The sequence below is a fragment of the Streptomyces sp. NRRL S-31 genome (assembly GCF_000718775.1).
In the GTDB taxonomy this organism is placed as follows: Bacteria; Actinomycetota; Actinomycetes; order Streptomycetales; family Streptomycetaceae; genus Streptomyces.
The window spans coordinates 1-56,765 of the sequence record NZ_JOCB01000008.1 but is presented as its reverse complement, the minus strand read 5'-3'; the positions used below and the strand labels follow the sequence as shown (position 1 = coordinate 56,765).

Genomic DNA, 56,765 nt, shown 5'->3' with positions numbered 1-56,765 from the left:
CAGGCGTCCTGGACCGCCCGCACCCGTTCCCGCGCCGCCTCGGCGGCGCCGTCGGCCCTGCCGAGCTCCCGGGCTCGGCACAGCTCGGCCTCGGCCGTGGCGCGGGCCGAGCGCAAGGTCTCCTCCGCGTCGGTGCGCGCACCCGCCCGGACCGCGTCGGCCGAGGCCCGTGCCGCGCGCAGCAGTTCGGTACGGACGGGGCGCAGCGCGTCCCCCGACGTGGTCATCCGGGCATCACCACCGTCAGCGGCCGGGCCGGAGCCGGCGCCGTGTCCGCGCCGCCCAGCGCCTCGGCGGCCTCGACCGTGAGGATCACCAGACCGACCGTCCCGGGCAGTGTCCGCCAGGCGTCGCGGACGGCGTCCGGATCCTCCGCGACGAGGACGTCGACCCCGGCGAGAGCCAGACCGGACACCTCGGTCCAGGTGCCGATGGCGGCCACGGTGCCCACCGTCATGCCTTTCCGATCAGCAGCACCGCGACCACCAGTCCGTACACCGCGATGCCCTCCGCCAGACCGACGATCACCATCGCCCGGCCGAACATCTCCGGTCGTTCGCTCAGCGCGGCCAGCGCCGCGGCGCCCGTGTAGGCGACGGCGATCGCGGCTCCTATGGACGCGCCGGCCACCGCGACGGCCGCCCCGATCAGGGCGGACCCGTTGACCCCACCGGACGCGGCGGCCCGCGCCGATGCATGGGCCGGCCCCGTCAGCGCCGTGGCGAGGACGACGAGGGCACCGCCCAGCAGGGCGAGGTCCACTGCCAGGAGCCAGCGGAAGGCGTGTCCGGCCCGGCGCCGGCGCAGCAACCGGGCGGCGCCGACGACCACGGCCAGGACCGGCAGGACGATCAGCCAGGTGAGCATGGGATCACCTTCACAGCGGGATCGGCGGGCTCCTCCGCCGGGGGAACGTGCCAGGGACAGAACGGGCGGCCCTCCGTCCCGAACAGCCGGGAGAAGAGTTCGTAGAACTCCAGCCGCAGTGCCTGCACACCGGCCACCAGCGCTTCCAGACCGAAGGAGACGGCGGTGCCCACGGTGAACAGCAGGGCGGCGCCCACGACCCCGGCGGCGCCGCGCCCGGCCAGGCCGGTGGTCCCGCGCCACACGAGATCCGCGAGGGCGGCATGGGTCAGGCCGAAGGCGGCCAGCCGGGCGAACGACAGGGTGTTGGTGCCGGTCCGTACGACGACGTCGAACAGTCTCACCGCCGTCTCGGCGAGTCCCGGACCGCCGCCGTCGGTTGCCCGGAACAGGCCGAACGCCACCAGTGCCAGCCCGGTCACGGCAAGTGCCGCTCCGGCGGAGGCCGGAGCCCGCCGATGCAGGACAAGGCCCGCCGCGGCCAGAGCGAGACCCAGGTAGAACAGCAGCCCGGCACAGCCGGACGCCGCGTACAGCCCCGCGCCCCAGCCGCCCTCACGCACCCGGTTCACCGCCCCGGCGGCGTGTGCGAGGGCGAGCAGAACGGCACCGGACACCACGGCGGCCGCCAGCAGACGGGTGGGACTTGCCAGCGGGCTCAGCCACAGCACCGGCAGCAGCCCCGTCGGCCCGAAGAACTCGCCGTACGCGGCGCCCGCCAGCATGGAGGCGACGCCCGCGGCCGCCAGGAACGGCCACCACCGGCCCGGCCCGGCCCACCGGCGCGGCCACCCGGAGCGCACCGCGACCGCGCCGAGCACCAGCAACGCCCCGTGCCCCACGTCGCCGAACATGACCCCGAACATCGCGAGGTAGGCGAGGCCCGCGGGCCACGTGGGATCGATGTCCCTGTAGGCGGGCGTCCCGTATGTCGTCACCAACGGGGTGAAGGAGGCGGCCCGGCCCGGCCGCAGCAGCGTCGGCGGATCGGTCCCGGGCGGGTACGGCAGCGGCAGCAGCGCGCCTCCCGCGGCGGCCAGGCGGCCTGCGACGCGGGGTACCTCGGCGGCCGGACACCACCCGGCCAGCGCGGCCACCTCTCCCCGTCGTACCGCCCCTCCCGCACGCTCCTCCAACTGGGCCTCACCCGCCAGCTGCGCGGCGTCCGCGCGGCGTTCGAGCAGGTCGAGGTCGGGCGCGGCAACGGCCAGGACCGCTGTCGCGGGGCTGTCGGGCCCGCCCGCAGCACCGGCTCCCCGCAACCGCCGCAGCCGTACGGCCGCCGCCCCGGGAGCCGCCTCTTCGGCGCGGTCCAGCTCCACGCAACCCTCCTCGGCGATCCGTACCAGGGCATCCCGCAGGGCGGCCTGCGGGACGACCACCGCCACACGGCGCATCCGGACCGGAGCCACCACCTCAGACCAGGGCATCGAACACGTCCCCGGGCCGTCCGCCGCGCGCCGCCGATCCCAGCGCCGCCCGAACCCGCCAGGCGTCCACGGACAGCAGCGCCACCGCCCCGACGACCACCCGGGGACCGTACCGTCCCTCACGCAGCAGTGCCGCGCCGTCCGACCCGACCGTCCGCCACCAGCGGGCCTCCGCCCGCCACAGCTCGCCCGGCTCGTCGGCGCCCTCCAGGGCCCAGCTCGCCGACGAGGGCAGCCGCTCGCGGAACTCCCGGTACGTGACGGCGGCCGTCGCCCGGCTCCCGAGCAGCCGCGTCGCGTCGCGCAGGACGGGCTCCGGGAGGGAGCGGTGGTGCACGAACACCTCCCGGGCCGCCAGGAGGACGGCGCGTCCGCGGGCCCAGCGACCCGCGGGCCGTACGGCGACGGCGGTGCGGCGCGCGGCGCTCATCCGCATGCCGGTGACCAGGGCCCACGGCGTGTCGGCGCCCGGGTCGCCCCAGGGCGAGGCCGCGAGCGTTGCCCGGATCCCGGCGGGTGTACGGGCGCGCTCGAGACTTCGCCAGGCGGTCTCCAGTGCGCCGAGCCGGTAGGGGTCCGGGGCCTCCGCGCGGCCACCGCCGGGAGTGGTGAGCCGGGCGGCCACGTTGGCGATCTCGAACCCGGCGGCGAGCGGAACCAGCAGGCGGGCACCGCCGCCGGGCAGCCAGCCGGCCAGCACCCTCAGGTGCCAGAGCAGGGTGGCCGACACCGCCCGCTGGGCATGGCGCAGATCCGCCGCCGGCCGCGTGTATCCGGCGTAGGGCGTGGTCGCCAGACGTCGCAGGGCGTCGTCGAGTGTCGGGCCACGCGCGATCTCCCGTGCCCCGTCGATCCCCGGACACCGGCTGACGAGGGCCTTGGCGCGCACCGCCCCGGCGACCCACCCGGCACTCATGGCCCCTTCCCCTTCCCGCCCACCGGGCGCAGGGCGTCGGCCACGACGAGATCCACCAGGCGCGGCATGTTGTCGAGGGCCCGCCCAAGGATCGCCGTGGCGGTGCGGTCCCCGGCCGCGCGGAGGGCGTCCGCCTCCTGCCGCGCCGCCCGCAGGAGGGGCTCCGCGGCCCATCGGCGAACCTCGGGGACGCGCTCCCGGGCGGCATCGACGATCCGTGCCGCCTCTCGCGCGGTGTCGCGTCGCAGGGCCCCGGCCTCCTGCTCGGCGACGGCCCGGATCCGTGCCGCCTCCCGCTGCACGTCAGCCAGGCCGGCGAGGGCGGGCTCCAGTTCCGCGGCCCGTTCCGCCGCACGGTCGGCCGGTACGCCGGACGCGGACGCTCCCGGCGTACCGGCCGGGCGGAACCGCTCCAGAAAGTCCCGCAAACTCATCCGCGGCCTCCTGCCGGTCGGCTCTTCCTCCAGTTTCACGGTTGCTGTCCAGGTCCGCACCGGATAGGGCCCTCACGCCTTTCCGGCAGGGCCGTTCGGCTCTTGGCACGGGCGGCAGGGGCGGAAGACTGGGACGCAGGCAACGTGGACGCAGGAGACGCGACGCAGTCAAGGAGGCCGCCGTGAACGGGCACGACAACTTCTCCGCGGAGGCTGAGGCGCGGCGGGACGCCCCTTCCCGCCCCCCGAGCCCCGGTGAGACAGCACGGCAGGACACGCTGCTCCGCTACCTGGGTGCCGCCGCCACCGCCGCCGCCAGGCACGCGGGCGCGGAGCCGCGGGTCGCGACGGCCCCACCCAGTACCGCGGGCCGCTCCGCGCCTTCTTCCGCTCCGCGCACGGCGCCATCCGCCTCCCCCGCCGCTTCCCCGACCGAGCCGGGACCGCGTCTGGTGAGGGACGTGATGGACGTACCCGCCGCGTCCCTGCGCGAGGACCTGCCGTACCGCGACATCGCCCGTTCGCTGGCCCGCGAGCACACGAGCGTGCTCCCCGTGGTGGATGCCGAGGGCCATGTGATCGGTGTGGTCTCGGAGTCCGACCTGCTGGCCAAGGCCGCCTTCGAGGCGTCCGGTCACCGGCCCGGCCGGATCGGCAGGCTGCGTGAGCGTCGCATCCAAGGCAAGGCCCGTGGCGACCTGGCCGCAGACCTGATGACGAGTCCCGCGATCACCGTGCTGCCGGGTGCGACGGTTGCCGAGGCGGCCTGGCTCGCCGCCCTGTCCCGGCTGAAGCGGATGCCTGTCACCGACCGCGATGGCCGCCTGGTGGGCATGGTGCGCCGCGACGCGCTGCTGGACTCGCTCATCAGGGACGACGCCGGCATCCGGACGGAGGTCGAGGAGAGGATCGCGGCGTGCTGCCCCCCGGGGGACAGGGAGGACGTCGTGGTGACCGTGCACGACGGCATCGTCGAGCTGACCGGGCGGATGCCTCCGGCGTCACTGGACCGGCTGGTGGCGGAGGTGGCGGGGATCACGGATGTCGTCGAGGTGAAGAACCTGCTCACCCCGGCCTGATCCCGTCTGCTTCCGGTGGGAGAGGTGTCTCGGCGGGAGAAGTGGTCCACGGGCCCGGTCGGAGCGGTGCGGACCGGGACGGCGGCGGTCCGGCGCACGGGGAGAGCGTGAGCCGGACGGTCGTCGCCGGGCCCGGGTCCGACTGCCCGCAGGTGACGGTGCGTACCGCCGACAAGGGTCGGAGCCCTCGATCCGCCCGTCGCCGAGCACCGTCACCGTCGGGCAGGCGGACGCCGAGCACGGCCATGTGCGGCCGCGGGGCGTGGCCCCGTGCGAGTCCGACGCACGCGTCGCCGACCACGGCCGATGTCCCGTTCGGAACCGAGGAGTCCGGTCAGGCCGCGCCGTACGGCCCGTCGGCCGTCGAGCGGGAGCACCCGGACGAGGTCACGCCCGGTGCAGCTGTGCGTCCGGGGCACGGCGACCTCGATCCGGCGACGCCGGCACACCGCCGCATGCCCTGGTCACCGGTGGTCACCCAGTGGTGCGGCCGCGCCGGGGCCGACCGGCCCCGGCCACCCGGCGGCCGTGTCCCCCGCGGCCACCGGGTCCCCTTGCCGTGCGCGAGGGCGGAGCCCAGGCCCGGGCAGGCGCCCGCCCGGCCTCCGGGGCCCGTCGGGTCACGGCGCCGCAGGGGGTCGGTCGGTCCCCGGACGGGCCGGGTGGCCCCTGACACGGTCGGCGTCGCGGCGCCACGCTGATGGCGGAACCCTCACACCGGGAGGTGAACACCATGTCCCGCACCGTCACCGTCGGCCTCGACGACTCGCCCGACAGCCGGGCCGCGGCCGAGTGGGCGGCTCGCGAAGCGCTGCTGCGCGGCCTGCCCCTGAAGATCGTGCACGTCCAGGAGCCGACGCCCCGGTACGTGGCCCGCACCCCGTTGCTGGACCTGGAGAGTTACCGGCGATGGGCGCGGCGGTTGACGCACGAGTCCGCCGACGGCCTCCGACTTCGTCATCCGGGCCTCGAAGTGACCACCGAGCAGCTCACGGGGACCGTGGCCGACGTCCTGTGCGAGGCGGCGGGCTTCGCCGAACTGCTGGTCCTGGGCTCGCGGAACCTCGGCGGGCTCGGCGGTTTCCTGGTCGGGTCCGTGAGTCTGGGGGTCGTGGCCCGTGCCGAGCGTCCCGTAGTGCTCGTCCGGGCGCGGGAACGGGCCGCCGACGAGCACAGGGCCGACCCGGCGGGCGCGCCCTCCGCCGTGACGCCGTACCGCCCCGTCGTGCTGGGCCTCGACATCGAGGACCCGGACGACACGCTGCTGGAATTCGCCTTCGACGCCGCCGCCCGCCGGAAGGCCGCTCTGCGGGCGGTCCACGCCTGGCCCGAGCCCCCCAGGCCCTTCTACCGCTTCCCCGGGGACGCCGAACTCCACGACACCCTCGAGCGCGGACAGGTCTCCCTCCTGGGCAAGGTGCTGCGTCCCTGGCGGCAGAAGTTCCCGGACGTCGAGGTGATCGAGGCGAGCCGGTGCGGCAGCGCGGCCCAGGTCCTCGTCAACGAGTCCCGGGACGCCTCCCTCGTGGTCGTCGGCCGGCGTATCCGCACGGGCTTCCTCGGTGCCCACATCGGCCATGTCACGCACTCGGCCCTGCACCACATCACCGCCCCCGTCGCGGTCGTCGCGCACGGCTGAGCCGCCGCCCCCAGCAGAGGCACCCCGTGAAGGCATCAGCCGCACGGGTCTTCGGCGGACCCGCGGACCTCGGAGCCGTCGTCACCGCCGACGGGGAGCGCCCCGGTCGCACCGTTGCGGGACCGCTTCCGCTGATCACCGGGGTACCGGTCCGTCCGTGAGACGGGAGCGGCGAGCCGCGGAAGCCACGGAGGGGGCGGTGCGGGACACCCCGGCCGGCTCGCGGGTGCAACGCCGTACGATCGAGCGCTTCACCCGCGACGCCCTGCCGGTGGTGTACCGCGCAGCCGACCTGCCGGTCGTCGTCGGGGCCCGGCGCCGCCAGGGCCGCCTCGGGCCCGGGCTCGGCCGGTCGCCCACGGGGCACCGCGCCACACGGCCCGCCGTGGCCGTCGTACCGGAGTCCGCCGGACCCGCCCGCACGTCAGGGCGGCGGGCCGGTGCTCCCCGGCCGGGTCCGCGAGGGCCCGGCCGGCCATGCGAGAGCCCGGGTGACGTCGGCGACGGTGAGGATGCCGACGAGGCGTCCCTCGTCCAGGACCACCGCGCGACGCACGGGACTCGCCTCCAGCCGGGGCAGGAGGTCGAGCACCGGCTCCCCGGGCGCGGCGACGACGACCTCGTCGAGAGGACGCATCACCTCGCCGACCGTCGTACTCGCCCGCGCCTGGGCCGGCGTCGCCTCGACACGCCGCACGGTGAGCAGCCCGACCACCGAGCCGTCCGCGGCCAGCACGGGGAAGGCCGAGTGGCGGTAATGCCCGAAGGGACCCTCGGCCAGGAAGCCGCCGAGGGTCGCCGTCTCCGCAACCGTGACCGGGTGCGGAGTCATGACACGACTGACCGGGACACCGCCCAGCACGCTCCGCGTCTCGGCCTGGCGGGCTTCCGCGGTGGCCGCGCCGATGAGGAACCAGCCGATCAGAGCGGGCCACAGACCGGACAGGTGGTGACCGAACAGCACGGCCGCGAAGCCGGTCAGCACCATGAACCAGCCCAGCGCCCGGCCCGCCGCGGAGGCGCCTCGGGTGGCCCGCAGCCGGTCGCCGGTGCGATGCCACAGGTACGCGCGCAGCAGCCGTCCGCCGTCGAGCGGGGCGGCGGGCAGCGCGTTGAACACCGCCAGCAGGATGTTGATCGCGGAGAGCCAGGCGACCGCCTCGACCACCAGCCCGGAGGTGTGCAGCGCGCCCAGCGCGGCGGCGACACCCGCGAGGACACCACCGGCCAGCAGACTGGTGAGCGGACCCACGACGGCGATGCGCAGCTCCGCGGCCGGGGTCGCGGCCTCGCTGTGCAGGCGCGCGGCGCCGCCCAGCATCCACAGGGTGATGCCGTCGACCTGCACGCCGTTGCGGCGGGCGACCACGGCGTGCGCCAGCTCGTGCGCCAGCAGCGAGACGAGGAAGACGACAGCGGTCAGCAGAGCGAGAGCCCAGTACCGCACGGCGGAGTGGCCCGGATGGGCGGCGGGGAACTCACCCCGCGCGAGGACGACCGTCACCAGGGCGACGATGACCAGGACGCTCCAGTGCAGGCCGACCCGTACGCCGGCGATCCGGCCGAGGGACAGCGTCTCGTTCAATGCACCTCGCCTCCATCCTCCGGCCCGCCTGCCAAGGCCCGCCGGCTCGCCCGCCGGGGACGGCCGTGCCGGTGCGGGGGACGGTTCATCCCGTCTTCGGGCCCCACAGCGGGCCCACCGCGTCCCATTCCTGTTCCCAGCGGGCCATGCGACGCCGGTCGAGCCGTGCTCGCGCGACAGCGCCCGCGCCGAGGACCGGAGCCGCGACGGCGAGGGCCGCAGCGGCACCGAAGAGAGCGGCCTCGACGTGGCCCTCGGTGCGGCCCGTCGGCCGTGAGAGCGTGAGCCGGCCCCGGTCGTCCTGCCAGACCGTCACCGGGGCTCCGGCCTTCAGGCCACCGTCCACCGGCGTCCGTCCGCTACGGGAGGTCCCGTCGGGAGCCGTCCAGCGCACCGGGACCTCGACACGGTCGTCGGCCGACCAGCGCGCGGTGACACCGTGTGGCGCGTCGGCGAGGAGGACCGCTCGGACGGCGTGCCCGTGGGCGCGCTCCTGAGCGAACGCGTGCTCGGCGCCGCGGGCCGTCAGCAGGGCGACCACGGCACCGGCGAAGGCGACGATCACGCAGACGGCCAGGACGACCCATGCCTCGACGACGTCCTCGTGCCGCCGCAGCGGATTGCTCCGCCACCGCCACAGCCACTTCGTGGTGCCCATCGCGGAACACCTCCTCGTCGTGCCTTCTTCGAGGGTCGCTCCGGCGGGGCCCCGGCCACAGGGGCCGACGAGACCCGGGGAGAGGCCGCCCGGACCCCGATCGGGCGCCGGCGGGGTCCCTTGGTCCCTGCCGGGCTCCCGCGACCGCTCCCGAGGACCGGTGCGCAAGTGCGCGGCTCGGCCGCGTCCCGTCGCGGCACGGGTGCCGCCCCGCCGCGGCGAACCGCGCTCGCGACCACGCCCGAGCCGTCAGCCGGTTGTGGTCTCCGTGCTCCCCGTCTCGGCGAGGAGGACACCGGTGACCAGCTCGGGGCGGATGCGCACCACCTGGTCCGCGGATTCCGTCGGCGCCCCGGGCAGCAGTTCGTGGACACGCTCCAGTTCGTCCGGGTCGGTCACCACTCGGGCATATCCCGTGACGACCACGCTCCAGCCGAGGTGGGTGTCCGGATCGATGGCGTCGGCCTCGTACGCGACGATGACGCCCGCGTTGTCGGTCGGCTGTGCGTGCGACGTCAGCGCGGCCCCCTCGTGGGTGCGGATGACGACATCCCCGCCGTCCAGGACGTGGTGGACCGGGCGGACCGTGGGCAGTGCCTGCCGGGTGAAGACGACTCTGCCCAGCGACACGCTGCCCAGCAGCCGCAGGGCCTCGGCGCGGCCGAGACCGGTGCGCCGCTGTGGTCGCGTCTCCTTGGCTGCCATGACGTGCCTCCTTCCGCCGCCGGCCCGGCCCGTGCGCTGAGGGGACCGTGCGCCGCCCTCACCTGCTGTCACTCGTGCACGTGTCCGCCAGCGCCGCCCTGCCCGCCTCAAGACGGGCCACCGGCACCCGGAACGGGGAGCACGAGACGTAGTCCACGCCGACCTCGTGGAAGAAGCGGATCGACTCCGGGTCGCCCCCGTGCTCCCCGCAGACGCCGGTCTCCAGCTCCGGGCGCGCCGCACGACCTTCCTCGACGGCGATCCGGACCAGCCGGCCCACGCCCTCCCGGTCGAGCGTCTCGAAGGGCGAGGCGGTGAAGACGCCCTTGTCCAGGTAGGCCGGGAAGAACGCGGCCTCCACGTCGTCCCTGGAGAAACCCCACGTGGTCTGGGTGAGGTCGTTGGTACCGAAGGAGAAGAACTCGGCCTGCTCGGCGATCCGGCCGGCCGTGAGCGCCGCCCGGGGCAGTTCGATCATGGTGCCGACAGGGCAGTGGACGGGGGTACCGGTCTCCTCGGCGACCTCGCCGAGGACACCCACCACCTCTTCGCGGGCGAGCCGCAGCTCCTCGACGGCGCCGACGAGCGGCACCATGATCTCCGCATACGGGGAGCCACCCGCCCGCGTCCGCTCGACGACCGCTTCGGCGATCGCCCGGACCTGCATCGCGACCAGACCCGGAACCACCAGGCCGAGCCGCACGCCCCGCAGGCCGAGCATCGGGTTCTCCTCGTGCATCCGGTTCACCGCCGCCAGCAGCTCCACCTGGTGCGCGTCGGGGGGTCGCCCCGTGGCCTCGGCGGCGGCGATGCGGACGGCCAGATCGGTGCGGTCGGGCAGGAACTCGTGCAACGGCGGGTCGAGCAGCCGGATGGTGACCGGGAGACCGTCCATCGCCTCCAGGATGCCCGTGAAGTCCCGCCGCTGGAGCGGCAGCAGGGCCCCCAGCGCGCGGTCGCGATCGGTGTCCGTACGGGCCAGGATCATCTCCTCGACCAGTTTGCGCCGCTCGCCGAGGAACATGTGCTCGGTGCGGCACAGCCCGACGCCCCGGGCTCCGAATCTCCGTGCCCGGGCGGCGTCTTCGGGAGTGTCGGCGTTGGCGCGCACCTCCAGCCGCCGTACCGAGTCGGCGTGGTCCAGCACTTGGGCCACCGCCGCGACCACGCTGCCGGTCCGCTCACCGCTCTCCAGGTAGCGCATGGTCGCGGACGCGGCCAGGGGAACCGGCCCGAGGTACACGTCACCCGTGGAGCCGTCGACCGAGATGACGGTGCCCTCCTCGACGACGGTGCCGTCACGGGTGGTGAAACGCCGGGCCTCCGCGTCGACGGTGATGTCCCGTGCCCCGCACACGCACACCCTGCCCATGCCCCGGGCGACGACGGCCGCGTGGCTGGTCTTGCCGCCGCGGCCGGTCAGCACCGCCTGCGCGGCCACCATCCCGGGCAGGTCTTCGGGCGTCGTCTCCTCGCGGACGAGCACCACGCCCTCGTCGGCCGCGGCACGCCGTACGGCCTCCGCGGAGTCGAACACGGCCGCGCCCACCGCGGCGCCGGGCGAGGCCGGCACACCACGGGTGAGCGTCCCACCGGTGGCGGTGGTGTCGAAGCGCGGGAACATCAGCCGGGCCAGCCCGTCACCGCTGACCCGCGCCAGGGCCTCGTCGGAACTGATGAGACCTTCCCGCTCCAGCGCGGTGGCGAGGGTGAAGGCGGCCTCCGCGGTGCGCTTGCCCACCCGGGTCTGCAACAGCCACAGCGTTCCGCGTTCGATGGTGAACTCGATGTCGCACAGGTCTCGGTAGTGCCGCTCCAACGTCCGCGCGTGATCGCGCAGCCGCCGGTACGAGCGGGGGTCGAGCCGTTCCAGCACGGCCAGCGGCAAGGCGTCCCGTCCACCCGATACGACGTCCTCGCCCTGGGCGTTCGGCAGGTAGTCGCCGTACAGGCCGGGGCGGCCGGTGGCCGGATCACGGGTGAAGGCGACGCCGCTGCCGGAGTCCGGGCCCAGGTTGCCGAACACCATGCGCTGCACGGTGACGGCCGTTCCCAGGTCGTCCGGGATGCGCTCGCGGCGCCGGTACAGCACGGCGCGTTCGGCGTTCCAGGACCGGAACACGGCGAGGATCGCCTGCCGGAGCTGCTGGGAGGGGGACTGGCGGAAGTCGCGGCCGGTCTCGTTCCGGATCAGGGTCTTGTACGTCTCCACCAGCCACGCGAGATCGCTCGCGTCGAGACGCAGGTCGTCGGGAGCCCCGCGGGCGTCCTTCAGCAGGGCCATGGCCTCGTCGAAGAGGGCCGGATCGACCCCCGACACCGTGCTGCCGTACATCCGGACGAGCCGGCGGTAGGAGTCCCAGGCGAAGCGCTCGTTGCCGGATGCCTTGGCCAGACCGAGCACGGAGTCGTCGTTGAGGCCGATGTCGAGCACCGTCTCCATCATGCCGGGCATCGAGTAGCGCGCCCCGGAACGGACGGAGACCAGCAGCGGGTCGTCCCCCTGCCCGAGCAGCCGCCCGGCACCCGTCTCCAGCGCCGAGAGGTGCCGGGAGACCTCCGCGGACAGGCCGTCCGGTTCCCCGCCGGTGGCCAGGAAGACGCGGCAGGCCTCGGTGGAGACGATGAATCCCGGCGGTACCGGCAGCCCCAGCCGGGTCATCTCGCCCAGGTTCGCGCCCTTGCCGCCCAGCAGGCCGGCCAGTTCGCGGCCACCGTCCTGGAAGTCGTACACGTAGCGGACCATGACGCCACCCCTCGGCTCCGAGTTCCCGGTACCTCCCAGCCTGGAAGGGGGCGGCGCACCGGGGCAGGTGCCCTCCGTCCCAGGAGGTGGGCCGACCGGCCCTGACTGCCGGGCGGGAGTGTCGCCGCGATGCCGGGGGACCGTCCCGGGCCGCCGGACCCGCCGCGCTGCGTTCACCGGCAGAGGCTGGTTGACTGGTGTGGAGGAGCGTCATGGCCAGTGCGGACGATCATCCGGTACACCTGCCCCGGCTGAAGCTCGACGAACTGCTGGAGGAGCTCCAAGCGCGGATCGACGCGGCCCGCGGTACCCAGGACCGGGTGCGCAGCCTGCTGGAGGCGGTGCTCTCCGTCGGCCGCGAACTGGACCTCGAACAGGCCCTGGACTCCATCACGTAGGCGGCCGCCGTGCTGGTCGACGCCGAGTACGCCGCCCTCGGTGTCATCGGGCCCGGCGGCGATTTCCTCCCGGCCTTCCACACTGTCGGGGTGACCGAGGAGCAGATCGCCGCGATCGGCCCCTTCCCCAAGGGCCACGGCATCCTCGGAGAGGTCATCCGGAACCCGGAGCCGCTCCGGCTGGAGAAGATCTCCCAGCACCCCGCCTCGTACGGCTTCCCGCCTCACCACCCGCCGATGAACAGCTTCCTGGGCGTTCCCATCCGGGTCCGCGGCGAGGTGTACGGCAATCTGTACCTGACCGAGAAGCGCGGTGGCCGGCAGTTCGACGAGGAGGACGAGTCGGTGCTGTCCACGCTGGCCGTGGCGGCCGGCATGACGATCGACAACGCCCGGCTGTACGAGGAGTCCCGGCTGCGCGAACGCTGGCTGCTGGCGAACGCCGACATCACCTACAGCCTGATGTCCGGCAGCGAGGACGCCGAGCCCCTGGAACTGATCGCCGAACGGGCACGCGAGATCCTGCGGTCGGCCCTGGCGGCGGTGGCGATCCCCATGGAGGCCGCCGAGTCCCTCACCGTCGAGATCGCCGTGGGCGTGGACGCGGAGGCGCACCGGGGGCTGGTGCTGCCCCTGGCGAGCACGCTCATGGGCCTCGCCTTCTCCGCTGCCGCGCCGGTCACCAGCGACGACGTGCGGTGGGACGAGAGGATCTCCCCTGAGCCGCCGCGCTTTCGGGGTCTCGGCCCCGCCGTGGCCGTCCCCATCGGCACCGGGGAAGGCGGCGTGCGCGGCGTGGTGCTGGTGGCCCGCGAGGCCGGTGCACCGGTGTTCTCGGGCGAGGAGACCGAGAAGCTCCAGGGCTTCGCCGCGCAGGCCGCCATCGCGATGGAGCTGGCCGGGCGGCGCAAGGAGGCCGAACGGATCGCGGTGCTCCACGACCGTGACCGGATCGCCCGGGACCTGCACGACCTGGCCGTCCAGCGACTCTTCGCGACCGGCATGACGCTACAGAGTGCGAGCCGTCTCATCGACCACCCCGAGGCCGCCGAGCGTGTGCTGCGGGCCGTGGACGACCTGGACGAGACCATCAAGATCCTCCGCTCGGCCATCTTCGGGCTGCGCGCCCGTGTGAGTGCCGTCGACACCGGGCTGCGGGCCCGGGTGGTGGACGTCGTCGGTGAGAAGACCCCGCTGCTGGGCCTCACGCCCGGCGTGCGTATCGAGGGCCTGGTCGACACCGAGGTCCCCACGGAGATCGCCGACCACGTCGTGGCAGTCCTCTCCGAGGTCCTCACCGAGGTCGCCCACAACGCCCATCTGGACCGGGTGCTGGTCGCCCTGACGACCGACGGCCGGGAAGTCTCCCTCACGGTCGCGGACAACGGTGTAGGAACCTCCCCCGACGGCCGGCGCGGCGGACTGCGCGACATCGCCGAGCGCGCGGAGCGGCTGGGCGGGCACCTCGACGTGTCCGCCCCCGAGGGGGGCGGTGCCGTACTGCGCTGGCGGGTGCCCCTGCCCGGCAGGTGGGAGAGCGGACACCCCCCTGCGCGGGGGCGGAGGGGTCCGGCGGACCGGCGTTGAGGGAGCGAAGGCCGAGGAGGCCCAGGCACGGGCCGCTCGGCCCATGTCCCGTGTCCGGTCGCCGGCGCAGCCTGAAGGTGTGCGGGTCGAGCCAGAGCGCGTCGACCAGCACCTCGCGCCGCATGGCGCGCCGGATCTCGTCGTCGGTACGCAGGAAGACCTGGAGCAGATCGCGGCGGGTGACGATGCCGACGAGACGGTCCTCCTCGTCGACCACCGGCAGACGCTCGACGCCGTGCCGCGTCATCAGCCGGGCGGCCTCCGGCAAGCAGGAACCGGCCCGGACCGTCACCGCGGGTGCCGACATGATTCCGCCGGCCGTGCGAGCCCGGCTCCGGGCGGAACTCAGGCGGGTACGGCGGCGGAGCTTGCCCCAGACGGTGAGACGGCCACCGGTTCCGCTCGACCGCGCCTGCCGCTGCACCAGGTCGGTCTCCGAGACGACCCCGATGACCTTGTCGTCCTCGTCGACCACGGTCAGCCCGCTGACGCCGCGGTCGCGCAAGAGGCGTACGACGTCCTTGAACGGGGTGCCGTACCGGGCGGTGACGACGTCGCCACTCATGACCTCGCCGATCCTCGTGCGTTCCATGGCTGTCCTCCTTCTCGGCGGCCGTGGCCCGGTCGGCGGGCACGGGTCGCGGGGGCGGCGCGGAACCAGCCGTCGGCGCGCGTCGGCGGCGGTGACGCCGCATGTCCCGGCCGGCCCGGGGCCGAGTCCGCCGCCGGGGAAGGCCCGCGGTCATCCAGGAGAGGCCGTCGGCCCCGAGGGCGTTCATCGTGGCTGCCTGGAGGCCGGTCATCACGAGGTCTCCCTCCGGGCGACCCCGCCTCCAGCGTCCGGCGGTGCCGGTGGGCCGTACAGGGGCTGACCGGGCACCGGGCGGGCCGAACGGCCCTCAGGGGGACGAAGGCGCCCCGGCGAACACCTCTGCCCGGGCTCACCGGGCCAGCGAGAAATAGTTCTCCTCTTCCTGCGTGAAGTGCAGGCGCAGGACGCCGTACAGCCCGTACAGGCAGGAACGCAGGTCGTCGAGCTGGCCGGGGGACAGCCCGCCGCCGGCGCGGGCCAGCTTCAGGTGGGTGGCGACGCGGCGGGAGAGGCGTTCGATCTCGGTATGGGCCCGGCTCATGGTGGCCGTGGCCTCCGGGCCGCCGAGCGCGGGGGCGAGGGCGGGATAGAGCTCGTGCTCCTCGGCGTACTCGTGCGGCAGCAGCCGATCGGTGAGCAGCCGGTGCGCCTCCTCGACGGCCGCCAGAGCCCGCGGGCAGGGACGGTCGGAGAGGCGGTCGGCCGCACCGCGCACCGCTTCGAGCACGTCCTGGAGGTCGTCGTGTTCCGCGGCGAAGCGCTGGACCAGCGCCTCGGCGGCCGGTGCCAGCGCCGGCCGTGTGGCCTGGTCCGTGCGCAGCGCGCGCAGGGCGTTCAGGATGACCGCCACGTCGATGGCCTCCTGGAGGAGGGCGCCGCCGGCGGGTGGCAGGAAGCCGAAGGCGGCGGCGGCCATCGCGGCCAAGGACATCGCCATTCCGCCCAGAGCACTCTGCACGGCGATCCGCCGGGCCCGTACGGCGATGAGGACGGCGTCGGCGAGCCGGTCCACGCGATCGGTGGTCAGCACGATGTCGGCGGCCTCCGAGGAGGCGGTGGAACCACGGGCCCCCATCGCCACACCGATGTCCGCGGCGGCCAGCGCCGGCGCGTCGTTCACGCCGTCGCCCACCATGACGGTGACCGCGCGTTCCCGTTCGGCCCGTACGACGGCGACCTTGCCGGCGGGGTCGAGCCCGGAGCGGACGTCGTCCAGGCCGAGGACGGCGCCCACCTCCGCCGCCGGCTCCGCGCGGTCGCCCGTCAGCATCAGCAGCCGCCCGACGCCCGCGGCCCGCAGGTGACGCAGGGCGCGCGGGGCATCGGGGCGGAGGGGGTCGCGAAGCAGCACCGCGCCCGCCGGACATCCATCGACGGTCAGCCAGGCGACTGCCGCGCCGTCGAGAAGTGCCCGGTTGTCCACCGCTCTCGCCCAGGCCGGGCGGGCGCCGGACGCGTCGACGCGGCCCACCGACACCCGGTGCCCGTCCACAGCGCCTGAAGCACCCCGGCCGGGCTCCTCCGTGACGTCGGACGGCACCGACAGGACCAGCTTCCGCTCCCGCGCGGCGCCGACGATCGCCTCGGCCAGGACATGCGGGGAGTACTGGTCCAGCGACGCGGCGAACCTCAGCACCTCCGCGGACCGCCACTTCGGCGCGGCGACCACGTCGAGGACGCGGGGACGGCCGCGGGTGAGGGTGCCGGTCCTGTCGAGCAGCAGGGTCCGGGCCCGGCCCAGGTTCTCCAGGGCGCCGCCGTCGCGCATGACGACTCCCAGGCGTGAGGCGCGGGAGATCCCGGAAACGATGGCCACCGGTGCGGCCAGCAGCAGCGGACAGGGTGTGGCGACCACCAGCACCGCGACCGCTCGGACCGCCGAGCCGCTGAACAGCCAGGCCAGTCCCGCCACCGCGAGGGCGAGGGGAAGGAACCACGCCGCGTACCGGTCGGCCAGCCGGACCACGGGCGCGGACTCGGCCCCGGCCTGCCTGGCCAGCCGCACGATCCCGGCGTAGGTACTGTCCTGCTCGGCTGCCGTGGCCCGCAGCTCGAAGGCGCCGCCCGCGTTGACCACCCCGCTGCGGACCGTGTCACCCGCCGCCCGTTCCACGTTCGAGGACTCGCCGGTGAGCACGGACTCGTCGAGGCTCGCCACGGCGCCCTCCACCCGCCCGTCGACCGGGACTACCTCCCCCGGGCCCACGACCAGCAGGTCACCTGCGGCGACCTCGGCCAGCGGAACCGTGGCGACGCCGTGCGCCGTGCGGCGGCGCGCCGAGCGGGGCGCGTGCTCCAGGAGCGTACGCAGATCGTGCGAGGCCCGCCGCCGGGCTGCGGCCTCCAGGGTCCGGCCGGTGGCCAGCATCAGCGCGATCAGCGCACCGGCCAGGTACTCATGGACGGCGAGGGTGCCACCGAGAGCGAGAACCGCGATCAGGTCGACGCCCGCACGGCCGTGACGAAGCGCGGCGAGCACCCAGCCCACCGCCGGCAGGACCGCGGCGAGGGTGCCCAGGCCCCACAGCAGATCGGCGAGCCCCTCGTCACCGGCGAGCCAGGCGGCACCCCCCGCCGCCAAGGCCGCCGCCGTGACTGCCAGGAGGGCGGACTCCGACCGCGCCGACGCGACCGCCCCGGCCGGAGAAAGGCGTCGTGTGATCAGGGCTGAGCGGTTCATGTCCACCTCTGTCGGTCAGGCATCGCTGCCGAAGGCGTACCCCCCGTCCATCACATCCCGCCGCGCCGGGCCCGCGGCAGGGGACGAACGGCCCCGCGGCCAGGGCCGTACGAACTCCGCTCGCGCCCTCGGGCGGTCTGCCGGACACGCCCCGAGCACCTTCGCCCGCCGAGAGGGCCCATCCGTCCCTCGCGTCGGCCTCACCGGCCCATGACAGGCTCGGCGGTCCGGGCGGGCGTGGGAAGGTGACAGCCGATGGCTGTGATCGCGAACGGCCCCTCGCCCCCCACGGCGAGGTGACGGTCCGTCGGGTCAGCCGGCCGGGTGCTCCGCCGGTTGCCGGTTCCGTCCGCCCGTGCCGGACCGAACTCGGTTCCGCCCGGCCGGTTCCCTCCCGCCCGTGCCGGACCGCACCCGGAGACTGTTTGTTAGGCTCCCCTTGCCTCTCGTGGGGGAAGTCCGGTGAGAATCCGGCGCTGTCCCGCAACGGTGTGCACGGTGGCCGGTCCCGATGGCCCTCGTGCGAGCCCGATCGCCCACAAGGGAGCACCGACCCGTTGACTGCTCGCCGAGGACTGCGAGAGGGGTCCGGGCGGCCGGGCACGGCCGTACGGGCTGTCTCCCGTTGGAGGTCCAGCAGGCGGCCCGTGTGAAGGACGGCCCCTCGTTGCGTCGAAGTACGACTCCCGGCCGCATACCCGTGCTGCCGCTCGGCATCGCCCTTGCGCTGCTGCTTCTGGCGTCACTCACCTGCGGAGTCGGGCTCGGAGCCGCCGGGGTCGGCTGGGCGGACGTGCTGCGCTCCCTGTGGGCCGGGCTCACCGGCGCCACCCTGCCCGCGCGCGACGCCGCCGCCTACACCATCGTCTGGGAGATCCGGCTGCCCAGGGTGCTGCTCGGCGCCGTGGTCGGAGCGGGTCTCGCGGCCGTGGGCGTGGCCGTGCAGGCGATGGTGCGCAACGCCCTGGCCGACCCGTTCGTCCTGGGCGTCTCCTCCGGTGCGGCGGTCGGCGCCAACGCCGTGATCCTCCTCGGCGCGTTCGCCGGGCTCGGCGTGTGGGCGCTGTCCGTCTCGGCGTTCGCCTCGGCACTGGCCGCCATGGCGCTCGTCTACGCCGTGGCCCGCACGCCCCACGGGCTGACCCCGCTGCGGCTGATCCTCACCGGTACGGCGCTGGCGTACGGCTTCGAGGCCGTCACGACGGTGATGGTGTTCGGCGCGGTCCGCGGCGAGGCGGCCCGGTCGGCGATGATGTGGCTGCTGGGCAGCCTGGGCGGCGCGACCTGGGCCCAGGTGCCGCTCGCCGCGGTCACCGTGCTGGCGGGATGGGTCTGGCTGCGGTGGCGGGCCGAATCCCTGAACGCGCTCGCCATGGGCGACGAGACCTCGGCCGCGCTCGGTGTGCGACCGGACCGGCTGCGCCGGGAGCTGTTCCTGGTCACCGCGGCCGTCACCGGGACGGTGGTGGCGGTCAGCGGGGCCATCGGCTTCGTCGGCCTGATGGTGCCGCACGTCGTACGGATGCTGGTCGGCGCCGACCACCGGCGGGTGCTCGCCGTCGCCCCGCTCGCCGGAGCCGTGCTGCTGGTCTGGGCGGACGTACTCTCCCGGCTGCTGTTCGCGCCGGCCGAACTGCCGGTCGGAGTGATCACCGCGGTGGTCGGGGTGCCCGCGTTCCTGCTGCTGATGCGGCGGGGCGGCTACGCGTTCGGAGGGCGTTGAGCATGCGCCTCGACATCGACGACGTCACGATCGAGACCGCCGGGGCCCGCCTGGTCGAGCACATCGACCTCACCGTGGACAGCGGAGCCTTCGTCGGACTCGTCGGCCCCAACGGCAGCGGCAAGTCGACCCTGCTGCGCTCCGTGTACCGGGCCCTGCGGCCGTCCGGCGGGGTGGTCCGGCTGGACGGCGACGACCTGCACGCCATGGACCCGCGCGCCACCGCCCGGTCGCTGGCCGCGCTGCCGCAGGAGTCCTCGGCCGAGTTCGACTTCACCGTCGCCGAGGTGGTCGCCATGGGGCGGCTGCCGCACCGCGACCGCACGGCCGCGGCGGACCGCGAGATCTGCGCCCGGGCGATGGAGCGCACGGGCGTCGCCCACCTCGCCGGCCGTGGGTTCCCCGGCCTGTCCGGCGGCGAGAAGCAGCGCGTCCTCATCGCCCGCGCCCTCGCCCAGCAGCCGCGGGTGCTCGTCCTCGACGAGCCCACCAACCACCTCGACATCGCCCACCAGCTGGACGTCCTCGCCCTGGTCCGCGACAGCGGCCCGACCGTGCTGGCGGCACTGCACGACCTCAACCTCGCCGCGGCCCACTGCGACGTGCTGTACGTCATCGACGGCGGCCGGATCGTCGCCTCCGGACCCCCGCACGACGTCCTCGGACCGGCGCTGCTGGCCGAGGTGTTCGGGGTCCGCGCCCATGTCGTCCGGCACCCCGGGACGAACGCCGTCCAGCTCCTGTTCGACCTGCTCCCGCCCACCACCTGAAGGACGCCCATGCGCAAGCAGCTATTCGCCGCAGCCCTCTGCCTCGCCGTGACCACCACCGGATGCGGCGCCACGGTGGAGGCGCCCCGGGAGGCGAAGTCCCGGGCGGTCACCCTCACCAACTGCGGCCGGAAGGTGACGTACGACAAGGTCCCCGAGCGGGTGGTGACCAACGACGTCGGCATCACGGAGCTGATGTTCGCCCTGGGCCTGGAGGACCGCATGGCGGGCTTCGCCATGCCGGACGACAAGGGCGACCTGCACGGCGTGCCGTGGAAGGACGGCTACGACAAGGTCAAGTGGCTGTCCAAGGACCAGCTCACCAAGGAGAACGTCCTCGACGCCCACGCCGATCTCGTCTTCGCCGGCTGGAACTACGGCTTCCGCGAGGACGGCGGGTTCACCCCCGACGCGCTGGAGAAGCTCGGCATCCCCTCGTACATCCTCACCGAGTCCTGCCACAACGGCCGTACGAAGTCCTCGCGCGGCATCATGCCGCCCCTGGACGCCCTGTACGCCGACCTCACCAACCTCGGCAGGCTCTTCGGCGTCGAGGACCGCGCCGCCACGCTGATCGCCGGATTCCGGAAGCGGATCGCGGACGTGCGGGCGAAGGCGCCCAAGGGCTCCGACCGCCCTTCGGTCTTCCTCTACGACAGCGGCAGGGACGCGCCGTTCACCGCAGGCCGCTACGCCGCCCCGGAGCAGATCATCACCGAGGCCGGCGGCGTCAACGTCATGCACGACCTGGCGGACTCCTGGACCACGGTCGGCTGGGAGAGCGTCGTCGAGCGGAACCCGGACACCATCGTCATCTGCGACTACGGAGACGTCAGCGCCGAGCAGAAGCGGAAGTTCCTGCTCTCCTACGCCCCGCTGCGCGACGTCTCCGCCGTCAGGCACCGCCGGATCCTCGTCCTCGACTACGCCGACCTGGTCGAGAGCCCCCGCAACCCGTCGGCGATCGCCCGGCTCGGCGCCTACCTGCGGACCGTGCCGGCCGGCCGGTGACCCGGCGGCCCACCGGAGCGGGCCGCGTCCCGCCCGGCCGCCGCCCACCGCTCCCGTGCTCCCGCACCGCGCCTCGTGAACGGACCCGGACCCATGCGCGTACTGATCCTCGGCGGCACCACGGAGGCCCGCCGCCTCGCCGAACTCCTCCACGGCACCCCCGGACTGGAGCTGACCAGCTCCCTCGCCGGACGTGTCGCCGACCCCCGGCTGCCCCCGGGCGGCACCCGGATCGGCGGCTTCGGCGGGGCGGCGGGACTGGCCGCGTGGCTGCGTGAGCACGGAACCGGCGCGGTCGTCGACGCCACCCACCCCTTCGCCGGCACGATCGGTCACCACGCGCTCCGGGCCGCTGCCGCCGTCCGCGTCCCCCTGCTCGTGCTGCGCCGTCCCGGCTGGCTCCCCGTCGAGGGCGACCGCTGGCACGAGGTGGGCTCGCTGGAGGAGGCGGCCGCGGCGCTGCCCGCGCTCGGCCGGCGCGTCTTCCTCACCACCGGACGCATGGGACTGGCCGCTTTCGCCGCGCTGGACGACCTCTGGTTCCTCGTGCGCTCCGTCGACGCCCCCGGGCCCCCGCACCCGGCGCGCATGGAGGTGCTGCTCGACCGCGGCCCCTTCACCCTCGACGGGGAACGGGAGCTGCTGCGGCGCCACCGCGTCGACGTCGTCGTCACCAAGGACAGCGGCGGGGCGGCCACCGCGCCGAAGCTGGCCGCCGCCCGGGAGGCCGGGCTGCCCGTCGTCCTGGTCCGCAGACCACCGGCTCCCGAGGGCGTACCCGTCGTGCCGGACGCCGGGAGCGCCGCCCGCTGGGTCCGCGAACGCCTCGCCCGGGGGCCTTCCCCGGACCGCTGACCGAAACCCGCGGCACGGCCTGGACGGGATGACCGGCATTACGTAGGGCCCGGGAAACCCGGCACGGCCCGGGCCGCACGGCCTCACACCCGGTGGCCCCACGCCCGGTGGACCCACGCATCACCCGCCCGCCCCCCGCGCGGACCGGCGCGCAGGCCGGCGCGGCGCCCGGGCGGTCCCCTCGCGAGCCGGAGCACCGGTGCCCCGGCGCCGGCTCACCGGGCCGAGCCGCAGCGGCTACGGCTCGCCGGTCACTCCTCCTCGCTGGCCAGGGCGTTGAGCGCGGCGGCGGCGATGGCGCTGCCGCCCCGTCGGCCGCGTACCACCAGGTACTCCAGGCCGGACGGGTGTGCGGCCAGGGCGTCCTTGGACTCGGCGGCGCCGACGAAGCCGACCGGGACGCCGATGACGGCGGCGGGCCGGGCGGCACCCTCCTCGATCATCTCCAGGAGGCGGAACAGGGCGGTGGGCGCGTTGCCGACGGCGACGACCGCGCCGTCCAGGCGGTCGCGCCAGAGTTCCAGCGCGGCGGCGCTGCGTGTGGTGCCCAGCTTCGCGGCCAGTTCCGGGACGGCCGGGTCGGACAGGGTGCAGAGCACGTCGTTGCCGGCGGGCAGCCGCTTGCGGGTGACGCCGCTGGCCACCATGTGGACGTCGCAGAGGATCGGGGCGCCGGCACGCAGGGCCTCGCGGGCCCGGGCCACCACCGCGGGCGAGTAGGCCAGGTCGCGTACGAGGTCGACCATCCCGCAGGCGTGGATCATGCGCACCGCGACCTGGCCGACGTCGGAGGGCAGTCCCGCGAGGTCGGCTTCCGCGCGGATGGTGGCGAAGGACTGGCGGTAGATCGCCGCGCCGTCCTTCTCGTAGACGTGGGGGGTCACGCTGCTCTCTTCGTCGCTGCGGGCGGGGGCACGGCGGTCGAGCATACCGAGCCGCCCCCCGCCGGGCCGTCCGCCCCCCACCGGGCGTCTTCCTCCCGTCCCCGCCGGGCCGTTCGCCCCTTCCCGCCGGGCCGTTCGCCCTCCCTCGCCCCGCCTCCGGGGGAGGGGTCCTAGGTCCGAAGCCTGATCGCGGGATAGAGTTCTTGCTGCTAGCGTGCAGCTGCACATTGCTTGCAACAAGGATCGATCCGCAAGGACGTCGGAGGACGTTGGACATGGCGCTTTACACGCTCCCGGAGCTCCCGTACGACTACGCGGCGCTCGCCCCGGTCATCAGCCCGGAGATCATCGAGCTGCACCACGACAAGCACCACGCGGCGTACGTGAAGGGCGCGAACGACACCCTGGAGCAGCTCGCCGAGGCGCGGGACAAGGAGTCGTGGGGCTCGGTCAACGGCCTGGAGAAGAACCTCGCCTTCCACCTCTCCGGCCACATCCTGCACAGCATCTACTGGCAGAACATGACCGGCCCGAAGGACGGCGGCGGCGAGCCGCTGGCCCAGGACGGCGTCGGTGACCTGGCGGACGCGATCACCGAGTCCTTCGGCTCCTTCGCCGGTTTCAAGGCCCAGCTCTCCAAGGCGGCGGCCACCACCCAGGGCTCCGGCTGGGGCGTGCTGGCCTACGAGCCGCTCAGCGGCCGCCTGATCGTCGAGCAGGTCTACGACCACCAGGGCAACGTCGGCCAGGGCTCGACCCCGGTCCTTGTCTTCGATGCCTGGGAGCACGCCTTCTACCTCCAGTACAAGAACCAGAAGGTCGACTTCATCGAGGCCATGTGGCAGGTCGTCAACTGGCAGGACGTGGCCCGGCGCTACGCCGCCGCCAAGGAGCGCGGCGACAGCCTGCTCCTCAAGCCGTGACGCCGTAGTCACACCGATGTCCTGCTCGTGATCGTCTTCTCACCCTTCACGGCAGGCACCCGAAGGGCTCCCGCGGGCCACCGCCGGCGGGAGCCCTTCGCGGGCTCCCCACCGGCGCGCCACCGGAGGCATGCTGTTTCGGGACGGAGGCGGCGCGGAACCCGACCGCGCCGCCGCGCCCACCGGCGGCGACGAGAGGTGGCATCCGATGGCCGAGGTCACACCCGCGGGCACGGGCGACCCGGGGCTGTTCACCCCCGCGTCCGTGACCTGGCAGATGCACGGCGACCCCATGATGTGGGTCGCCGGTGTCCGCGCGCTCTACCTCCAGGCCCTGCACCCGCGCGCGGTCCGCGGCGTCACCCAGAACTCCGACTTCCGGCGCGACGCCTGGGGACGGCTGATGCGGACCGCGAGCTTCGTCGGAACGACCACGTACGGCACCACCGAGGCGGCCGAACGGGCCGGGGCCCGGGTGCGGAGGATACACAGGACGCTCACCGCCACCGACCCGGTGAGCGGGGAGCGGTACGCCCTGGACGACCCCGCGCTGCTGCTCTGGGTGCACTGCGCGGAGATCGACTCTTATCTGCACGTCCTGCGCCGCTCCGGCTTCCCGCTCACCGACGCCCAGGCCGACCGGTACCTGGGCGAACACCGGGTCAGTGCCCGCCTGGTGGGCCTCGACCCGGACGCCGTACCCGGCAGCCGCGCCGAGATGGCTACGTACTTCGCGCGGGTGCGGCCGGACCTCGCCGCTGGCCCCGAGGCGCGCGAGGTGGACGACTTCCTGCGCCGCCCGCCCGTGCACCCGCTCCTCGCACCGGCGCGCGAACTGCTGTGGCGGCACGTGGCCCGGCTGGCGTACGCCTCCCTTCCCCCGTACGCCCACGAGCTGTACGGCAGACCGGCCCCCGCGCCCGCCACCGTCACCCGCGGACTGCGCGCCACGGGTGCCGTACTGCGCGCGATCCCGGCGTCGCTGCGCTGGCGGCTGCCGCCGCGGCACATCCTGCGCGCGATGGCGCGGCTCGGCCCCGGCGCGCGCCCGGCCCGGCACGGACCCCGGTGACCGGCACGGACCCCGGTGACCGGCCACCCGCGCCGGTCTCCCGCCCGTCCGCGCCGGTCTCCCGCCCGTCCGCGCCGGTCTCCCGCCCGCCCGTGCCCCGGTTTCCCAGGCTGCTCGTGCGCCGGATTTCCAGGCTGCTCGTGCCCCTGTCTCCCAGACCGCTCGTGCGCCTGCCACCCCAGCCGCCCGTGCCACGGCTTCCCCGGGCGAACGGCGCGTGCTACCAAGAACCATGTCCGTGAACGAGGGAACCCGGGCGTACGACGCCGTGATCGTGGGCGGCGGCCACAACGGCCTGGTCGCCGCCGCCTACCTGGCCCGGGCCGGCCGCTCCGTGCTGGTGCTGGAGCGGCTGGAGCACACCGGCGGCGCGGCCGTCTCCTCCCGCCCGTTCGCCGGCCTCGACGCCCGGCTGTCCCGCTACTCCTACCTGGTCAGCCTGCTGCCGCCGAAGATCGTGCGCGACCTCGGGCTGGACATCCGGCTCCGCCCCCGCGGCATCTCCTCGTACACCCCGGTCGAGCGGGCCGGACGGCCCACCGGTCTGCTGATCGGCGGCGGCGAGCAGCGCACCCGGGAGGCGTTCGCCCGGCTGACCGGCGACGACCGCGAGTACACCGCCTGGCGGCGCTTCTACGGCATGACCGGCCATGTCGCCCGGCGCGTCTTCCCGACGCTCACCGAACCGCTGCCCGGCCGCGACGAACTGCGCCGCCGGATCGGCGACGAGGCCGCCTGGCGGGCCCTGTTCGAGGAGCCGCTCGGCGTCACCGTCGAGGAGACGTTCGCCGACGACCTGGTCCGGGGCGTCGTCCTCACCGACGCGCTCATCGGCACCTTCGCCGACGCCCACGACCCCACCCTCGTCCAGAACCGCTGCTTCCTCTACCACGTCATCGGCGGCGGCACCGGAGCCTGGGACGTGCCCGTGGGCGGCATGGGCGCGCTGACCGACGCGCTCGCCGCGGCGGCCCGGTCGGCGGGCGCGGTCATCGCCACCGGGCACGAGGCGGTCCGGATCGCCACCGACGGGCGGACGGCCGAGGTCGCCTACCGCACCGCCGACGGCGAGGGCACCGCCGCCGCCCGGCACGTCCTGGTGAACGCCTCCCCGCACGAACTGGCCGCGCTCACCGGCGACCCGGCGCCCGAACCCGCCGAGGGCGCCCAGCTCAAGGTCAACATGCTGCTCACCCGCCTGCCACGGCTGCGCGACCCCGGCACCGACCCCCGCGAGGCGTTCGCCGGCACCTTCCACATCGCCGAGGGCTACCGGCAACTGGCCACCGCCCACGCCCAGGCCGCCGCCGGCTCCCTGCCCGCCGCCCCGCCCGCCGAGATCTACTGCCACTCCCTGACCGACCCCACCATCCTCGGCCCCGACCTGGCCGGGCGCGGCTACCAGACCCTCACCCTCTTCGGTCTGCACACCCCCGCCCGGCTCTTCGGCCGGGACAACGACGCGGCGCGCGGGGAACTGCTGGAGTCCACCCTCGCCCAGCTCGACGCCCACCTCGCCGAACCCCTCGCCGACTGCCTGGCCACCGACGCCGACGGCCGCCCCTGCGTCGAGGCGAAGACCCCGCTCGACCTCGAACGGGAACTGCGGCTGCCCGGCGGCCACATCTTCCACCAGGCCCTGTCCTGGCCGTACGCCGAGGACGGCGGCGGACGCTGGGGCGTGGAGACGCGGCACCCCAACGTCCTGCTGTGCGGGGCGGGCGCGGTGCGCGGCGGCGGGGTGAGCGGGGTGCCGGGGCACAACGCGGCGATGGCGGCACTGGAGCGGGACCGACCCCCGCCACCCCTGGCCGGCCCAAGCCGGCCGAGCCCTGCCGGCCCACCGCCGTGATCCGTCCCCGGCCGGCTCAGTCGGCCGAGCCCTCCCACCCCACCGCCGCGATCCGCGCCGTGTCCGCCGGGCGTGCTCCGTCGAACAGCACCGCCCCGCCCGCCTCCACGCGCAGGGCGTCCACGTACACGCCGCGTCCGACGTACAGCGGACCGGTGGTGTAGCGCCAGCGCAGCCCCAGCCGGGGACCGGCCGGCAGCTCCGCGGTCACCCGGTGCCAGACCCGCCCCGACCAGCCGGTCACCGTGCCCGCCGGGTGCTCCTCCGGCTCCGTGCCGTGCCGGGCGGTGGTGAAGGGGACCGGGAGCCAGGTGGCGCCGCCGTCGGCCGTGGACTCCAGGGCCACCAGGTCGGCCCCCGGCTCGGTGTCCCACCACAGGGCACAGTGCAGCCGGGCCTCGCCCGGGGAGGTGTCCAGCGCGGGCAGTGTGAGCGTGGCGGCCGTGGCGTTCGCCATGCCCGCGAACCAGGCCGTGCGGCCCCGCGCCGGGCGGACCGGCACCGCGCGGGCCAGCCGGTCGCCGGCCGCGACCCGGGGCGCTGAACCGGACCGCCAGGTGCGCACCGGGTGCACCGAGTTGCCGAGCACGATCAGGAAGGAGTCGGTCGAGGGGTCGAGCACCAGCGAGGTCCCGGTGAAACCGGTGTGGCCGGCCGTGCGCGGGGTGGCCATCGCCCCCATGTACCAGTGCTGGTACAGCTCGAAGCCGAGACCGTGCTCGTGGCCCGGGAACGCCGTGTTGAAGTCGGTGAACATCAGGTCCACCGACGCCGGCCGCAGGATCCGGGCCCGGCTGTAGGAGCCGCCGTTGAGCAGGGTCCGGCCGAGCACCGCGAGGTCCCAGGCGCAGGAGAACACCCCGGCGTGCCCCGCGACGCCGCCCAGCCCGTAGGCGTTCTCGTCGTGCACCTCGCCCCACACCAGCCCGCGGTCCAGCCCGGACCATGGCCGGCGCGCGTCCTCGGTGGCCGCGATCCGCGGCTTCCAGGAGGCGGGCGGGTTGTAGCGGGTGCTGTCCAGACCGAGCGGACCGGTGATCTCCTCGCGCAGCAGCGCGTCCAGCGGGCGGCCGGTGATCTTCTCCAGGACGAGCTGGAGGGTGATCAGGTTCAGGTCCGAGTACAGGTAGGCGGTGCCGGGCGGGTGCAGGGGCGGCTCGTTCCAGATCCGCTCCAGTTTCCGGTCGTACGTCGGTTCCTCGTACAGCGGCAGCCAGGAGCGCAGCCCCGAGGTGTGGGTGAGGAGCTGGCGGACCGTCACCTCCCGCTTGCCCGCGCGCCCGAACTCGGGGAGGTGGGAGACGACCGTCCCGGCGAGGTCCAGCGCGCCCCGCTCGATCTGCTGCACGGCGAGGATCGAGGTGAACAGCTTCGAGACCGAGGCCAGGTCGAACACGGTGTCCCGGGTCATCGGCAGCTGCCGGCCGGGTGGGAGCTCGACCCCGGCGCCGGTCTTCTCGTCGTAGGCGCTGTAGCGCACCGCCATGCCGATCGGCTCGTGCAGTGCCACGGTGCCGCCGCGCCCGGCGAGCAGGACGGCGCCCGCGTACCACGGGTGCTCGGGGGAGGGGCCGAGGTACGCCTCGGCGTCCGTGACGAGGCGCCGCAGCTGGGCGGGGTGCAGCCCGGCGCGTTCGGCCGGGCCGTGGCGCAGGGTGGGGCCTCCGCTCCCGGCGGCCGTCACCGCCGGGAGCGCGCCGGCCCGGTCCGCCGGGAGCGCCTCCGCCGGGAGCGGGCCGAGGGCCAGCGCGCCGCCCGCGGCCAGGGTGCCCGCCACCAGCCGGCGGCGGGTCGGCCCGTTCGCCCGTCCGTCCGCCAGGTCGTCCGTCATCGCACGGCCTCCCGCCTGAAAGTATCTTTCGGGACATGTCCCGCCGGTGAAACTTTCCTGTCAGAAGGAGGGTGTGTCAACGGGGCACGGGCCTGTCGGAGAATCTGACGGAGCATCAGAAAAAGCCTTCCGTCGTCCGCCCGGCTGCGGCATACCCCTTCCTCCGCGACCGCAAGATCGACATGATCATCTCCGGCGGGGTCAACATCTACCCGGCCGAGATCGAGTCCGCCCTGCTCGCCCACCCCGCCGTCGCCGACGCCGCCGTCTTCGGCATCCCCCACGACGACTGGGGCGAGGAGGTCAAGGCCGTGGTCGAACCGGCCCCGGGACACGAACCGGGACCGGGGCTGGCCGCCGCGCTGCTCGCCCACTGCACCGGCCGGCTGGCCGGCTACAAGCGGCCCAGGAGCATCGACTTCATCACCGAGATGCCCCGCGACCCCAACGGCAAGCTGTACAAACGGCGGCTGCGACAGCCGTACTGGGAGGAGCGCCCGCGCCCGGTGTGACCGCCCCCCGTCCGGCACGTCACCGGCCGGGGCGGCGCCGGGGTGCTTGACCGGTCGGTCCGGCGGGCCCGAGGATCGGCTCCCATGACGCAGGGACAGGGCAGCACGGTCGACGGGGTGCTGCGGCGCAGCGCCCGCCGCACCCCGTCGCGCGTGGCGGTGGAGTACGGCACGCGCGGCTGGACGTACGGGGAACTGGACGACGCCGTCTCCCGCGCGGCCACGCTGCTGCTCGCCGAGGGACTCTCGCCCGGCGACCGGGTCGCCGCCTACGGCCACAACTCCGACGCCTATCTCATCGCCTTCCTCGCCTGCGCCCGCGCGGGCCTGGTCCACGTGCCGCTCAACCACCACCTCACCGGCGACGACCTGGCGTACCTCGTCGGCCAGTCGGGCAGCTCCCTGGTCCTCGCCGACCCCGGCCTCGCCGGACGGCTGCCGGACGGCGTACGGACGCTGCCGCTGCGCGACGACGACGGCTCCCTGCTCGCCCGGCTCCCGGGGGCGCCCCCGTACGACGGTGCCGAGCCGCGCGCCGAGGACCTGGCACAACTGCTCTACACCTCCGGTACGACCGCCCTGCCCAAGGGCGCGATGATGACCCACCGGGCCCTGGTGCACGAGTACCTGAGCGCGATCACGGCGCTCGGCCTGAGCGCGGACGACCGCCCCGCGCACTCCCTGCCGCTGTACCACTCCGCGCAGCTGCACGTCTTCCTGCTGCCCTGCCTGGCGGTCGGCGCCACCAACCTCATCCTGGACGCGCCGGACGGGGACCGGCTGTTCGACCTGATCGAAGCCGGCCGCGTGGACAGCCTGTTCGCCCCGCCGACGGTCTGGATCGCGCTGGCCGGCCGCCCGGACTTCGCCACCCGGGACCTGTCCGGACTGCGCAAGGCCTACTACGGCGCGTCGGTCATGCCGGTCCCGGTACTGGAGCGGCTGCGCGCACGGCTGCCGGGGCTCGCCTTCTACAACTGCTTCGGCCAGAGCGAGATCGGCCCGCTGGCCACGGTCCTCGGCCCCGACGAGCACGAGGGCCGGCTGGACTCCTGCGGACGCCCCGTCCTGTTCGTCGAGGCCCGGGTGGTCGACGAGGACGGCCGGGACGTCCCCGCCGGCACCCCCGGCGAAGTCGTCTACCGCTCACCGCAGTTGTGCGAGGGCTACTGGGACAAGCCGGAGGAGACCGCCGAGGCGTTCCGCGGCGGCTGGTTCCACTCCGGGGACCTCGCGGTGCGGGACGCCGAGGGCTACCTCACGATCGTGGACCGGGTGAAGGACGTCATCAACTCCGGCGGTGTCCTCGTGGCGTCGCGCCAGGTCGAGGACGCCCTCTACACCCACGAGGCGGTCGCCGAGGCCGCCGTGATCGGCCTGCCCGACGAGCGGTGGATCGAGGCCGTCACGGCGGTCGTCGTCCCGCGCGGCGAGGTGACGGAGGACCAGCTCATCGCGCACGTCCGGGACCGACTCGCCCCGTTCAAGGCCCCGAAACGGGTGCTGTTCGTCACCGAACTGCCGCGCAACGCCAGCGGCAAGATCCTCAAACGCGAGCTGCGCGACCGCTTCGGCGGCCAGGCGGAGGGTGAGCCGGGTTCGGCGGTGCGGACGAGCAGGGTGAGGCCGGGCTCGTCGCGCCGAGGCCATGGCCGGGATCACCGGTCTGGTGCAGGCGCGGGCTGACGTGCCCGGGCTGATCCGGTCGGGCCGTTTCCCCGGATCTCTGGTCCGCGAGACGGTCCGCACGAAGGGAGCCGTCGCTGCCGGTCCGGACTCCGAAGCGGGGCGGACGGCGGCGTCAGCCGACGGCGGTCCGGCGGCGCAGTGCCTCCTTCTTCGCGCGGTTGCCACAGGTGCCCATCGAGCACCAGCGCCGGGTGCCCGGGCGCGAGGTGTCCAGGAAGAGCGCTCCGCACACGGCTCCCGCGCAGTCGCGCACCCGGTCCACGGCCGGGGAGGCGACCAGATCCAGCGCGTCCCGGGCGACGAGGGCGAGCGTGGCACGCACCGGGTCCCCGGCCCGCCAGGTCAGCCGACCCGACGCGGCGAGGACGGGCACGGGCACGGCGTGCGCCGCGGCCTCGTTGACCAGGACGCGCGCCCCCGCGTCCGCCGTCCGGCCGGAGCGGACCGCGCCGATCAGCCGGTGCACCGCCTCGCGCAGGTCCCGCGCCGCGTCCACCAGACCGGGCGGCGCGTCCGAGGGCCCGGCCGGGCAGGGCCCGCACTGCCGCACCCAGGCGGCCAGGGCCGCGGCGTCGGTCAGCTCCTCCACGGCCCCGGCCGTCCCCCTCAGGCGCAGGGTCCGGGTGAAGTCCAGGCACAGGCGTCCCGCGCCCTGGCGGAAACGGGTGGTCGTCGGCACCCCGTGACCCTACAGCCGGAACCGGTTTGACTGGTACCGTGCGGCAACCGTTCGAACCGGTCCCCGGAGAGGTGCCCGCGTGTCCGCGTCCCCCGCACCGCCCACCCCGCCCCGCCGGGTGATCCTCGTGCTGGCGCTCGCCTGCGGAGTGAGCGTCGCCACCATCTACTTCCCGCAGGCGATCAGTTCGCTGATCGCCGCCGACCTGCACGTCACGGCGGGATCCGCGGCCCTCGTCGTCACCGCGGCCCAGTTCGGCTACGCGGGCGGCATCTTCCTGCTCGTCCCGCTCGGCGACCGGCTGCCGCACCGCACACTGATCGTCACCCTGCTCGCGCTGACCGCGGCGGGCCTGCTCGCCGCCGGCGCCGCACCGACGCTGCCCGTCCTCGTCGCCGCCAGCGCGGCCACCGGCGTCACCACGGTCGTCCCGCAGATCATCATCCCGATGACCGCCGGACTCGTGCCCGCCGTCCGCCGCGGCGCCGTCACCGGCGCCCTGCTCAGCGGACTCATCGGTGGCATCCTGCTCGCCCGCACCTTCGGCGGCACGCTCGGCGAGTGGCTGGGCTGGCGTGCCCCCTACCTCGCCGCCGCGGTGCTCGTGCTTGGCCTCGCGCTGCTGCTCGCCCGTGTGGTGCCGGACACCACACCCACATCCCGACAGTCGTACCCGGAACTCATATCCGCCCCGCTGCGCCTCCTGCGGGAGGAGCCCGACCTGCGCCGCTCCTGCCTCTACCAGGCTTGTGTCTTCGCCGGCTTCAGCGCCGCCTGGACCGCGCTCACGCTCCTCGTGACCGGACCGGCGTACGACATGGGTGCCCAAGCCGTGGGCGTGCTGGGACTCGTGGGTGCGGCGAGCATGTTCTGCACCCCGCTCGCCGGACGCGCGGCCGACCGCCGGGGACCGGACACCGTCACCCTGTGGTCCCTGCTCGGGGTGATCGGCTCGGCGGGCGCCCTGGTCCTCGGCGGCACGGGCGGCACCACCGGGCTGGTCGTGCTGGCCGGCGGCATGCTGCTCCTCGACGTGGCCGTGCAGTGCGGGCAGGTCGCCAACCAGGCCCGCAACTTCGCGCTCCGGCCGGACGCGCGCGCCCGGGTCAACACCGCCTACATGACGTGCGCGTTCCTCGGGGGCAGCGCCGGGTCCTGGCTGGGGGTGCGGGCGTACGGCCGGCTGGGCTGGCCGGGCGTGACGGGCCTGGTCGCCCTGACCGCGGCGCTCGCGCTGACCCGGCACCTGACCAGGCACCGCACCCCGGCGACGCCTCCCGGGGGGCCGGCCGCGTCGGCCGAGGGGCCCGCCATGCCGGTCGAGGGGCCGGCGACGCCCGCCGAGGGGCCGGCCACGCCCGCCGAGGGGCCGGCCACGCCCGCCGAGGGGCCGGCCACGTCGGCCGAGGGACCCGCCACGTCGAGCCGGCCGGTGTGACGCCCGCCCCCTTCCTCCCGCGCGCCTACCCGTCCGCCCGTGGCCGGAGGTCCACGATCCGCCGGATCTTGCCCACCGACCGCTCCAGCGACTCCGGTTCCACGATCTCCACGTCGACCGACACCCCGATGCCGTCCTTCACCCCCGTGACGATGGCCCGGGCCGCCTCCTCGCGCACCCGCGGCGGCGCGTCCGGGCGGGCCTCCGCCCGGACGGTCAGGGCGTCCATCCGGCCCTGCCGGGTGAGGCGCAGCTGGAAGTGCGGCGCCACGCCCGGCGTGCGCAGGACGATCTCCTCGATCTGGGTCGGGAAGAGGTTGACCCCGCGCAGGATCACCATGTCGTCGCTGCGCCCGGTGATCTTCTCCATCCGCCGGAACACCCGGGCGGTACCCGGCAGCAGCCTCGTCAGGTCCCGGGTCCGGTACCGGACGATCGGCATCGCCTCCTTGGTCAGCGAGGTGAACACCAGCTCGCCGCGCTCACCGTCCGGCAGCACCTCACCCGTGAGCGGGTCGACGACCTCCGGATAGAAGTGGTCCTCCCACACATGGAGGCCGTCCTTGGTCTCCGCGCACTCCTGGGCCACACCGGGACCGATCACCTCCGACAGCCCGTAGATGTCGACGGCGTCGATCGCGAACCGCTCCTCGATCTCCCGCCGCATCCGCTCGGTCCAGGGCTCGGCGCCGAAGACACCCACCCGCAGCGAGGTGCTCCGCGGGTCCACCCCCTGCCGCTCGAACTCGTCCAGCAGCGTGAGCATGTAGGACGGCGTCACCATGATGACGGACGGTCGCAGGTCCTGGATCAGCTGCACCTGCCGCGCCGTCATGCCGCCGGACGCCGGCACGACCGTACAGCCCAGGCGCTCGGCACCGTAGTGGGCGCCCAGACCACCGGTGAAGAGTCCATAGCCGTACGCCACATGGACGACATCGCCAGGTCGGCCGCCGGCCGCGCGTATCGACCGCGCCACCATGTCGGCCCACATGTCGAGGTCGTTGTCCGTATAGCCGACCACCGTGGGGCGTCCCGTGGTGCCGCTGGACGCGTGCAGCCGGCGGATCCGCTCCCGGGGCACGGCGAACATGCCGTACGGATAGTTCGCCCGGAGGTCGGCCTTGGTCGTGAAGGGGAAGCGGGCCAGGTCGGCGAGCGTGCGGCAGTCCTCCGGACGGACGCCGGCCCGGTCGAAGGACTCCCGGTAGAACGGCACGTGCTCGTAGGCGTGCCGCAGCGAGGCGCGCAGCCGCTCCAGCTGGAGCGTCCGCAGCTCCTCGGCCCCCAGCCGCTCGCCCGCGTCGAGCAGGTCCCTCACATCCGCCATCGGGAGGTCTCCCTTGCAGCCGTACATTTCGGACGACCGATCATTCGGTCGATGTGCTGGGGTCAGTAATGCAGGCCGCCGGGCCTGGGGGCAAGGGGTCGGCCGGGATTTTCCCGTTTCCCGCGCCGACCGCGCCGAAAGGCGTTGCGGCCGGGCGGAACGGCCCGCGATGATCACCGCATGCCGCTCTTCACCGCGACCGACGGGACCCGGCTCGCCTACCACCTGCGCGGGACCGGGGAGCCCCTCGCCGTCCTGCCCGGCGGCCCCATGCGCGCCTCCGTCTACCTCGGGGACCTCGGCGGGCTGACCGCACACCGCCGGCTGGCCCTGCTCGACCTGCGCGGCACCGGTGACTCGGCGGACCCGGCGGACCCGGCGACGTACCGCTGCGACCGCATGGTCGAGGACGTGGAGGTATGGCGGGCCCACATGGGCCTGGAACATATCGATCTGCTCGCCCACTCGGCGGGCGCCGCCCTGGCGATGCTCTACGCGGCCCGCTACCCCCACCGGATACGGCGGCTGGTGCTGGTCACCCCGAACCCGTCCGCCCTGGGCATCCGGGCCACGCCCGGGGAACGGCTGGCCGCCGCCCGGCTGCGCGCGGACGAACCCTGGTTCCCGCGGGCGTTCCCCGCCTTCCACGGCTGGCTGACGGGCGAGGCCGACTTCGACGACGTGTTCCTGCCGTTCTTCTACGGCCGTTGGGACGACACCGCGCGGGCGCACGCCGACGCCGAGCCGGAGCAGACCAACGAGGAGGCGGGGGAGCGCTACCTCGCTGAGGGCGCCTTCACACCCCGCGAGACCCGGGCCGCGCTCGCCGCCCTGGACGCGCCGGTCCTCGTCCACGCGGGCGAAGCCGACAACAACCCGCGCCCGGCCCTGGCCCGGCGCACCGCCGAGGCGTTCGGGCGGGGCGAGGTCACCGTCCAGCCGGGCGCCGCCCACTACCCCTGGCTGGACGATCCGGAGCGCTTCCTGGACGGCGTCCTCTCCTTCCTCGACCGGTGACGCCCACCGGCCCGGCGCCGGCCCGGACCGGCTCCCGGGCCTACGACCGCTCCGCCGCCACCGCCACCTCCCGCGCCCACCGGTAGTCGGCCTTGCCGCTCGGCGAACGCCGGACGGCATCCGTGACCACCAGCTGGCGCGGCACCTTGTAACCGGCCAGACGGGTACGGCAGTGACGCTGGATGTCGGCCGGCGAGGGGCGCGGCGCGCCCGCGCGCAGCTGCACCACGGCCGCCACGTGGTTGCCCCACCGGGCGTCCGGCACACCGGCCACCAGCGCGTCGTGCACGTCCGGGTGCGCCTTCAGCGCCTGCTCGACCTCCTCCGGGTACACCTTCTCGCCCCCGGTGTTGATGCACTGCGAGCCCCGGCCCAGGACGGTGACCACGCCGTCCGCGCCGACCGCGCCGGAGCCGCCCGCGCCCCCCCGCCCGCCCGCCTGGCTGCTCGGCGGCGCCATGCGCAGCGAACCCACCTTGTTCGCGGGCAAGGACTTCGTCTCCCCGCGGGCCGGCCGGGACTGCGCCGCCGACGTCTACCGGCAGGCCGGGATCACCGACCCGCGCCGGGAGATCGACGCCGCCGAGATCTACGTGCCGTTCTCCTGGTACGAACCCATGTGGCTGGAGAACCTCGGCTTCGCCGCACCGGGCGGGGGCTGGAAACTCACCGAGTCCGGGGCGACCGCGCTCGACGGGGACCTGCCGGTCAACATGTCGGGCGGCGTGCTCTCCACCAACCCCATCGGCGCCTCCGGCATGATCCGCTTCGCGGAGGCCGCCCTCCAGGTGCGCGGCCAGGCGGGAGAACACCAGGTGGACGGCGCCCGCACCGTGCTCGGACACGCCTACGGGGGCGGCTTGCAGTTCTTCTCCGTGTGGCTCGTGGGCTCCGAGCCCCCCGACTCCTGACCGGCCCGCGCGAGCGGCCCGGGCGGACGGCCGCGGAGATCGTCCCCGTGTGCCCTGTCCGCCGTGGCGACCGGTCGCTAGGCTGGCTCGCGGACGACGAACCGGGAGGAGCACGGACGTGGCCGAGACCATCACCCAGCGGCAGCCGCTCACGGGTTGGGACAAGCCGGAGCTGGACCTCAGCAAGGCCGAGTGGCAGTCCAGCAGCCGAGGTCTGGGCGATGTCCAGATCGCCTTCGTCGAGGGCTTCATCGCGATGCGCAACAGCGACCGGCCGGAGAGCCCCTCCCTGATCTTCACGCCCGCGGAATGGGGCGCCTTCGTCTCCGGGGCGCGGGAGGGCGAGTTCGACCTCACCTGAACCGGGGGTGTCGCGCCCGGATTTCCGGACACGCGATCGACAACACCCCCTCGGGGCCCACACCTGAGCGAGTCTGGCCCGGGACAAGGGGAACGTCGTGTTCCGGAGGTGAGGAAACATGAGCGCTGCGCCGGTCATCGCCGCGGTCGACGGTTCCGAGGACAGCCTGCGCGCCCTGGACTGGGCCCTGGACGCCGCCCGCCGCCGCACGGCACCGCTGCGCGTGGTGCACGTACGGCAGTACGCCGCCTGGGGCCAGGCCGACGTGCTGGTCGCGGGACCGCCCGAGGCCGAGGGCGACCCGGTGCTCGACGAGGTGCGCGCCCGGCTCGGCGACCGCCTCGGGCACCAGGACGTCGAGTACGTCGCCCTGGAGGGCGTACCGGGCGCCGTGCTCGCCGAGATCGGCACCGGGGCGCACCTGCTGGTGGTCGGCTCGCGGGGCCGCGGCGGCTTCGCCAGCCTGCTGCTCGGCTCCAACAGCCTGGCCGCGGCCCGGGACGCCCGCTGCCCGGTGGTCGTCGTCCCCCGGCCCGGCCGCGAGGTGCACGGCGACGGACCGGCCGAGCCCGGACCCCGGGTGGTCGTCGGGCTGCACGTCGACAGCCCCGACGACGACGTCCTCGCCCTCGCGTTCGCCGAGGCCGCCCTGCGCGACGCCCGGGTGCAGGTGATCGCCGCCTACCCCTGGCCGGCGCAGACCTGGTCCGCGCCCGGCCAGCCCGTGCCGCCCCTGGTGGACCCGGAGGCCGTGGCGGAGGAGACCCGCGCCCTCGCCGAGGGCTTCCTCGCCCCCCACCGCGAGCGCCACCCCGGGGTTCGCGCCGACGCCCCCGAGGTGCCGGCCGGTGACGCGGCCGGGCACCTGGTCGCCGCCTCCCGGGACGCCGAGCTGGTCGTCGTCGGCCGGCACCGGCGGCGGCTGCTCGCCCCGGCCCCGATGATGGGCTCGGTCACCCAGGCCGTGCTGCTCCACGCGGCGAGCCCGGTCGCGGTGGTGCCCCCGACCCCGCCGGAGGAATCGGACCGGGCGGAGTGACGCCCGCGCGGTGGCGCCTGCGCGGGGCCGGCCCGGTTTAGCAGAGGGCACCGTGTCCCGCAATCCCTCCGGCGCCGACCGACCTCCCGGCGGCTGTGGTGCGTACAGCCATGGTTTCCGGCCACACGCGAACCTACGGTTCCGCTACCCCCGGTACCGCTCTCCCCAGGAGCGGCCGGGACGCGTGTGTCCCCACCGAAGGAGCCGCCATGCCCCCACACCCGCTCGGCGAGGCACCCGGAGCGCCACCGCGCGCCCGTCTCCTGCCCCGTCTGCTGCCCCGCCTGCTCGCCGTCCTCGCCGTCGTCCTCGGCACCGCGCTCGCCGGCCCCGCGCCCGAGGCCCGCGCCGCCGTCACGCTCACCCGGGTGAGCGACTTCGGCTCCAATCCGGGCGCCCTCGCCATGTACGTGTACCGGCCCGCCACCCTGCCGGACCACCCCCCGGTGGTGGTGGCCCTGCACGGCTGCACCCAGGGCGCCCAGGTCTACGCCGACAACTCCGGACTGCCCCAGCTCGCCGACCGCGACGGCTTCCTGCTGGTGCTCGCCGAGACGAGCACCGCCAACAACGCGAGCAAGTGCTTCAACTGGTTCCAGACCGGTGACAACCGGCGCGGCCAGGGCGAGGCCCTGTCGGTGCGGCAGATGGTGAGCCGGGCCGTCAGCGCCTACGGGGCCGACCCGCAGCGCGTCTACGTCACCGGCCTGTCCGCCGGCGGCGCCATGACGGCGGTCATGCTCGCCACCTACCCCGATGTCTTCGCCGCGGGCGCGGTCGTCGCCGGCCTGCCCTACGACTGCACCAAGGACACCAGCCCCTACACCTGCATGAACCCCGGTGTGGACCGGAGCCCGGCCGACTGGGCCCAGCGGGCGCGCGACGCCTACCCGTCGTACACCGGGCCCTGGCCGCGCGCCGCCATCTGGTACGGCGACCAGGACACCACCGTCGTACCGCGCAACGCCACCGAACTGCGCGACCAGTGGACGGCCCTGCACGGCCTGTCCCAGACCCCCACCCGGACGACGACCATCGGACCCGACGCCACCCGGCAGGACCAGTACCTGGCCGCCGACGGGACCGTGGCCGTCGAGGTCGACCGCGTTCCCGGCATCGGCCACGGCACCCCGGTCGACCCCGGCACCGGCGGCGAGCAGTGCGGGAGCACCGGCGCCCCGTACTTCCTCGACTCGATCTGCTCCAGCCGCTGGATCGCCCGGTTCTTCGGACTGGACACCACGACCCCCGGCGACCCCGGCCCGGGCGACCCCGACCCGGGCGGCGGCACCGCCGCCTGCTGGACGGCGAGCAACTACGCCCACGTACAGGCGGGACGGGCCACCACCAGCGGCGGCTACACCTACGCCAAGGGGTCCGGGCAGAACATGGGCCTGTACAACACGTTCGTCACCCACACCCTGAAGGAGTCCCCCACGGGCTACTTCTCCCTCGCTGACACCGGCTGTCCCTGACCGGTCGTCAGCGGCAGCCCCCGGGCAGCCATGGTGAACGGCACCCTCCAACGGGCCGTCATCATGGCGGCCCCACACATGTCCGCCGCCACCACACGCCCCCTAACCTCCAGCGCGTCCCCAACCCGCCGGAGGAACCACATGCTTCCCCACCGTCCCGCACCGCCCGGCCGGCCGGCCCGGCGCATCGCGCTCGGCGCGCTGTCGCTCGCCGCCGTCTGCTCGCTCCTGGTCACCCCGGCCACCGCCGCACCCGCGGGCCCCCTGCCCCCGGAAGCCCACTGCGCCGGCCGCGACCGGCTGCACGTGCCCGGCGCCGCCCGGCAGCAGGCCGACTGCCTGGCCGAACTGACCACCGCCGGGACCGTCGGATCCGGCCACACCGACCCGGCCGACTACGCGGGCCTCACCCCCAAGGACCTGCCCACACCCACGGGCGTCCCCGGCATCCAGATCGACGGCTACTTCCCTGACACCTCCACCACCAACACCAATCACGGCTGGCAGCACGACTCCCAGTTCGTCCTCCGGCTGCCGGACCACTGGAACGGCGGCCTGGTGGTCGCCGGCACCCCCGGCAACCGCGAGCAGTACGCCAACGACCGGGCCATCGCCGACTGGGTGCTCGCCCGCGGCTATGCCTACGCCGCCACCGACAAGGGCAACACCGGCACGGCCTTCTTCCGCGACGGCGACCGGCCCGGCGACGCCATCGCCGAATGGAACACCCGCCTCACCCAGCTCACCCGCGCCGCCCACGCCGTCGTCACCCAGCGCTACCACCGGCCCCCCGACCGCACCCTGGCCACCGGGATGTCCAACGGCGGCTACCTGGTCCGCTGGCAACTGGAGCACCACCCCGAGCTGTACGACGGCGGGGTCGACTGGGAGGGCTCCCTCTGGCGCGCCGACGGCCCGAACCCGCTCACCTCCCTGCCCGCCGCGCTGCGCCACTACCCCGTCTACGCCGCCGGCGGCCCCCGCGCCGCCGACGCCGCCGCGGCGCTGCACCGGGCCGGCTTCCCGGCCGGCTCGGAGTTCCTGTGGCCGTACCACCACCAGGTCTACTGGGACCTCACCCAGCGGATCTACCGCGAGGAACTCGACCCCGGCTACGACGGGGACACCGAGGCGGGCACCCCGTACTGCGCCTCCGGCACCCCCGCCTGCGACGCCGACTACACCTACGCCGACCGGCCCGCCGCCGTCCACCGGGCCGTCGGCCGCATCGCGCTCACCGGCCGCATCGGCAAGCCCCTGATCACCCTCCAGGGCACCCTGGACGTGCTGCTGCCGATCAGCGAGGACTCCGACGTCTACGCCCGCATGGTCCACCGGGCCGGCCGCGGCTCGCTGCTGCGCTACTACCGCATCGAGGACGGCACCCACACCGACTCCCTGGCCGACGTCTTCCCCGGCCGGCTCCGCCCGATGGTGCCCTGCCACCGCTCCGCGTTCACGGCCCTGGAGCGCTGGATCAGCGGCGCGGGCCGCCCGCCCGCGGACCGCACGGTCCCCCGACCGGCCGCCGCCGACCAGGCCACTTGGCTCACCAGTTGCCCGCTGCGGTAGACGATCTTCCCCGCGCCCGCGGGTCACCCACCCGAGCACGGACACGTACCATGGCCGCATGTCGTTCCTCCGCCGCCGCAGCGCGACCCCTGCCGGACCCGACTTCGACGTGCTGGCCATGGACCCGGGCGACTGGCCGGGCAACCTCGGCGCGGGCCTGCTGCCCGCCCCCGACGGCTCCTGCCAGGGCGTCTTCCTGCGCTACGACCTGTTCGGCGGCCGCGGCCCCGCCATGATCATCGGCAACCTCCCGGAGGGCTCCCCGGCCCGCGACGTCGCCGACGGGGAGATCCCCTTCGAGGTGGGCCAGCTGCTGCTGGCGCTGGAGAACGACGAGGAGGTCACCGTCGTCGGCACCGAGGACACCCCGGTGCTCCAGGGTGACAACCTCCTCATCGTGCGGCGGCTGAAGCTCTCCGAGAGCCGGATCTCCTGCGTCCAGTTCGACCGCAGCGACGGCGTCCTCGTGACCATCGCCGCCTGGGACCGCCCCATCACCGACGATCTGTACGCCCTGCTGAAGCCGCTCCCGGCGGAGCTGTTCCAGCAGGGCTGAGCCACCGGGACGGCGAACGGGCTCGCGGGCCGGTCCAGGGCCTAGCGGGCCGGGTCCACGAGCGTCACGTCCGCGGCCCGGACGAACCCGATCCGGTGACCGTACTGGATCTCGTAGTACAGGTCCTCGCCCACCACGACCCGGTGCGAGTCGGGGGTGAAGGTGACCGCGTAGTAGTACTCGCCCGGCATCACGTCACCGGCCACGTACCGCTGACCCGCCGGGATCGTGTACGGCAGCGGCACCACCGACTGGGCGGGCACCCCCGCCGGGTAGGCGCCCTTCTCCGGGTAGGCCCGGCCGTACACCGGGACGCTCGCCAGTCCGTTCCGCGGGGTCACCAGCGGGGCTCGCGCCCAGACCGCCGTCGGCGCCCTGCGCGGGTTGCGGAACCATGCCTTCTGCCCGAGGTACCAGATGGCCGTCCACTCGCCCCAGCGGTCGGCGACCGCGTACCGCTGGCCGGTGGAGACGCGTGAGGACAGGTCGTTCACCCCGTCGGTCGGGTCCGTCCGCAGACCGATGTCCTTGACCAGCGGCGCGGTCACGTCGTGGTCCGTGTAGAGCCGCACCTCGCCGGAGCCGTGCGCCGCGCACGGCTCGCCCCGGGTGGCGCAGCCGGTGTAGACGGGCTGGTTCGAGGCGTAGTCCGGCAGGATCGTCACCGCCCCGGAGAGCGGACCGCCTGTGCGCCGCAGCGGGTGGCCCAGCAGCTGGAAGTAGTGCCGCCAGTCCCAATACGGGCCGGGGTCCGTGTGCATGCCCGGCACGGAGGAGGCGGTGGGGCCGGGCACGTTGTCGTGGCCCAGGAGGTGCTGCCGGTCCAGCGGGATGTCGTACGTCCGGGCCAGGTACCGCACCAGCCGCGCCGAGGAGCGGTACATCGCCTCCGTGTACCAGGCGTCCGGGGCGGCCAGGAAACCCTCGTGCTCGATGCCGATGGACCGGGCGTTGACGTCCCAGTTGCCGGCGTGCCAGGCCACGTCCTTCGCCTTGACGTGCTGGGCGATCAGCCCGTCGGTCGAGCGGATCGTGTAGTTCCACGACACATAGGTGGGGTCCTGGATCAGATGCATGACCCCGTCCCAGCCGCCCTCCGTGTCATGGATGACGATGTACTTGATGCGCTGCGCGGCCGGGCGGTCGCCGAGGTCGTGGTTGCCGTAGTCGTCGTCCCCGAACTCCGCGTAGGGCGCCGGGACCGACTCGCAGGAGACCGACCTGGGGCACTCGGTGCCATCCGTAGGCAGCGTGCGCAGCCCGGCCCGGTCCAGCTGCGCGGTGTCGGCGGTCAGCCGCGGCTGCGCGGCCAGGGTGACCAGCTGGCCGTCGTCCGTGACGCGCTCCTCGCCGGTGCGCAGCACGTCGTACACGTCGTCGGCGTACGCGGCGGCGGTCGCCTTGTCGTCGGCGCCGGAGAACCGGGCCACCGCGCCGTACCAGTCGGCCGGATCGGCGCTCGGTGGCTCGCCCAGCTCGCGCTGCGCGGCGGCGAGCAGCGCGGCGCCGCCGGCCACGTTCGCCGCCGGGTCGGCGCGCAGCCGTGCGGCCGGGATGCCGGTCAGTTCGGCGGCCCTCGGCAGCGTCCGCAGACGGGCCGGGACCGCCGGCCCGGCCGGTGCGGAGCCGACCGTGGGGTGCCACGCGGGACGGGCGGTGTCACCGCGGGCGTCCTCCGTGCCCTCGGCGAAGTGCTCGCCGCCGGCGAGTGCGGTCCGGGCGTCGGTGAGGTGCATGGGGCCGTAGCCGCCGGTCACGCTCGGCGCGTCGCCGTGCCGGTCCCAGCGCGACTGGAGGTAGGAGACGGCCAGCAGCACGCTCCGCGGCACCTGGTAGTCGGCCGCCGCGGAGGCGAACGCCTGCTGGAGCCGGTCCGCGGAGGAGGCCGTGGCGGGGTGCGCCGGGGTGGCGCCGAGCAGGGGCAGCAGCAGGGCCGCGGAGGCGAGGGGGACGGCGGTCCGCCGCAGACGTCTGGGGCCGGCCGGGGACGTGGGGTCGGTGGCGGATCCTCGCAATGCGGCCTCCTGACGGGCGGGCGTGGCGGGGCGTGCGGCGCCGAGCTGGGTCAGTGGTACCGGCTGGCCGACGATCCGTCAATGCTGCCGTCACAAGGGCGATCGACCACGTCACGAGGGGGTTCGCGGCGGGTTTCGCGGCGGTGACGCACGGGCCTGCGGGGCGTCACCGGCGTACACCAGTGGCCGTGTGGGCGTGCCACCGCGCACCAGGGTCCGTGATGTGCGCCGAGCGGCGGCGCGCACCACGGACCCTCACCCCCCGTCAGCGGGTGCCGACCGCCGCGCGCACGGCCCTGCGGGCCATCTGGCAGTCGTCGTGCAACCGCCTGAGCAGCAGCCGCTGTTCCTCACCGGCCGACCCGGCATCCGGGTGGGCCGTGGACGGTGCCACCGGGGCCGTGTCGTGCATCGAACGCTGCACGACCGTCTCGTACGTCCGGATCTCCCGGGTGAGCAGCAGCATCAGGTTCACCAGGAAGGCGTCCCGGGAGGCCGGTCCCGCCGACTGGGCGATCTGGCTGATCTGCCGCCGGGCCCCCGGCGCGCCGCCGAGGACCAGCCACAGCGTCGCCAGGTCGTACCCCGGCAGGTACCAGCCCGCGTGCTCCCAGTCCACCAGTACGGGACCGGCCGGGGAGAGCAGGATGTTGGAGAGCAGGGCGTCGCCGTGGCAGAACTGGAGCATGCCCTGCCGGCCCACCTCGTGCGCGATGCCGTGCAGCAGCTTCTGGAGGTCGCCGAGGTCGCGGTCGGTGAGCAGCCCCAGCTCGTGGAACCGGGACATCCGCTCCGCGTAGTCCAGCGGCATGCCGAAGGCGCCCGCCGGCGGCCGCCAGCCGTTCACCCGGCAGATCGCGCCGAGCGCCGCCCGGACGTCCGCGCGCGGCGGTGCCTCCGCCGGATGCCGCTGGAACGCCGCCGTGCGGCCCGGCATCCGCTCGATCACCAGGGTGCAGTTGTCCGGGTCCGCCGCGATCAGCCTCGGCACCCGCACCGGCGGGCGGTGCCGGACGAACGAGCGGTATGCGGCTATTTCCTGACGGCTCCGCTCCGCCAGGGCGGGCGAGTGGTCCAGGAGACACTTGGCGACGGCCGTGCTGCGCCCCGTCGTCCCGACGAGCAGGACGGACCGTCCGGTGCGCCGCAGCACCTGCACCGGGGCGAACTCGGGACAGATCCGGTGCACCGAGGCCAGTGCGGTCCGCAGCTGCGCGCCCTGCGGTCCGGACAGGTCCAGCCGGCCGCTGAGCGGTTGGCCTCCGGGCTGCCCCGGGACCCGCCGGAGGCGTCCCGCGGCCGACACGGGGCCGCCCGGACGCGCCACCGGGTCGAGGTACGGTCCGCCGCCCGCGGGGCGGGAGCGCAGCGGCCGGGGCGGGGCGGACACGGAGGACGATGCTGCGTACATGGGAGAAACAGATCCCTTCGTGTGCCTGCTGTGCCTGCCTGTACGTCCGCCCTCCGGACCCGTGCTCGCGGCCGCGTGCCCCGCGAGCGTGGTTCCGGGAGCGTGCGCCCCCCGGCCCGGCCGCCCGGGCACACCCTGGGGAATGTGCCCGTCGTACGCGGCCGGAGAGCCGTCACAGGAGGTGGCGGCCGGGCCGGGGTGGCGCTTTCCTACCTGACACCCGATGGCCCGTGGCACACCATCTGGCGGACCCTGGCGAACCCTGGCGAATAGTCGCCCGGCAACCCGCACGGGGCTACTGTCAACTCAGCCGAGAACCTGGGGGCTTGACGTGAGCGGACAACCCAATACCCGCCTTGCGGACCTGTTCGGCCTGGCCGGCTGGTCCAAGGGCGAACTCGCGAGGCTGGTCAACCGGCAGGCGGCGGCCATGGGCCACTCCCAGCTGGCGACCGACACCTCCCGGGTGCGGCGGTGGATCGACACGGGGGAGATCCCGCGCGATCCCGTGCCGCGGGTGCTGGCGGCTCTGTTCACCGAGCGTCTCGGCCGTGTCGTGACCATCGAGGACCTCGGTCTGGTGCGGCAGGGGCGCGCGGGGAAACGGCAGGGCGACGGGATCGAGGAACATCCCGACGGCGTGCCGTGGGCGCCCGAACGGACCGCCGCGGTCCTCACCGAATTCACGGGAATGGACCTCATGCTCAACCGACGCGGCTTGGTGGGCGCGGGTGCCGCGCTCGCCGCGGGATCCACACTCGGCAGCGCCATGCACGACTGGCTGCACACCGACCCGGCCCTGAGGGCCGACGCCCCTGTTCTCGACGACCCCCTGCACGCCGACCCGGCCGGTTTCGACCGGTACGAGGCCGCCCCCATCGGATCCCAGGAGATCGAGGAGCTGGAGCGCTCGGTCGAGGTGTTCCGCGCCTGGGACGCGGCCCGCGGCGGCGGGCTGCAGCGCAAGGCGGTGGTGGGCCAGCTCAACGAGGTGGGCGGCATGCTCGCCTACCACCATCCACCCCATCTCCAGCGGCGCCTGTGGGGCGTCGCCGCCAACCTCGCCGTCCTCGCCGGCTGGATGAGCCACGACGTGGGCCTGGAGCCCACGGCGCAGAAGTACTTCGTCATCGCCGCGCACGCCGCCCGAGAGGGCGGTGACCGGCCGCGCGCCGGTGAGGCGCTGTCCCGGGCGGCCCGGCAGATGGTGCACCTGGGCCGGCCGGACGACGCCCTGGACCTGATGAAGCTCGCCCAGTCCGGCGCCGGCGACCGCCTCCAGCCGCGCACGAAGGCGATGTTCCACACCATCGAGGCCTGGGCGCAGGCGTCGATGGGCAAGGGCCAGGCGATGCGCCGGACACTCGGACAGGCGGAGCACCTCTTCGTCGCCGACCGGCAGGACGTGGAACCGCCGGACTGGATGCAGACCTTCAAGGACGAGGACCTGTACGGCATGCAGGCGCTCGCCTACCGCACGCTGGCGGAGTTCGACCCGGGCGCGGCCACCCACGCCCAGCACTACGCGGAGAAGGCCCTGGCCCTGCGGGTCGACGGACGGGAGCGGTCGAAGATCTTCGACCACCTCTCCATGGCGTCGGCCTGCTTCATCGCCGACGACCCCGAACAGGCCGACCGCTACGCCCGGCTGGCCCTGATGGCGATGGGCTCGAACTCCTCCCGCCGCACCTGGGACCGGCTGCGGCAGATGTACCGGCTGACCGCGGAGTACGCCGGCTATCCGAAGATCCACCAACTGCGGGAGGAGATCAGCCTCGCCCTGCCCAGGCCGAGGGCCAAGTCGGACGGCGACGGCGCACCGGCGTGAGGGAGCTGCGCGGCGTCCGGCCCGGCACACCGCCGCCTTGACGAGATCCGTCACGCGGTGCCCCCGAGGAGGTCCGGCATGCGGTGACCCTGACGGGGGCCTCCCTACGGTCCCACCATGGCCCTGACCGGGTCCTTCACCCGGCGACCCTGGCGACGAGCAGGCACGCCTCGTCCTCGCGCCCGGCTCCGCCGAACTCCTCGGCGACCGTCTCCGCGCAGTCCCGCGCGGTGCGCGCCGCGTCGAACCGCGGGGCGAGGCCGAGCAGCCGGTCCACGGTCGCCGTCCCGCTGTGGTCCGGCACCAGCCCGTCGGTGTGCAGGAGGAGCAGGTCGCCCGGTCGCAGGGCGACGGCGGACTGCGCGTGCTCCGCGCCCGGGGAAGTGGCGGGCAGGGCGCCGCCGGGTGCGTCCAGCACGCGCCCCGTCCCGCCGCGGTACAGCAGCGGGGCGGGGCGGCCCGTCCGCGCCCAGACCAGGGTGCGGGTCGCGGGCCGGTAGCGGCAGCAGACGGCGCCGCCCGGGGCGGGCCGCGCGGTCCCGCCGAGCAACTCGTCGAGCAGGGTGAGCAGTCGGCCGGGCTCGGCGCCGGCCATCGCCATGCCGTGTACCGCGCCGAGCAGTGCCGCCAGAGCGTCGGGCCGGGCCGGGCCCGGTCCGGTGAGGTCGCCCACGGTGAGCAGCAACTGGCCGTCGGACAGCTCCAGCGCGTCGTACCACTTCCCGCCGGCCGGCGGGACGGTCGCGCCCGGGAGACGGCGGGCGGCCAGGTCCAGCGGCGCCGGTCCCGGGTGCGGGAGCCGCAGGGAGCCGTACCAGGGCGGTGTCACGGTCTCGGACGGCTGTGCCGCGGTCCGGGGATCGGCCGGCTCCCGGCGGCGGTGCCGGTGCAGCGAGTCACGGGTCTCGCTCACCGTCCGCTGGCTGCGGCGCAGTTCGCTCACGTCGCGGAGCACGGCCCACATGGAGGTCGTGCCGCCGTCGGCGCCGAGCACGGGCTCGCCCATCATGTGGACGGTCCGCACGGTGCCGTCGGGCCGTACGACGCGGAACTCGCCGTCGATCGGCTTGGCGTCGACCAGACAGTCCGTCACCATCGCGGTGAGTGTCGGCCGGTCCTCCTCCAGGACCAGCCCGGGCAGCTCGTCCAGGGTGCGGGCGGGACGGTCCGGGTCGAGGCCGAGGATGCGGTACAGCTCCTCGGACCAGGTGGCCTCGTCCGTCAGCAGGTCCCACTCGGCGGTACCGACACGGCTGAGCGGCGAACCGTCCGGCGGGGCGAGCGTGGGTGCGGCCGGGACGGCGGGCGGCGCGGCGGGCACGGCCGGAAGGGGCGCCGGGCCGTCGCGCAGCTGGGCCAAGTGGGCGTCCAGGTCGTTCAGTTGGTGTAAGGCGAGGTCGTACACGGCGCGCTGCCAGCGTTCCGCGGGGTCCGCGCCGTCACCGCGGGTGTCACGCCGTACGGCGTCCACGTCCCCCTTGAGCCGCCGCGTCTGCGTGATCAGCGCCTCGACCGAGCCGCGCCCGGGCGGCTGGGCGGCTGGGCGGTCCGCGGAGACTGGGGACGGCATGACGCACTCCGGATGGGGGAACGGTTCGGCAGGGGGCGGCGGGGACCGTTACGACTGTTGCACAGCCCGCGACGCGCTGTAAGGGATTTGGCAACACACGATACGGTGGTGCTTATGGCATATGCCAGAGTCTTGCCGGGGTGATCCGCGGCGCCGCACGCAGTACGTGTCATAGTCACCAAGTCGTAGACGGCTTACGCGAGTTGAGTCAGGCGTGCGGTTCGGGCCGCGGTGTTCAAGCGCGCGTTCGACGCTCCTCTGTTCCCCGGAGCGGCCAAGCGGCCGGTACCCGCCGAAGTCTGACCGGAATTGACGGCATGCGACCGGCCGCCGCGGACTCCTTATGGGCATGGACATCACCGTCGAGCAGCACGCCCACGCCCGCCTCGTCACCGCCGAGGACCGGGAGGTCCCGGTGTCCGCCAGACTGCGCTACACCGCGGGCGATCCGCTCGCCGTGTTCCTGGACTTCCCGGCCGAGGCCGCCCTCAACGGCCAGGCGGTCACCTGGACCTTCGCGCGCTGTCTGCTCGACCAGGGGCTGAAGGCCCCGGCCGGCCATGGTGACGTGCGGATATGGCCGTACGGCCGCACCCGCACGGTCCTGGAGTTCCACTCGCCGCACGGCATGGCCCTGCTGCTGTTCCAGGCGTCGGCGCTGCGGCGCTTCCTGGTGCGCGCGTACGCCGTGGTGCCGTGCGGCCAGGAGGACGTCTCGGGGGTGGTGGAGCGAGGGCTCAGCTCCCTGTTCGGCGGGGTGTGAGCCGGTTGGCGGGCAGGTCGGCGACTTCACGGTGACCGGTCGACTCCGGACACCACCCGGTCGCGCCGGTTCACCGGGCACCTGAGACGGGCGCCCCGGTGTCAGCGGCTGACCCGGGCGTAGAGGTCCGGGCGCCCGGCGAGGCCGACGGCCACCCGGGCACCGGTCCGCAGCGACCGGACCCCGGCCTCGGCGACGACGGACGCCGCGTAGCCGTCCCAGGCGCTGGGACCGGTGACCTCGCCGCGCCGGGTGGCGTCGACCCAGGTCTGCACCTCACGGTCGTAGGCGTCGGCGAAGCGGACGAGATGGTCCTGCGCCACCTCCTCGCGGGCGCCGTCCCGGGTGGTGACCACCATGGTGTGCTCGTCCCCGATCCGGGCGCTGCCCCGCTCGCACACGGCCTCGCAGCGCACCTGGTAGCCGAAGCCGCAGTTCACGAAGACCTCGACGTCCACCAGGGCGCCCGCCGCGGTCTCGAGCAGGACGAACTGCGGGTCCAGCAGGCCCTCGGGCGCGTCCGCCGACGGGGTGGGCCGCAGCACCGTGACCGCCGTCAGCTCCTGCCCGAGCAGCCAGCGGGCCGCGTCGATCTCGTGCGAGACCGAACTGTCGATCAGCATGGCGCTGGTGAAGTGGCCGGGGGAGGAGACGTTGCGGTGGGTGCAGTGCAGCATCAGGGGCCGGCCCAGCCGGCCCCCGTCCAGCAGCGCCTTCAGTCGCCGGTACTCGCCGTCGTAGCGGCGCATGAAGCCGATCTGCGCCAGCCGGCGGCCGAGCGCCACCTCGGCCTCCACGACCCGCAGGGCACCGGTGGAGTCCGGCGCCATGGGCTTCTCGCACAGCACCGGCAGCCGCCGGGCGAAGGCGGCGAGCAGTGCCTCCTCGTGCGCGGGGCCGGGAGAGGCGATCAGGACCGCCGCCACGCCGGGCGCGTCGAGCGCGGCCACCGGGTCCGTGTGGACGCTCACCCCGGCCAGGCCGGCCGCCGCCTCCTCGGCACGGCCCCGGTCGGGATCGGCCACGGCCGCGACCCTGGCGCCGCTGATCACTCGGTCGAGGCGCCGTATGTGGTCGGTGCCCATGTGGCCGGCACCCAGTACCGCTACGCCCAGCAGCTCACCCATGCACGCGCTCCCTCGCGCCGACGATCACGCCGTAGCGTACGCCGCACGGGGAGCGCTGCACGAGGGAGCGCTGCACGAGGCCGTACGGGGGGAGCGCCGTACGAGGGAGTGGCGTACGGGCGAGCGACTCAGTACCGCAGCACCCCCGCGATGCCGCCCGCGTCGCCCAGTGTGCCGTCCGGGACGAAGCGGACGTCCGCGCCGGTCTCCAGGCACTGCTCGACGATCTCGTCCACGATGTCGTCACGGGCGTCCAGGTCGTCCGTCTCGGCCGGTACGAGGTGGTCGCCGTCGTCGCGGACGGTCGTGCGGTAGTTCTCCTCGACGGCGAGGAGCCGTACCCGGCCCTCGCGGGCGTTCTGCCACAGTTCGTCCACCCCGGCCGCGAAGGTCCGGCGCCCGCGGGCCGCGGTCAGTTCGCTGACGACGGTGGTCGTGTTCTTGTGGGTCTCCGCCTCCAGGACCGGCTTGATGGCCTGCCAGACGGCCTCGGGGCTCGCGTGCGCGAGACCTCCGTGCGGGACGTGCACGGCGCACTGGGCGACGCTGCCGACCTCGTCCATCAGGGACAGCGCCGCCTGATCGCCGGTGAGGTACAGCGGTCGGGGCTGTTCGCGCAGGACCGCGCTCATGGCGGTGTCGGCCTCGCGCAGGTACTGGCGCGTCCCCTCGTCACGGAAGGTGCTCGGCTGGTCGCCGATGCGCATCAGCCGCTCGGCGTCGAAGTTCTCCCGGACGTGGATCAGCGGGAAGCCGCCGGAGTGGTCCTCGACGACCCGGTCGGCCCCGCCGTTCCACAGCGTGACGCGGTCGGCGGAGAGCGAGAGCACCCAGAACGGGCGATCGGCCGCCTGCGCGGAGACCAGGTTGCGGGTGAGGAAGGTGTCCGACAGCACCACCCGTTCCGGGACGCTCCGGGCCAGGGACCACACCTGGTGTTCGCCCGGCGCGGCGAAGATCACCAGACCGTCCTCGGCATGTGTCAGGTCCACCTCCGCCAGGGCCCGGTCGAGCTGTGCCACGACGTCGGCACGCCGCTCGCGGGTGACGGCGGGGTCGGACTCCAGGCGGCGGCGCGCCTCGGTCAGCGCGTTGCGCAGCCGGACCGGATCCTGGCCGTTCCCGCGTTCCCGACGGTGTGTCGGGGTCAGCACGGAGACGGCCGGGTAGGGGCGCGGGCGCCGCAGTTCGGCGAGGGTCGCGGGACTCAGTGCGTGCTCCATGACAGAACGATAGGGCGGAATCACCATTACGGCATTCGGGGTAATCCGGACCTCGGCGCGCCGCCGCCCGCCGCCGCGACCTCTCGTCGCGCGGTGGTGACGCGGGGTCGTGCGGCCGATCGCCGTACTCGCCGGTAGCCGGCCCCGGCCGCGTCGCTTTGGGAATTCTTTGCCCGCGGCCGGTTCCCGTCGCCCCGGGTGTGGCAACGCGGTCCCCTGCGTGTCTCGCCGAGGCAAAACGCGGCCGAAACCGTGGGGCGGCGGACTACGGGCATGTTGCCGCCGCGTTGACGCGGGCGCGCGGCCGACGGACGCTCTCCATATAGGTGCTCGATACAACTGGTTTGCCCGGCTCGCCTTCCCCCGCCGAGAAAGCGCAGGTGGAGGCGGGCGACAGGAGACAGGAGACAGCACATGTGCGGTATCACCGGATGGGTTTCCTACGACCGTGACCTGACGGCCGAGGGACCCGCTTTGCATACGATGACCGAGACGATGGCCTGCCGGGGTCCGGACGACCGCGGCGTCTGGTCCGAGGGCCCGGCGGCCCTGGGCCACCGCCGGCTCGCCATCATCGACCTCCCCGGCGGCCGTCAGCCGATGTCCGTGCCGACCCCCGGCGGCACCGTCGCCCTGGTCTACTCCGGTGAGACGTACAACTTCACCGAACTCCGCCGCGAACTGACGGACCGCGGCCACCGGTTCACCACCGACTCCGACACCGAGGTCGTGCTGCACGGCTATCTGGAGTGGGGCGACGCGGTGGCCGAACGGCTCAACGGCATGTACGCGTTCGCCGTCTGGGACGGCCGGCACGACAAGCTCGTGATGATCCGCGACCGCATGGGCATCAAGCCGTTCTACTACCACCCGACCGCCGACGGCGTCCTGTTCGGCTCCGAGCCCAAGGCGATCCTCGCCAACCCGCTGGTCCGGCCCCGGGTCACCCTGGACGGCCTGCGCGAGCTGTTCGTCATGGTCAAGACGCCCGGGCACGCCGTCTGGGACGGTCTGCGCGAGGTGGAGCCCGGCACCGTCGTCACCGTCGACCGCTCCGGCCTGTCCACCCGCGTCTACTGGCGCCTGGAGACCCGCCCGCACACCGACGACCGCGACACCACCATCGCCACCGTGCGCACCCTCCTCGACGACATCGTGCGCCGCCAGCTGGTCGCCGACGTGCCACGCTGCACCCTGCTCTCCGGCGGGCTCGACTCCTCCGCCATGACCGCGCTCGCCGCCCGGCAGCTCGCCGCGGAGGGCGAGAAGGTGCGCAGCTTCGCCGTCGACTTCGTCGGCCAGAGCGAGAACTTCGTCGCCGACGAACTGCGCGGCACCCCCGACACGCCCTTCGTGCACGACGTGGCCCGGCTCGCCGGAACCGACCACCAGGACATCGTGCTCGACTCCGAGTCCCTCGCCGGCCCCGACGTGCGCGAGCGGGTGATCCGGGCCCGCGACCTGCCGTCCGGCCTCGGCGACATGGACAGCTCGCTGCTGCTGCTCTTCCGCGCCATCCGGGAGAAGTCCACGGTGGCCCTGTCCGGGGAGTCCGCCGACGAGGTCTTCGGCGGCTACCTCCAGTTCTTCGACGAGGAGGCGCGCCGCGCCGACACCTTCCCGTGGCTGGCCAGCATGGGCCGCCACTTCGGCGAGGACGCCGGCGTGCTGCGCGCCGACCTCGCGAAGTCCCTGGACCTCGACGGGTACGTGGCCGACGGCTACCGCACCGCCGTCGCCGGGATCGACCGGCTGGACGGCGAGAGCGACTTCGAGTACCGGATGCGGCAGATCAGCCATCTGCACCTGACCCGCTTCGTGCGCATGTTGCTCGACCGCAAGGACCGGATGAGCATGGCCGTCGGCCTGGAGGTCCGGGTGCCGTTCTGCGACCACCGGCTGGTCGAGTACGTCTACAACGCGCCCTGGGCGCTGAAGTCCTTCGACGGCCGGGAGAAGAGCCTGCTCCGCGAGGCCTCGGCGGACGTCCTGCCGACGTCCGTGTACGAGCGGGTGAAGAGCCCGTACCCGTCCACCCAGGACCCCCGGTACGCCCGTGCCCTCCAGGAGCAGGTCAAGGAGCTGCTCGCCCGGCCCTCCCACCGCGTCTTCGACCTGGTCGACCGGGACCGCGTCCGGCGGGCCGCCGAACACGACGCGCCGGTCAGCACCCAGGCGGCCCGGCGCGGCCTGGAACGCACCCTGGACCTCGCGGGATGGCTGGACCTGTACTCGCCCGAGCTGGTGCTCGGCTGAGCCGCTCGCTCGGTGCTCAGCCGAGCCCGACGGCCCGGTCGGCGGCGGCCGCCGAGGACTGCCACCACGTGGTGACCGGCTCCCACACCGGCACCTGCCGCCCGGTGCCGAGCTGGGCCGCGGTGAAGGTGCGGCCCCAGTGCGCGGTCGACGCCGCCACCGTGACGGAGCCCGTCCGGCGGGCCTCGGGGTCCGCCGGGTCGGCGATGGTGCGGACGTCGGCGTAGGCCGTGCCGCCCGCGGCGAGCCGGTGGCCGCCCGTGCCGCCCCGCGGCACGGGCAGCGCGGCCCCGTCCAGGTTCCCGAAGGTCACCGTGGGTACGCGGTCGACGGTACAGGCGCGGGCGCCCCGGTTGGTGACGCCGACCCGCAGCACGGTCGGGTCGGCGGCCGCGGCCTTGGCCCGTACCGTCAGCGACTGCTCGGCGCAGCGGACGGTCCGGTCGGGGCCGGCGCCGGCGGCCCGGCTCTGCGGCGCGGTCACCAGCAGGGCCGCCACGGCGGCCGAGGCGGCGGGTACGGCGATGGCGGTGCGGATACGCATGAGGTGGGCCCCCTGTCGTGGTCACGTACGGGATACGGCGTCGCAGGCGCGCCTGCCCGGTGCGGCGACCGGCATGCGCGGCGGGCCGCCCCGGTGCGGCTGTCACCCGGGCGTGTCACCTCCGTCACCGGCCTGCGCGGCGCACGGCCGTCAGCCGGTGCCGTCCGAGTCGGAGCCCGGACCGCCGGTGTCCGCCGGGCAGCTGCTCCCGTTCGCGGGCAGCGAGCCGTAGAGCAGGAAGTCGTCGATCTTCCGGTGCACGCACGAGGAGGAGGAGTACCCGGTGTGGCCGTCGCCCTTGTTGTCGAGGACCACCGCCGAGGGACCCAGCCGGCGGGCGGTCTCCACCGTCCACCGGTACGGCGTCGCGGGATCGCCGCGCGTGCCCACGAGCAGCATCTTCGCCGAGCGCACGTCCTTCACCCGGTCGCGGATGAAGTCGGTGCCCCGGGGCCGGCCGTAGCACATCAGCAGCTGGGTGAGCCGGTACCGGCCGAAGACCGGTGAAGCCTCGTCGTACGCGGCCCGCAGGGTCTTCAGGTCCCGGGTGAGCCGGGCGGCGGTGGGCCGGTCGGGGTCGTCCGCGCAGTTGACCGCCATCAGCGCGGCCGGAAGGTTGTCCACCGGCACGTCGGCTGCGTCGACCAGGCCGCCGTCCGTGCGCCGCCGGTCGGGCGGCAGGCCGATGCCGCCCGTGGAGAAGGCCAGTACCCGCCGGGTGTCGCCGTCCTCCAGGAGGGAGGCCAGCGCGCGTTCCAGCGAGGGCCACAGCTCCTTGCTGTAGAGGGCCTGCCCGAGGGCGCCCACCAGGTCCTGGCCGGAGAACGAGCCGCCGAAGTCCGTCGGCACGGGGTTCTCGTCGAGCGAGCGCACCAGCCGGACCACGTCGTCCCCGGCCACGCGCCGGTCCTGCCCGAACGGGCACCCGATGTCCTCCACGCACCAGTCGAGGAAGTCGTCCAGAGCCGTCTGCTGCCCCTCGGCGCCCGCCAGCCCCTCCTCGGCCAGCGGCTCCGTCAGCGTGTCCACGCCGTCCAGGGCGAACCGTCCGACCCGGCCGGGGAACTGCGTCGCGTAGACCGCGCCGAGCCGGGTGCCGTAGGAGAAGCCGAGGTAGTTGAGTCTGTCGTCACCGAGCGCCTGGCGGATGACGTCCAGGTCCCGGGAGACGTTCACGGTGCCGATGTGCGGCAGCACCGGGCCGGAGCTGCGCGCGCACTGCTCGGCCGCCTGCCGCAGCCGCGCGAGCAGCGCCTGCGGATGGCCGATGTCGGCCTGCCGCTCCGTCGCGGCGGCGGCCTCGTCGCCCCCCTCGCCGCAGCTGACGGGGGAGGACCGGCCGACACCGCGCGGGTCGAAGGTGACCAGGTCGTAGCCGTTGGTCAGGTCCATGAACTGTCTGCCCTCGGCGGCCAGCGCGGGGACGCCGGCTCCGCCCGGGCCGCCGAAGTTCAGCACGATCGAGCCCTGTCGCGTCCCGGTGGCGCGGTAGCGGGCCAGCGCGATGTCCAGGGTGCCCGCCCGCGGGCTCGCGTAGTCGAGGGGGACCGTGACCTTCGCGCACTGGAGGTCCTCCGGCATGTCCCGTTCCCGGCAGGGCCCCCAGTCCGCCTTCTGCCCGTAGAACCGGGTCAGGTCGGGCTGGGGCCGGTCGGCGGCGGCCGCGGGCAGCCCGGAACCGAGCAGCGCCAGGGCGAGCGCCGAGGCACCCGCGCAGCGCCGCACGGCGGGCCGTGCGGAGAGCAAGGTCAGCATCGATCGCCTCCCGGGGCGCCCGCCGCGGACCGGGACGGCACCCTCGGATCACCATAAGGGGCCCCTGGAAGGCCCGCCTCCGGACGAGCGGTCCCGCACCCGCCGTCGTATCCTGCGCACCTTCCGTGCCCGCCGGTGACCGTGCCGCGGCTTCGCACACGGTTCGATAACCGCGTCGCTCGATGGGGTGAAAGGCCGATAAGCCATAACTCCGATGGTTCGCCCGCGTTCTACGAGGTGCGGGTGAGCACCCGCGACGATGTCTGGAAGGCAGGGAACCTATGAGACGGGCTACCCGAAACGGTGTGATCGCCGTCGTCGCCGCGTCCGGCGCGATGGCCGTGGCGCTCCCGGTGTCCGCGGCCTTCGCGGCCGACGGGGCCGGCGCCCACGGCGCGGCGGCCGGCTCGCCCGGACTGGTCTCCGGCAACGGCATCCAGCTCCCGGTGCACGTACCGGTGAACGTCTGCGGCAACACGGTGAACGTGGTGGGGCTGCTCAACCCGGCCGCGGGCAACGCCTGCGCGAACACCGGCGGAGCGAGGGCCGAGGGTGCGGGCGAGGGCGGCGGGCCGGCCGCGGCCGGTGGGTCGTCCGCGCACGGCGGTGCCCAGGACTCGCCCGGGGTGCTCTCGGGCAACGGCCTCCAGCTCCCGGTGGACCTCCCGGTGAACATCACCGGCAACAGCGTCGACGTGGTCGGCGTGGGCAACCCGGCCGTGGGCAACCAGTCGGGCAACGGCCCCGGCGACCACCCCGTCCGGCCACCGCACACCGCGGTCCCGAAGCCCCCGGCCCCCGAGCCCCCGGTCCCCGTCCGGTCCCACCCCGGGCCGCGCGCGCCGCGCCCCACGGTCTCCACGCTGGCCCACACCGGAGCGGACGTGACGGCCCCCGCCGCGGCCGGCAGCGCCGCGCTCCTCGTGGCCGGCGCGATCCTGTACCGCCGCTTCCGTCCGGGCCGCCCCCGCTGACCCGCGGCCGGTACGGCTCCACCGCGTCCGCCCCGGCCGGCGGGTGGACGCCCTCCGGCCCCGCCACCGGCCGGACCGCCGGGAACCCGGCCCCGGCCGGATCCCCGACCGGCGGAACGGAGCCCGCGAGCGCACCGGGCGGTGCCGGATTGCAGCCCACGGGCGCACCGGCCGGTGCATGACCGGAGGCGGACGGCATCCCTTAGGCGCCCCGCGCCAGGTCGCGGGCCCGCCGCAACGGCACCCGGCCGGGCAGCGGTGCGCCCCATCCCGCCGGACGGCCCATCCCACCGAGCCGGGTGGCGGGCGTCCGGTCGAGGAGGCCGGAGGGGCGCGCGGCAGGGGGCCGTGCCGCGTCGGCGTGCGGGGTCGCCCCCCACGGTTCCGCGCGGCCGGGACCCCGCCCGTCCCGGCCACCGGTCCCGCCCGTTCCGGGGCTCACGGCCATGGCCGGGCTCGGCCGTTGGGTGGTGGGTGGTGGGC

At 74.6% G+C, this 56,765-nt stretch carries 43 protein-coding genes, 5 pseudogenes and 1 riboswitch (1 of these 49 running past the window's edge); of the genes and pseudogenes, 24 read left to right on the top strand and 24 right to left on the bottom strand.

What is annotated here, in order from left to right; all coding sequences use genetic code 11:
- The 6 genes in view from IF37_RS40695 to IF37_RS0105230 are tightly spaced (each overlapping or abutting the next) and all read right to left on the bottom strand, a layout consistent with a single transcriptional unit that may run on beyond the window.
- Positions 1 to 227, bottom strand: partial view of a hypothetical protein gene (locus tag IF37_RS40695; RefSeq protein WP_052844980.1) — the start only. It extends 283 nt beyond the left edge of the window; only the first 227 of its 510 coding nucleotides appear in the window; the start codon lies at positions 225 to 227; the stop codon falls past the left edge of the window.
- Positions 224 to 457, bottom strand: coding sequence for a hypothetical protein (locus IF37_RS0105250; protein WP_030736866.1), 234 nt, complete (start codon positions 455 to 457; stop codon positions 224 to 226). Before IF37_RS0105250 ends, IF37_RS40695 begins: the two co-directional genes overlap by 4 nt.
- A complete protein-coding gene (locus IF37_RS0105245) occupies positions 454 to 867 on the bottom strand; it encodes an ATP synthase subunit C (protein ID WP_030736863.1) in 414 nt (137 codons plus the stop codon). The genes IF37_RS0105250 and IF37_RS0105245 overlap by 4 nt, the downstream gene beginning before the upstream one ends.
- Positions 852 to 2,297 (bottom strand): V-type ATPase 116kDa subunit family protein, encoded by a 1,446-nt coding sequence (locus IF37_RS0105240; RefSeq protein WP_173456728.1) that lies wholly within the window; start codon positions 2,295 to 2,297, stop codon positions 852 to 854. The genes IF37_RS0105245 and IF37_RS0105240 overlap by 16 nt, the downstream gene beginning before the upstream one ends.
- On the bottom strand, positions 2,284 to 3,213 hold the full coding sequence (locus IF37_RS0105235) for a hypothetical protein (protein ID WP_030736857.1): 930 nt from the start codon (positions 3,211 to 3,213) through the stop codon (positions 2,284 to 2,286). The genes IF37_RS0105240 and IF37_RS0105235 overlap by 14 nt, the downstream gene beginning before the upstream one ends.
- On the bottom strand, positions 3,210 to 3,647 hold the full coding sequence (locus tag IF37_RS0105230) for a hypothetical protein (protein ID WP_253915647.1): 438 nt from the start codon (positions 3,645 to 3,647) through the stop codon (positions 3,210 to 3,212). The genes IF37_RS0105235 and IF37_RS0105230 overlap by 4 nt, the downstream gene beginning before the upstream one ends.
- A 464-nt stretch (positions 3,648 to 4,111) precedes the next feature.
- On the opposite strand from IF37_RS0105230, the gene IF37_RS0105225 reads away from it, so the two are divergent.
- Both IF37_RS0105225 and IF37_RS0105220 read left to right on the top strand, forming a co-directional pair.
- Positions 4,112 to 4,726 carry a CBS domain-containing protein gene (locus IF37_RS0105225; RefSeq protein ID WP_253915646.1) on the top strand — a complete coding sequence of 205 codons (615 nt, stop codon included), beginning with the start codon at positions 4,112 to 4,114 and terminating at the stop codon, positions 4,724 to 4,726.
- A gap of 733 nt (positions 4,727 to 5,459) precedes the next feature.
- Positions 5,460 to 6,365, top strand: coding sequence for a universal stress protein (locus tag IF37_RS0105220; protein WP_030736848.1), 906 nt, complete (start codon positions 5,460 to 5,462; stop codon positions 6,363 to 6,365).
- 424 nt (positions 6,366 to 6,789) lie between these two features.
- Here IF37_RS0105220 and IF37_RS0105215 read toward each other — a convergent pair whose 3' ends face one another.
- From IF37_RS0105215 to ppdK, 4 genes are all read right to left on the bottom strand, one after another.
- Positions 6,790 to 7,950, bottom strand: a complete 1,161-nt coding sequence (locus IF37_RS0105215) for a site-2 protease family protein (RefSeq protein WP_052844979.1) — start codon at positions 7,948 to 7,950, stop codon at positions 6,790 to 6,792.
- 85 nt (positions 7,951 to 8,035) lie between these two features.
- On the bottom strand, positions 8,036 to 8,608 hold the full coding sequence (locus IF37_RS0105210) for a hypothetical protein (RefSeq protein WP_030736843.1): 573 nt from the start codon (positions 8,606 to 8,608) through the stop codon (positions 8,036 to 8,038).
- 249 nt (positions 8,609 to 8,857) lie between these two features.
- Positions 8,858 to 9,313, bottom strand: a complete 456-nt coding sequence (locus IF37_RS0105205; protein ID WP_030736840.1) for a pyridoxamine 5'-phosphate oxidase family protein — start codon at positions 9,311 to 9,313, stop codon at positions 8,858 to 8,860.
- Between the two features lie 58 nt (positions 9,314 to 9,371).
- Positions 9,372 to 12,059, bottom strand: coding sequence for a pyruvate, phosphate dikinase (gene ppdK, locus IF37_RS0105200; protein ID WP_030736837.1), 2,688 nt, complete (start codon positions 12,057 to 12,059; stop codon positions 9,372 to 9,374).
- A 212-nt stretch (positions 12,060 to 12,271) separates the two neighbouring features.
- On the opposite strand from ppdK, the pseudogene IF37_RS39010 reads away from it, so the two are divergent.
- A pseudogene (locus IF37_RS39010) lies at positions 12,272 to 14,044 on the top strand (GAF domain-containing protein).
- A gap of 166 nt (positions 14,045 to 14,210) precedes the next feature.
- Here IF37_RS39010 and IF37_RS41565 read toward each other — a convergent pair.
- A pseudogene (locus IF37_RS41565) lies at positions 14,211 to 14,609 on the bottom strand (CBS domain-containing protein); the annotation flags it as partial.
- Between the two features lie 376 nt (positions 14,610 to 14,985).
- Positions 14,986 to 17,316 carry a heavy metal translocating P-type ATPase gene (locus tag IF37_RS0105190; protein WP_030736833.1) on the bottom strand — a complete coding sequence of 777 codons (2,331 nt, stop codon included), beginning with the start codon at positions 17,314 to 17,316 and terminating at the stop codon, positions 14,986 to 14,988.
- A 422-nt stretch (positions 17,317 to 17,738) separates the two neighbouring features.
- Positions 17,739 to 17,875: riboswitch (cobalamin riboswitch) on the top strand.
- A 141-nt stretch (positions 17,876 to 18,016) separates the two neighbouring features.
- Here IF37_RS0105190 and IF37_RS0105185 point away from each other — a divergent pair.
- The 4 genes from IF37_RS0105185 to IF37_RS0105170 all read left to right on the top strand — a co-directional run bounded on the left by IF37_RS0105185 (position 18,017) and on the right by IF37_RS0105170 (position 21,675).
- Positions 18,017 to 19,039, top strand: a complete 1,023-nt coding sequence (locus IF37_RS0105185) for an iron ABC transporter permease (RefSeq protein WP_173456732.1) — start codon at positions 18,017 to 18,019, stop codon at positions 19,037 to 19,039.
- Positions 19,040 to 19,041: 2 nt separating this feature from the next.
- Positions 19,042 to 19,809: an ABC transporter ATP-binding protein gene (locus tag IF37_RS0105180; RefSeq protein WP_030736827.1), complete on the top strand. Its 768-nt coding sequence runs from the start codon at positions 19,042 to 19,044 to the stop codon at positions 19,807 to 19,809.
- Positions 19,810 to 19,818: 9 nt separating this feature from the next.
- The gene (locus tag IF37_RS0105175; protein ID WP_030736824.1) at positions 19,819 to 20,820 is read left to right on the top strand and encodes an ABC transporter substrate-binding protein; all 1,002 of its coding nucleotides are present in this window, start codon (positions 19,819 to 19,821) and stop codon (positions 20,818 to 20,820) included.
- Between the two features lie 93 nt (positions 20,821 to 20,913).
- The gene (locus IF37_RS0105170; RefSeq protein ID WP_030736822.1) at positions 20,914 to 21,675 is read left to right on the top strand and encodes a cobalt-precorrin-6A reductase; all 762 of its coding nucleotides are present in this window, start codon (positions 20,914 to 20,916) and stop codon (positions 21,673 to 21,675) included.
- Between the two features lie 251 nt (positions 21,676 to 21,926).
- Here IF37_RS0105170 and IF37_RS0105165 read toward each other — a convergent pair whose 3' ends face one another.
- The gene (locus tag IF37_RS0105165) at positions 21,927 to 22,604 is read right to left on the bottom strand and encodes a precorrin-8X methylmutase (protein WP_106981716.1); all 678 of its coding nucleotides are present in this window, start codon (positions 22,602 to 22,604) and stop codon (positions 21,927 to 21,929) included.
- Between the two features lie 230 nt (positions 22,605 to 22,834).
- Here IF37_RS0105165 and IF37_RS0105160 point away from each other — a divergent pair, with 230 nt between their 5' ends.
- From IF37_RS0105160 to IF37_RS0105150, 3 genes are all read left to right on the top strand, one after another.
- Positions 22,835 to 23,482, top strand: coding sequence for a superoxide dismutase (locus IF37_RS0105160; RefSeq protein WP_030736815.1), 648 nt, complete (start codon positions 22,835 to 22,837; stop codon positions 23,480 to 23,482).
- Positions 23,483 to 23,690: 208 nt separating this feature from the next.
- Positions 23,691 to 24,554, top strand: coding sequence for an oxygenase MpaB family protein (locus tag IF37_RS0105155; RefSeq protein WP_030736812.1), 864 nt, complete (start codon positions 23,691 to 23,693; stop codon positions 24,552 to 24,554).
- 232 nt (positions 24,555 to 24,786) lie between these two features.
- Positions 24,787 to 26,406: an NAD(P)/FAD-dependent oxidoreductase gene (locus tag IF37_RS0105150; RefSeq protein ID WP_052844978.1), complete on the top strand. Its 1,620-nt coding sequence runs from the start codon at positions 24,787 to 24,789 to the stop codon at positions 26,404 to 26,406.
- 16 nt (positions 26,407 to 26,422) lie between these two features.
- Here the strand turns inward: IF37_RS0105150 and IF37_RS0105145 are convergent, their stop codons facing one another.
- The gene (locus IF37_RS0105145; protein ID WP_030736805.1) at positions 26,423 to 28,237 is read right to left on the bottom strand and encodes a serine hydrolase domain-containing protein; all 1,815 of its coding nucleotides are present in this window, start codon (positions 28,235 to 28,237) and stop codon (positions 26,423 to 26,425) included.
- Positions 28,238 to 28,395: 158 nt separating this feature from the next.
- Between IF37_RS0105145 and IF37_RS0105140 the strand changes: the two are divergent.
- Positions 28,396 to 28,749: pseudogene (locus tag IF37_RS0105140) on the top strand (acyl-CoA synthetase); the annotation flags it as partial.
- 84 nt (positions 28,750 to 28,833) lie between these two features.
- Positions 28,834 to 30,435 carry an acyl-CoA synthetase gene (locus IF37_RS0105135; RefSeq protein ID WP_079165561.1) on the top strand — a complete coding sequence of 534 codons (1,602 nt, stop codon included), beginning with the start codon at positions 28,834 to 28,836 and terminating at the stop codon, positions 30,433 to 30,435.
- A 115-nt stretch (positions 30,436 to 30,550) separates the two neighbouring features.
- Here the strand turns inward: IF37_RS0105135 and IF37_RS0105130 are convergent, their stop codons facing one another.
- Positions 30,551 to 31,117: an ABATE domain-containing protein gene (locus IF37_RS0105130; RefSeq protein WP_030736796.1), complete on the bottom strand. Its 567-nt coding sequence runs from the start codon at positions 31,115 to 31,117 to the stop codon at positions 30,551 to 30,553.
- Between the two features lie 79 nt (positions 31,118 to 31,196).
- Between IF37_RS0105130 and IF37_RS0105125 the strand changes: the two genes are divergently transcribed.
- The gene (locus IF37_RS0105125; protein ID WP_079165560.1) at positions 31,197 to 32,555 is read left to right on the top strand and encodes an MFS transporter; all 1,359 of its coding nucleotides are present in this window, start codon (positions 31,197 to 31,199) and stop codon (positions 32,553 to 32,555) included.
- A gap of 25 nt (positions 32,556 to 32,580) precedes the next feature.
- Here IF37_RS0105125 and paaK read toward each other — a convergent pair whose 3' ends face one another.
- Positions 32,581 to 33,885, bottom strand: coding sequence for a phenylacetate--CoA ligase PaaK (paaK, locus tag IF37_RS0105120; RefSeq protein ID WP_030736792.1), 1,305 nt, complete (start codon positions 33,883 to 33,885; stop codon positions 32,581 to 32,583).
- A gap of 180 nt (positions 33,886 to 34,065) precedes the next feature.
- Between paaK and IF37_RS0105115 the strand changes: the two genes are divergently transcribed.
- Positions 34,066 to 34,902, top strand: a complete 837-nt coding sequence (locus IF37_RS0105115) for an alpha/beta fold hydrolase (protein ID WP_030736791.1) — start codon at positions 34,066 to 34,068, stop codon at positions 34,900 to 34,902.
- 40 nt (positions 34,903 to 34,942) lie between these two features.
- Here the strand turns inward: IF37_RS0105115 and IF37_RS0105105 are convergent.
- Positions 34,943 to 35,296: pseudogene (locus IF37_RS0105105) on the bottom strand (acyl-CoA synthetase); the annotation flags it as partial.
- 6 nt (positions 35,297 to 35,302) lie between these two features.
- On the opposite strand from IF37_RS0105105, the pseudogene IF37_RS39005 reads away from it, so the two are divergent.
- The 6 genes and pseudogenes from IF37_RS39005 to IF37_RS0105070 all read left to right on the top strand — a co-directional run.
- Positions 35,303 to 35,813: pseudogene (locus IF37_RS39005) on the top strand (thiolase domain-containing protein); the annotation flags it as partial.
- Positions 35,814 to 35,931: 118 nt separating this feature from the next.
- Positions 35,932 to 36,174 carry a DUF397 domain-containing protein gene (locus IF37_RS0105095; protein WP_030736788.1) on the top strand — a complete coding sequence of 81 codons (243 nt, stop codon included), beginning with the start codon at positions 35,932 to 35,934 and terminating at the stop codon, positions 36,172 to 36,174.
- Positions 36,175 to 36,292: 118 nt separating this feature from the next.
- On the top strand, positions 36,293 to 37,213 hold the full coding sequence (locus tag IF37_RS0105090; RefSeq protein ID WP_030736785.1) for a universal stress protein: 921 nt from the start codon (positions 36,293 to 36,295) through the stop codon (positions 37,211 to 37,213).
- A 209-nt stretch (positions 37,214 to 37,422) separates the two neighbouring features.
- Positions 37,423 to 38,688 carry a PHB depolymerase family esterase gene (locus tag IF37_RS0105085; protein ID WP_030736782.1) on the top strand — a complete coding sequence of 422 codons (1,266 nt, stop codon included), beginning with the start codon at positions 37,423 to 37,425 and terminating at the stop codon, positions 38,686 to 38,688.
- Positions 38,689 to 38,829: 141 nt separating this feature from the next.
- Positions 38,830 to 40,260 carry a 3-hydroxybutyrate oligomer hydrolase family protein gene (locus tag IF37_RS0105075; protein WP_030736779.1) on the top strand — a complete coding sequence of 477 codons (1,431 nt, stop codon included), beginning with the start codon at positions 38,830 to 38,832 and terminating at the stop codon, positions 40,258 to 40,260.
- Between the two features lie 58 nt (positions 40,261 to 40,318).
- Entirely contained in the window at positions 40,319 to 40,816 is a 498-nt protein-coding gene (locus IF37_RS0105070; RefSeq protein WP_030736776.1) for a hypothetical protein, read from the top strand.
- Between the two features lie 41 nt (positions 40,817 to 40,857).
- Here IF37_RS0105070 and IF37_RS0105065 read toward each other — a convergent pair whose 3' ends face one another.
- On the bottom strand, positions 40,858 to 42,831 hold the full coding sequence (locus tag IF37_RS0105065; RefSeq protein WP_030736773.1) for an N-acetylmuramoyl-L-alanine amidase: 1,974 nt from the start codon (positions 42,829 to 42,831) through the stop codon (positions 40,858 to 40,860).
- Positions 42,832 to 43,096: 265 nt separating this feature from the next.
- Positions 43,097 to 44,242: an aminoglycoside phosphotransferase family protein gene (locus IF37_RS0105060; protein ID WP_030736769.1), complete on the bottom strand. Its 1,146-nt coding sequence runs from the start codon at positions 44,240 to 44,242 to the stop codon at positions 43,097 to 43,099.
- A gap of 331 nt (positions 44,243 to 44,573) precedes the next feature.
- Here IF37_RS0105060 and IF37_RS0105055 point away from each other — a divergent pair, with 331 nt between their 5' ends.
- Complete coding sequence (locus IF37_RS0105055) at positions 44,574 to 46,070, top strand: hypothetical protein (RefSeq protein ID WP_030736766.1); 1,497 nt, start codon at positions 44,574 to 44,576, stop codon at positions 46,068 to 46,070.
- A gap of 136 nt (positions 46,071 to 46,206) precedes the next feature.
- Here IF37_RS0105055 and IF37_RS0105050 read toward each other — a convergent pair whose 3' ends face one another.
- The gene (locus IF37_RS0105050) at positions 46,207 to 47,640 is read right to left on the bottom strand and encodes a PP2C family protein-serine/threonine phosphatase (protein WP_030736763.1); all 1,434 of its coding nucleotides are present in this window, start codon (positions 47,638 to 47,640) and stop codon (positions 46,207 to 46,209) included.
- A gap of 349 nt (positions 47,641 to 47,989) precedes the next feature.
- Here IF37_RS0105050 and IF37_RS0105045 point away from each other — a divergent pair, with 349 nt between their 5' ends.
- Positions 47,990 to 48,403, top strand: a complete 414-nt coding sequence (locus IF37_RS0105045) for an SsgA family sporulation/cell division regulator (protein WP_030736760.1) — start codon at positions 47,990 to 47,992, stop codon at positions 48,401 to 48,403.
- Positions 48,404 to 48,504: 101 nt separating this feature from the next.
- Here IF37_RS0105045 and IF37_RS0105040 read toward each other — a convergent pair whose 3' ends face one another.
- Together IF37_RS0105040 and IF37_RS0105035 are read right to left on the bottom strand one after the other, a co-directional pair.
- Positions 48,505 to 49,530 carry a Gfo/Idh/MocA family protein gene (locus IF37_RS0105040; protein WP_030736757.1) on the bottom strand — a complete coding sequence of 342 codons (1,026 nt, stop codon included), beginning with the start codon at positions 49,528 to 49,530 and terminating at the stop codon, positions 48,505 to 48,507.
- Positions 49,531 to 49,658: 128 nt separating this feature from the next.
- Positions 49,659 to 50,753, bottom strand: a complete 1,095-nt coding sequence (locus IF37_RS0105035) for a chemotaxis protein (protein ID WP_030736754.1) — start codon at positions 50,751 to 50,753, stop codon at positions 49,659 to 49,661.
- Positions 50,754 to 51,167: 414 nt separating this feature from the next.
- Here IF37_RS0105035 and asnB point away from each other — a divergent pair, with 414 nt between their 5' ends.
- Positions 51,168 to 53,009 carry an asparagine synthase (glutamine-hydrolyzing) gene (gene asnB / locus IF37_RS0105030; RefSeq protein ID WP_030736751.1) on the top strand — a complete coding sequence of 614 codons (1,842 nt, stop codon included), beginning with the start codon at positions 51,168 to 51,170 and terminating at the stop codon, positions 53,007 to 53,009.
- Between the two features lie 16 nt (positions 53,010 to 53,025).
- On the opposite strand, the gene IF37_RS0105025 is transcribed toward asnB, so the two are convergent.
- Positions 53,026 to 53,553 carry a DUF4232 domain-containing protein gene (locus IF37_RS0105025; protein ID WP_030736748.1) on the bottom strand — a complete coding sequence of 176 codons (528 nt, stop codon included), beginning with the start codon at positions 53,551 to 53,553 and terminating at the stop codon, positions 53,026 to 53,028.
- 150 nt (positions 53,554 to 53,703) lie between these two features.
- A complete protein-coding gene (locus tag IF37_RS0105020; protein ID WP_030736745.1) occupies positions 53,704 to 55,308 on the bottom strand; it encodes an alpha/beta hydrolase in 1,605 nt (534 codons plus the stop codon).
- 281 nt (positions 55,309 to 55,589) lie between these two features.
- Here IF37_RS0105020 and IF37_RS0105015 point away from each other — a divergent pair, with 281 nt between their 5' ends.
- Complete coding sequence (locus IF37_RS0105015; protein WP_173456726.1) at positions 55,590 to 56,282, top strand: chaplin; 693 nt, start codon at positions 55,590 to 55,592, stop codon at positions 56,280 to 56,282.
- Positions 56,283 to 56,765: the final 483 nt, after the last annotated feature.

What these genes read in the sequence shown, in the direction of transcription:
- IF37_RS0105250 (WP_030736866.1), bottom strand. Translation starts at nt 457, where the DNA reads ATGACGGTGGGCACCGTGGCCGCCATCGGCACCTGGACCGAGGTGTCC.
- IF37_RS0105245 (WP_030736863.1), bottom strand. Translation starts at nt 867, where the DNA reads ATGCTCACCTGGCTGATCGTCCTGCCGGTCCTGGCCGTGGTCGTCGGC.
- IF37_RS0105240 (WP_173456728.1), bottom strand. Translation starts at nt 2,297, where the DNA reads ATGCCCTGGTCTGAGGTGGTGGCTCCGGTCCGGATGCGCCGTGTGGCG.
- IF37_RS0105235 (WP_030736857.1), bottom strand. Translation starts at nt 3,213, where the DNA reads ATGAGTGCCGGGTGGGTCGCCGGGGCGGTGCGCGCCAAGGCCCTCGTC.
- IF37_RS0105230 (WP_253915647.1), bottom strand. Translation starts at nt 3,647, where the DNA reads ATGAGTTTGCGGGACTTTCTGGAGCGGTTCCGCCCGGCCGGTACGCCG.
- IF37_RS0105225 (WP_253915646.1), top strand. Translation starts at nt 4,112, where the DNA reads ATGGACGTACCCGCCGCGTCCCTGCGCGAGGACCTGCCGTACCGCGAC.
- IF37_RS0105220 (WP_030736848.1), top strand. Translation starts at nt 5,460, where the DNA reads ATGTCCCGCACCGTCACCGTCGGCCTCGACGACTCGCCCGACAGCCGG.
- IF37_RS0105210 (WP_030736843.1), bottom strand. Translation starts at nt 8,608, where the DNA reads ATGGGCACCACGAAGTGGCTGTGGCGGTGGCGGAGCAATCCGCTGCGG.
- IF37_RS0105205 (WP_030736840.1), bottom strand. Translation starts at nt 9,313, where the DNA reads ATGGCAGCCAAGGAGACGCGACCACAGCGGCGCACCGGTCTCGGCCGC.
- ppdK (WP_030736837.1), bottom strand. Translation starts at nt 12,059, where the DNA reads ATGGTCCGCTACGTGTACGACTTCCAGGACGGTGGCCGCGAACTGGCC.
- IF37_RS0105190 (WP_030736833.1), bottom strand. Translation starts at nt 17,316, where the DNA reads ATGAACCGCTCAGCCCTGATCACACGACGCCTTTCTCCGGCCGGGGCG.
- IF37_RS0105180 (WP_030736827.1), top strand. Translation starts at nt 19,042, where the DNA reads ATGCGCCTCGACATCGACGACGTCACGATCGAGACCGCCGGGGCCCGC.
- IF37_RS0105175 (WP_030736824.1), top strand. Translation starts at nt 19,819, where the DNA reads ATGCGCAAGCAGCTATTCGCCGCAGCCCTCTGCCTCGCCGTGACCACC.
- IF37_RS0105170 (WP_030736822.1), top strand. Translation starts at nt 20,914, where the DNA reads ATGCGCGTACTGATCCTCGGCGGCACCACGGAGGCCCGCCGCCTCGCC.
- IF37_RS0105165 (WP_106981716.1), bottom strand. Translation starts at nt 22,604, where the DNA reads ATGCTCGACCGCCGTGCCCCCGCCCGCAGCGACGAAGAGAGCAGCGTG.
- IF37_RS0105160 (WP_030736815.1), top strand. Translation starts at nt 22,835, where the DNA reads ATGGCGCTTTACACGCTCCCGGAGCTCCCGTACGACTACGCGGCGCTC.
- IF37_RS0105155 (WP_030736812.1), top strand. Translation starts at nt 23,691, where the DNA reads ATGGCCGAGGTCACACCCGCGGGCACGGGCGACCCGGGGCTGTTCACC.
- IF37_RS0105150 (WP_052844978.1), top strand. Translation starts at nt 24,787, where the DNA reads ATGTCCGTGAACGAGGGAACCCGGGCGTACGACGCCGTGATCGTGGGC.
- IF37_RS0105145 (WP_030736805.1), bottom strand. Translation starts at nt 28,237, where the DNA reads ATGACGGACGACCTGGCGGACGGACGGGCGAACGGGCCGACCCGCCGC.
- IF37_RS0105135 (WP_079165561.1), top strand. Translation starts at nt 28,834, where the DNA reads ATGACGCAGGGACAGGGCAGCACGGTCGACGGGGTGCTGCGGCGCAGC.
- paaK (WP_030736792.1), bottom strand. Translation starts at nt 33,885, where the DNA reads ATGGCGGATGTGAGGGACCTGCTCGACGCGGGCGAGCGGCTGGGGGCC.
- IF37_RS0105115 (WP_030736791.1), top strand. Translation starts at nt 34,066, where the DNA reads ATGCCGCTCTTCACCGCGACCGACGGGACCCGGCTCGCCTACCACCTG.
- IF37_RS0105090 (WP_030736785.1), top strand. Translation starts at nt 36,293, where the DNA reads ATGAGCGCTGCGCCGGTCATCGCCGCGGTCGACGGTTCCGAGGACAGC.
- IF37_RS0105085 (WP_030736782.1), top strand. Translation starts at nt 37,423, where the DNA reads ATGCCCCCACACCCGCTCGGCGAGGCACCCGGAGCGCCACCGCGCGCC.
- IF37_RS0105075 (WP_030736779.1), top strand. Translation starts at nt 38,830, where the DNA reads ATGCTTCCCCACCGTCCCGCACCGCCCGGCCGGCCGGCCCGGCGCATC.
- IF37_RS0105070 (WP_030736776.1), top strand. Translation starts at nt 40,319, where the DNA reads ATGTCGTTCCTCCGCCGCCGCAGCGCGACCCCTGCCGGACCCGACTTC.
- IF37_RS0105060 (WP_030736769.1), bottom strand. Translation starts at nt 44,242, where the DNA reads ATGTACGCAGCATCGTCCTCCGTGTCCGCCCCGCCCCGGCCGCTGCGC.
- IF37_RS0105050 (WP_030736763.1), bottom strand. Translation starts at nt 47,640, where the DNA reads ATGCCGTCCCCAGTCTCCGCGGACCGCCCAGCCGCCCAGCCGCCCGGG.
- IF37_RS0105045 (WP_030736760.1), top strand. Translation starts at nt 47,990, where the DNA reads ATGGACATCACCGTCGAGCAGCACGCCCACGCCCGCCTCGTCACCGCC.
- IF37_RS0105040 (WP_030736757.1), bottom strand. Translation starts at nt 49,530, where the DNA reads ATGGGTGAGCTGCTGGGCGTAGCGGTACTGGGTGCCGGCCACATGGGC.
- IF37_RS0105035 (WP_030736754.1), bottom strand. Translation starts at nt 50,753, where the DNA reads ATGGAGCACGCACTGAGTCCCGCGACCCTCGCCGAACTGCGGCGCCCG.
- asnB (WP_030736751.1), top strand. Translation starts at nt 51,168, where the DNA reads ATGTGCGGTATCACCGGATGGGTTTCCTACGACCGTGACCTGACGGCC.
- IF37_RS0105025 (WP_030736748.1), bottom strand. Translation starts at nt 53,553, where the DNA reads ATGCGTATCCGCACCGCCATCGCCGTACCCGCCGCCTCGGCCGCCGTG.
- IF37_RS0105020 (WP_030736745.1), bottom strand. Translation starts at nt 55,308, where the DNA reads ATGCTGACCTTGCTCTCCGCACGGCCCGCCGTGCGGCGCTGCGCGGGT.
- IF37_RS0105015 (WP_173456726.1), top strand. Translation starts at nt 55,590, where the DNA reads ATGAGACGGGCTACCCGAAACGGTGTGATCGCCGTCGTCGCCGCGTCC.